The organism is Allosphingosinicella sp. (assembly GCF_036570505.1).
Classification (GTDB): Bacteria; Pseudomonadota; Alphaproteobacteria; order Sphingomonadales; family Sphingomonadaceae; genus Allosphingosinicella.
Genome location: NZ_DATCYB010000099.1, coordinates 1 through 56713, shown reverse-complemented (window position 1 = coordinate 56713; position 56713 = coordinate 1). Strand labels below are relative to the sequence as shown.

Genomic DNA, 56713 nt, shown 5'->3' with positions numbered 1-56713 from the left:
ACGGGAACGCGGTGATGAAGGCGGGCTGGGTCGGCGTCGGCAATATGGGGCGGCCGATGATCGAGAAGATTATCGACGCGGGTCACGACCTGACCCTTTATGACACGGATCCGGGCGCCTACGATCGGCTGGACGATCGCCTCTTCACTCGGGTGGAGAGCCCGCGAGCCGTGGCCGACGCCTGCAAGATCGTCTTCTTCTGCCTGCCCAGCCTCCTTGCGATCCGGACAGCAGTGATGGGGCCGGACGGCATCCTCTCGGGAAGCCGTGTGGAAATCGTCGCCAACAGCTCAACGAGCGGGACTGCGGTGGTCGATGAGATCGTCGCGGCAGGGGCAGAAAGGCGTGTCCGAATGGTCGATTGTCCAATCAGCGGCGGTCCGGAAGCGGCGCGCAAGGCTGCGCTCTCCGTTATGATCTCCGGCACGCCGGCGGACATCGAACGACTGCGACCACTGTTGGACACCTTCGCTGGTAAGATTACGGTGGCGGGCGAGAAGCCGGGCGCAGCGCAGGTGCTCAAGTTGGTCAACAACCTCATCATCCTCAATTCCTATGTCGGGACGCTCGAGGCTGTTGTCATGGGCGCCAAGGCCGGGTTGGATGTCGATATGATGCTTGGTGCGATCAACGCCGGAATGCTCGCGCCGAACGGCACGACCCGCTCCTGGCTGCCGGACTACATCCTCAAGGACCGGGAGTTTGGCGGCAAGCTCGGCATGATGGTGAAGGATATCGACGCCGCGCTCGCCGAGGGGCGCCACTTAGGTGTGCCCATGCCGTTATCGGAGCTGACCGGCGGCCTCGCGCGCGAGGCAGTTGCGGCCGGGCTGGGCGAACGGGACATTATCGCTTTCGTTGAGACGATCGAACAAGCGGCAGATTTCCGCCTCCCGCGCGCGGGACAGGCCTAACGGCCCTCAAGGCCCAGCATCCGTGTGGTACCGCAGGCGCGACGAGAATCGGCATATGGACGGTAGGCATCCGATCCCAGGAAGGCTCTGGCGTCGGCCAGCGTCGGGAATTCGAGGATCGCGGTGATGAACGACGGCGGACGATCCCCCTCCAGTAGTTCGGCGCGGGTAGTGCGGACCAGATAGCGCCCGCCATAGGCCTTCAGCATGGTCGGCACGTCTCGCGTATAGGACTCGACCCAGGATGGGTCATCATAGTCCAGCTCGACGATCAGATAGCCGGTCATTGCCGCGCCCCTTGCATGATAAAAAAGAGTTGTAGCTTACCATAATTGATAGAACCACTACCAGGGAGGACGGCGTGATGAACGTGACGCTGCAGGAGAAGGCCAGGGCCGTAAAGGAGGCGTTCGTGCGCCAGCGCGGGGAATGGGCGCCGATCTACGACCTGCTTCTGGAGGAGGATCCCGCCTTTCTGGAGACCATCATGGCCTTTCAAGCCGGAGTGGTCGAGGCGAATGCGCTTGATACCAAAACGCGTGAACTCGTCGGCATTGCCGTCAATGTCTGTGCGCCGCACCTCTATGCCCGCAGCGCCACTTCGCACATCCGGGGCGCGCTGGCGGCCGGGGCGACGACGGCGGAGATCGTCGGCGTCCTGAAGGTGGTGTCCCAGATCGGGCTGCAGAGCTTCGCCGAAGCGCTTCCGATGCTGGAGCAGGCGCTCGTGGAGCGAGCCGGCACCGCCTCCGCCTAGCAAGCGAGGCTTGGTGCGCCGCCGTTCACCGCGAGGCACTGGCCGGTAACAAAGCCGGACAGGTCCGAAGCGAAAAAAAGCACCGCCTTGGCGATGTCGTCCGCTTGGCCCAGCCGGCGAAGCGGCGTCGCTTCCGCTTGGTCGGGCGTGCCGATCCCGCGTGCGGCGGCGAGAGCAGCGATGCGCGCGGTCATAACGATGCCGGGTGCGACGGTGTTCACGCGTATGCCGTCATGGCCGACCTCCGCCGCGAGCGAGCGGGCATAGTTGATCACGGCAGCCTTGAATGCCCCGTAATGCGCAAGCGCACCACGGGCTTGACTCTCATAGCCGGCGGTCGAGGCGATGTTGACGATCGCGCCGCCTTTCGACTGACGCATGTACGGCACTGCGGCGCGGCAGCAATAAGCCATGGAGCCGTAATTGGCGGCGAAGATCTTCTCGATGTCGGTGTCACTCGCCGCCGAGCCCCAGCCGCTGTCATGCGGAACGATCGCTCCACCCGCGCAGTTGACGAGAATATCGATTCGGCCGAGCGCGACGGCCGATTTTGCGAGGAACGCGTCGCAGTTCACGCTGATCCCCAGATCCCCGGCAAAACTGGTGGCGCGGCGGCCAAGGTCGCGGATTTCTTCCTCGACTGACGCCGCACTCAATTGCTCACCAAATTCCGCGGCACCGCTCAGATCGAGATCGGCGATGGCGACGTCTGCCCCAGCTTCGGCAAGCCGCAGTGCGATTGCCCGGCCGATGCCACGCGCCGCACCGGTCACGAGCGCCGCCTTGCCACTGAGGTCAATGGCAATCACAGTGTAGACCTGTGGCGGCCGCCGTCGACGGTAATCCACTCTCCGGTGCAATAGCCGGCGAGGTCCGAGCATAGATAGGCGATCATCGAGCCGAGCTCGTCCGGTGTGCCGGAACGGCCGGCTGGGATGAAGGTCGTTTCCGCCAGCCAGGCGTCGAGACCGTTGCGGGGGCGCCCCAGCTCGATCATTAACTGCTCCATGGCCTTGGTGTTGCACCAGCCGGGACCAACGGAATTGAACGTGATACCCTCGGCGGAAAACTCGTCGGAGAGGGACTTGAGCAGGCCCATAATAGATGGCGCCATGGTGTTCATCACGACATGCGGGATGTCGTGCACCGCCTCCTTCGCGGCGGTGCTCCCGACATGGACGAAACGCCCCCAGCGTCGCTCTCGCATATCGGGCAGAAGTGCCCGCGCAAGCCAGACGACGTGCATAGTCAGGCTTGTGAAGGCCTCTTGGAACGCCTCCGGGCGATGATCGAAGAAGCGCCCGAGCCGGCGTGAGCGAGTCTGCGAGATGCAGATTTCTGCCGCGCCTAGACGCGATTTGACCTCCGCAGCCGCGGCATTCACCCCTGCCTCGGTGGCGAGGTCGGCTGATATGCCGATCGCGTCACCTTCGAGGGCGGTGACCGCACGCTCGATGGCGAGCGGCTCGCGGGCGACGATCGCGACCTTGCAGCCTTCCGCCGCGAGAAAGCGCGCGACGGCGAAGCCTATGCCCTTGCTCCCGCCCGAGACGAAGGCGACCTTTCCCCTTAGGCCCAGATCCACCTGTCAGGCCGCGGCCTGCTGGCTCATTTCTACGGCGATATCTCGCAGCGACGATTTGAGCACCTTGCCAAGCGGGCCGCGCGGCAGAGTTTCGACGATCGCGATCTTGCGCGGGATTTTATAATCGGCGAGCTTGCCGTCGCAAAAGGAGCGCACAGCCTCGGCCGTCGTTGTCTCGCCGGACCGAAGCAGCAGGAAGGCTAGGATATCTTCGCCCAGCTTCGGGTGCGGCACTCCGACGACAGCGGCCTCCGCAACGGCCGGGTGCTGTGAGAGGACTTGCTCTACCTCCAGAGAAGCGATGTTGTGACCTCCGCGGATCACCATGTCCTTCTTGCGATCGACAACGGCGAGATAGCCATCCTCGTCGATCACGCCGATGTCACCCGTATGATGCCATCCCCCCTTCAACGCCTCAGCGCTCAGGTCGGGATCGCCATAATAGCCGCTCATGATGCAGGGACCGCGCGTGCAAATCTCGCCGCGCTCGCCGGTTGGGACGGTATTGTCGTCATCGTCGACGCACTTGACTTCGACCAAGGCCCAAGGCGTCCCGACGGAGGTCGGCCGCCGCAGGATCTCGGGCTTGTTGATCAGCGTGCCGGCCGGGCCAGTCTCGGTCGGCGCGAACATATTCCTGAGGTCGATGCCCGGGAATCCCTCGTCCAGCCGGCGGATTACCTCGGCCGTGGTCGGAGAGCCGCCGAACATGAAGGCAGTGATATTAGAGACGTCGATCGGTCGCTCCGCGGCCCGGTCGAGCAGAAAGATGTAGAAAGCCGAGGTGCCAACGTAGCGAGTAGTCCGCTCACGCTCCATACGCTCGACGACTGCGTCGATCTCCAGCGCCGGGTCGAACACAATCGTGCAGCCCGCCCAGAGTGCGCAGGTGAAGGCACGCACGCCGCCCGAAGTGAAGAGAGGCATGAAGGTCTGCAACACGTCGTCGCGATCGAGCAGGAAGGCGCCGGTCATCGAATAGGAAGAGTGGACAGCTGAGCTGTGGGTGTGGATCGCGCCCTTGGGATTGGCGGTGGTGCCCGAGGTGAACAGGATCTCGGCCATGTCCTCCGGTTTCAGACTCGATTCAATAGATCGCTCCACCGGCGTCCTGGCGTTCAGTCCATACCAGTCGAGACAGTCCGCGACCGGCTCAGGGCCGACCGTGATCAGCATTTCGAGCGTTGGCATCCGTTTCCGCGCCGCCGCGACGGTTGCGCCGAGTGCGGCGGCGACGATCAGCACGCGGAGGCCGGCCTTGTTGGTCACATAGACCACTTCTTCCAGCGCGAAGCGCGCGTTGACCGGCACGAACACGCCGCCCAATTGATGGACGCCCATGATCGCCTGGCCGAATTCGATGACGGCATCGTTGCCGAGCATGATGCCTACCCGGTCGCCGGTGCCGATGTCATTGGCAGCGAGAATCGAGGCGAACTTGCGGCTCCCCCATTCGAGTTGTGCATAAGTGATCCGGGTCTCGAGCCCCCGCGCCGACATACCCGCGAGAGCGACCCTGTTGGGCGCCTCGGCGACGCGCTGTGCCAGCATCTTCGACAGCGTCATGCCCACGACTTCGGGGGGCGATACCATGCCACTCTCCACGATCCTATCCTTCCGATCCTCTTGGCCGCCTTCCAGCGGTGATGCCCGGTAGACAACAACGCTAGCGAATAGTAAGTTTCAGTCCCATATGCAACGCCTCACCCATCAAGGTCATGTGGCGGAGCGGACCGGCCCATGCGAGACCGGCTTCGACAGCCAAAGGAGGCGAATGTGTTTCTGACTGCCCATGACGAGAGCTTCAACCATCAGACCAGCCTGCCGCATATGATGGTGTCGAACAGCGATCCAAACTGGCGGGAACGCTACTGGTTCAGCATTCAAGACGTCGAGCGGCAGGACTTCATCCTTTCCGGTGGCCTCGGCAAGTATCCGAACAAGGACGTGCTCGAAGGCTGCGTCATGGTGCAGCATGGGGACCGGCAATGGAACCTGCGCGTTTCGCGAGCGCTGCTGCCGGAGCCGGGGAAGATGAGGGTCGGCCCGCTATCTGTGGAGATTCTCGAGCCGTTCCGAATCCTTCGCTTTCAGCTCGATCACAACGAGTCGGGTCTCGCTTTTGATCTCACTTGGACGTCGGATTGGCCGCCCTTCCTGGAAGAGCGTCATTTCGAGGTGAGCCGTGCGCGTGTCACTCACGATATCATCCGCTATATCCAGCTTGGGCGGTGGGAAGGGGAGGTCCACGTCGCCGATCAGCACTTTGCGTTCACGCCATCGACAGGGTGGGGCGAGCGCGATCATAGTTGGGGGATCCGGCCCATGGCGAGCACGCCCGGCGATCCGCCAATCGCGTCACCGGAATGGAATTTCCTCTGCTTTTGCCCGATGCAGTTCGAAACTCTTGCGCTGCACCTCTACATATTTGAGTCGCAGGCGGGCAGGCCGACGCACCTTACGGCAACTCTGCACGACAAGGCCGGTGAATATGACGGCGACCCGATCATCGGCGTTGATCACGACCTGGAGTGGGACTATTCCAGTTCAGTGCGCACACTGACAGGTGGCCGGCTCACGCTGCATTTCCAATCACACCGTCGGCTCGAAATTGATCTCCGGACCCTGCCGCCTCGCGTTTATCTTCAGGGCGGCGGATACGGCGTCGATCAGGGCAATTGGAAGGGCGAATATCACCAGGAGCATGAGGTCTGGGATCTAGCCGATCCCAGCCGGCTCAAGAGCTATATCAAGGGCACGAGCGACCATATGTTCCAAGCGACATGTCGGGGAGAGATCGGCTACGGCATCATGGAGTATCTGGTTCGCTCGGGCTATGAGAAATACCGGCGTCCGCCGCACGCGAGTTGAGCATGGAAGGCGATGTCGCCGCGTTGCGCGCCGGGCTGGCCGCGCTTGCACATCATGAAATGCCTGAGGCGACCGATGTCGGGATCAACTCTCTCGAACGCGTTGGCAGCGGCAACTCTTCGGAGAATTGGTTCTTCCAAGCATGCTGGCGGCGTGGCGGCCGCGAAGAGCGGCACGAGCTTGTGCTCCGGCGCACGCCGAACAGCGAGATTGTACGTAATAGTCGCATCGACGAGTTTCTGTTGCTCAAGGCGCTGGACGATACGGGCCTGCCCGTGCCGCGCGTTTTCTGGATCGATCGCGACGGACGATGGCTGGGACGCCCGGCGGTGGTTCTTGCCCGTTGTCCCGGCCGTGACGATCGATCGCTGCTTCTGCCTCAGGGCAAGGCCGGACTGCACGAAAGCCAAAGGGTCGCGATCGCCGCCGAAATGGTCAATCTTCTCGCTGCCATCCACAGCCTCGATGTTCGCACGCTAGAGCTGCCGTCGTCGATCCGGCGCGAGCAAGGGCATCCGGCGCGTATCGAACTCGACAGGCAGGAGCGCGCAGCACTGGACGACGAGATCGCACCTTGCATCGAGTTGCGGGCGGCCGCCTGGTGGCTTCGCGACAACCTACCCAGCCGTTCGCCGCGGGAGGTGCTCGTCCACGGCGACTTTCGCCCTGCCAACCTTCTCGTCGAAGACGGGCGGGTGACCGCGCTGCTCGACTGGGAGTTCGCTCATGTTGGTGATCCGGCGGAGGATCTCGGCTGGTACTTGGCGCCGCGCTACAGCAGAGAGCATTTCATACGCGACCGATTTGAACGCTCGGATTTCATAGCGGCCTATCAGCGCGCGATCGGTGCGATCTTGGATCCTGCCGCGATTCGCTGGTGGTCGATCTTTGCGCAGTACAAGCTGTGCGCGATGGTGCTCGCATCCATCAGAGCATTCATTGATGGGGATGCTCAGCGCATCGCGCTCTGGCCAAAAGCCATGCTGGACGACCTGCTGCGCGCGATCGACCTGGAGGCGAGCGGGGGGCTATGAAGCCAAGTCCGAATGAGATTATTGCCGGCGTTCGAAACCTGCTGCGAAAAGAGATCGCTCCGGTAGCCGACTCAGAGCAGGCGGCTCTTACCTTACGCAGGATCATGGTCGTATTGCGCGAGACTGATTGGGACGAAGCGGCTTTCCATCTGTTGCGCGAGAATGCCGTGTTTCAGGAATTGGGACGCAAGATCATCACCCGATATCGCGGCGACAAGGTTTGTGATGTGGCTGCGCTCGAAGAGCTCGTCCAAAATCCCGTCCTGGTCGATCGCTTCTCTGCAGCGACGGCGATGAACGTGGCCTATCGACAGCGGTTCGCCGAGTTAATGAGATCCGACCCGGGCCGGTCAGAGTTGCGCGAGATGATCGTCGCGGCGCTGGCAAATTTCGAGCCCGCTATGCGGCCATGAGGAACCCGCCGCCCGACAGGCAGCAATATGCCGGTAACGAGAGAGGGTGCGTACGAGGCGCACTGCGGGGCCACCGATCTCCAACGGATTTCCTGTCGTCCAAGCGCGACGCGCATTAAAAGCCGTCGTTGCATCGACGAACCAGCCATCGTTTCGAGATTTGTTTCTGTGTCTAATGCGCTCGATAGGATGCGGCCCGATTATGCGGTGATCGACACGCTTGCCTTTGAGTCCGCCCGTCAGAGCGCGTTCGTGCCGGTCTTGGCAATCAGATAGGTAATTTCGCTCTTCAACCCTGTTCGGTAGCTACCGAGACGATATTGATGATCCGGTCGTCCGAGGTGTTCGGCCATGAGAGTCGCGCAAAAGAGGGCGACGGCCGCGAGGATAGGGTGGGAGTTCCTTCAGCTCGGCAGCATCGACAGCGGCCGGCTGAAACGAAATGTGCGCGTCATTGCCAGCTAAGACAGCAGCAGCTGAGCCGCGCTCGCAGATATGTTGCGTTGCTCTTGCAGAAAAATAGATAATAAGCATACAATGCGCTGGCGGTGTAGTCTGTGCGAACATAGGAGTCCTGACCTACACCCATGCCCCGGGCTGCCGGGCCGAATTCAAGAGGAGATCCCGTGATGGTTGTGTGCGAGCGACAGGTCCAGACCGTGGTCGGCTTCACCCACCCGGCGGTCACCGCCGCGGTCCACTACGGCCAGAACAGCTTCAAGAGTGAGCTTGAATATGACGAACGGGAGATCGCCGTTACCGATGCCCGCAGTCTTGCTGCGCGGCCGAGCCTCGACGATTATGGCTTCATGCTGACCGGCCACGAAACGGCCGTGTCGGACTTCACCGATCCCGCGCAGATCGAAACCATTTACCGGCAGGAAATGTGCGATCTTGTCCAGGGCATCACTGGCGCGGAAAAGGTGATCGTCTTCCACACGCAGCTCCGGGACAATAGCCCGAGCGCGCATACCGACATCCGCCGGCCGGCCGCTGTGCCCCATATCGATTATAATGAGGATACTTTCCGGCTTCGCGCCCGCGAGGAGATGGGCGAGGAGGCCGAGCAGTGGCTGTGCCGCCGCTTTGCCGCGTATAATGTCTGGCGAGGGGTTCGGCCGGTCCGGGAGATGCCGCTAGCGGTTGCCGACGCGCGCACGGTCCGCGAAGATGATTTTCGTAAGACGATCATCCACGAAAAGCCAGGTGAGCCGACCCCCTATGTCGGCATGCCGCTGACCTTCAATCCGGACCAGCGCTGGTATTTCTTCCCGGACATGCAGCCGAACGAAGCCCTGCTTTTCAAGCAATGCGACAGTGATCACGATCGCATCCAGTGGACTCCGCACGTTGCGATCGACGTTCCCAGCAAGGCCGATCCGACGCCGCGGGTGAGCTTCGAGGTGCGCACGCTCGCCTTTTTCTAGGGATGCCTTCCTTTACAAATTCGCTAGCATACTTTATGCAATAGGCTTACATAGTTTAGCCTGCGAAAGCCGGCGCGAAAGGGGCGTTGCGGGTTCTCGAGCGAGGAAGGTGCTATGAGCGTGCTGCAGGTCGAGGCGATCAACACCAAAGTCGGCTTCGCCGACCCCGAGCGGGATTTCGGCGTCTCCTACGGACAGAACCGCTACACGGGTGAAATTCATCTCGATACGGTCGATCTACAGATCCGCAACGCGCGTCTCGCACCGGAGGAGGACGTCGCGACGCGCGGCTTCACGCTGATGAAGCACGAGACGAAGGTCACCGATTTCCGTGATCGGGCGCAAGTCGACGCGATCTACGATCAGGAGGTTCACGATCTTATCAAGGAGATGACGGGCGCTAAGAAGGTGATCGTCTTCCACAACCAACTGCGCGACAACAGCCCGACTGCGGGCAAGGATATCCGTAAGCCCGCCTTTTTTGCCCATATCGATTATACCGAGGATACGTTCAAAATCCGGGCGCGCGAATTACTCGGTGACGAGGCCGATCATTGGCTGGGCCATCGCATGGCCGCCTACAATATCTGGCGCGGTGTAAAGCCGGTCGAGGAGAAGCCACTCGCGATCTGTGATGCTCGGACCGTAAAGCACACGGATTTCGTGGAGACTCCAATCATAGAGAAGCCAGGCGAGCCGACCCCCTATGTAGGCATGCCTCTAGCCTATAATCCCGCCCAGCGCTGGTATTATTATCCGAACATGCAACCGGATGAAGTCCTCGTTTTCAAGCAATGCGATACCGATCACAGTGGCATCCGCTGGAGTCCCCACGTCGCAATCGACGATCCGTATACCGCCAATGCGCAGCCCCGAGTCAGCTTCGAAGCTCGGGCGCTTGCCTTTTTCTAGCACAGGGCGCGATTGCTGTTAGCGGAGATCGGGGGCAGTGGCGCCAATTCGATCCCTCCTAATGCCCGGCTCTTGAGCGCCAATCTGATGCTCCATCCCGACGCACTCCGCGAGAGAGCGGCCGCAACACCCGACAAGGCCGCCGTTCGGGTCGCCAACACGGATCGTGTCACCACATATGCGGAGCTAGACGCGCGCGCCGACCGGGTGGCGAAGCTGTTTCAGTCGCGCGGCGTTGCGGAAGGAAGCACGGTAGCGCTGTTGCTCGAGAACGAGCCTGCCGTGCTCGACATATGGTGGGGCGCGCGACGGGCTGGGCTCTACTACGTTCCGCTGAGCAGCCGGCTTCATCCGGACGAGCTCGATCATATCGTCCGCGACAGCGGCGCGAACACTCTGATCGCCAGTACCAGCCTTGTGGATCGGGTCGGGACTGGGCGCACTCTGGTCCTCGATGATGAGTTCGATGCTCTCCTGCGGGAGATGGAAGAAAGGACACTGGAGCCGCGAAGCCGTGTCGGGCGCGAGCTGATCTATTCGTCTGGCACGACCGGCCAGCCCAAGGGCGTGAAACGCGAGTTGGCGTTCACGTCGGATGTGCTGGCCCTGCCTGCGCTGGAGCAGCGGATCCGCACCTTGTTCGAATTCGACGCGGAGACAATCTATTTGTCGGTTTCGCCGCTCTATCACGCGACCGGCCGCTTCGCCATGCGGATTACCGAGATGGGCGGGACCGTAGTCATTCTACCGAAATTCGACCCTGCCGCCGCCCTCGCGGCGATAGAAGCCCATCGGGTGACTCATTCGCAGTGGGTGCCCACCATGTTTAGCCGCCTGCTTGCCCTACCTAAGGAAGTACGAGCGCGGCATGATCTTTCCAGCCACCAAGTTGCTCTGCATGCGGCCGCGCCTTGCCCCGAAGCAGTGAAGCGGGCGATGATCGCTTGGTGGGGGCCTATTGTGCATGAATATTATGGCGGGACTGAGAATGCCGGCGTTACCTTCATCCGCGCGGACGAATGGCTGGCCCGGCCCGGCTCCGTTGGACGCCCGATCTGGGGCGACATCCACATCCTTGCAGAGGACGGCAGCGAGCGGGAGCTGCCGACTGGCGAAATCGGCCTGATCTATTTCGCTGGCGGCGTACCCTTCACCTATCTGCACGATGATGGCCCGAGCGTGAGTGGTGAGGGCTATACCACCTATGGAGATATCGGCCATGTCGACGAGGGCGGTTATCTTTTCGTCAGCGACCGGCGTAGCGACCTGATCATCAGCGGAGGCGTCAATATCTACCCGAAAGAAGTCGAGCTCGTCCTTGATGCCCATCCGGCGATCCGCGAGAGCGCAGTGATCGGCGTGCCCGATCCGGAATATGGACAGCGCGTCCACGCCGTCGTCTGCAGCGACGCGACGCCGGAAGGGCTGGAGCCGGCGCTGCTTTCTTATTGCCGGGAACGGCTTTCCGGTTTCAAATGTCCGCGCGGGATCAGCATCGTCGACGAGCTTCCGCGCAACGAGACCGGAAAGCTGCTGAAGCGAGTGTTGCGCGAGCGCTTCGGCAGCTAGGCCAGAGTCGCTCGACCGCGATCGAGTACCACTTGGTCTCGCTCCATCGCGATGCTGCGGAAGTTGAGGCCCTCGGGCTCCTCGAAAAATTCAAAACGCAAGGTTTCGCCGGGGAAGACCGGGCTAGTGAAGCGATTGAACATCCCCCTCAGCCGCGCCGGATCGTTATCACAATAAGTCGCGAGAATCGCGCGGCAGGCGATACCCATCGTGCAGAGGCCATGGAGAATCGGCTGGTCGAAGCCGGCCTTGCGCGCCACTTCTGGATCGGCGTGCAGCGGATTATAGTCGCCGTTCAGCCGATAGAGTAGAGCCGCTCCTGGCCTCGTCCGAATCTCCATCGTTAGGTCAGCAGCCCGCCGTGGCAATGGCGCTGCGACCGCACTTCCTTCACCGAAGCTGCCCTCACCACCATTGCCGCGGAGCATCAGCGTGTAGCGGATCGACGCAATAGGCTCTTCTGTTTCAGCATCGACCAATTCCTTCATCTGGTGTAGCAGCGCGCCCCGCTCGGGACCCTTGTCCTCGACACCGGTAACGCGGAAGCGCGCCCGAACCTTGCCTGTGTCGGCGAGCGGCCGGTGCATCTCGAACGCCTGTTCGGCGTGGAGCAGTCGGACTGCGTCCACGCCATAGATGGGATCGCTCAGCCAGAATTTGTTCTGAGCCAACACCATGCACATGGCTGGAACTGCCTTTAGCTCATGCTCATAGACGAAGGGCAGCTCACGGCTGTCGAGCGGATCCTCGCCATAGCCGAGGCCAAGCGCGTAAAGCATCGTGTCACGCTGCGAATAGGCCTGCTCCACGATCGGATTCCAGCCGCAGATTGCGTCCAGGTCCATGCATCCCCTTTCCCCATGCCCGTCTTGATTCCCATATGCTTCACTGACATAAGATATGCAACCGAACTATTTTAACGATCGAGCCTTGATGCTCGGCGCTCCGGAGGAAATCTATGGATTTCGGGTTCAGCGACAGCCATCTCGCCATTGTCGAGGGTGTAAAGAAAGTCTGCGAACGGTTCGATGATGCCTATTGGTCCGAATGCGACCAGACGCCTCGCTTTCCCAATGAGTTCCACCAGGCGATGGCCGAGGGCGGCTGGCTTGGAATCACCATGCCGGAGGCGGTGGGCGGTGCCGGGCTCGGCGTGACTGAGGCCGCATTAATGATGCACACGGTGACGTCTTCAGGCGGCGGCTTTTCGGCTGCCTCGGCGATCCATATCAATTTGTTCGGTCCACATGCCGTGGTCGTGCACGGCACGCCGGAGCAGAAACAGCGCTGGCTGAAGCCGCTTGTGGCCGGCGAGCAGAAGGCCTGTTTCGGTGTCACCGAACCTGATGCCGGGTTGGATACGACCAGTATCAAGACCTTCGCGCGCAAGGTCGACGGCGGTTATATCGTCAAAGGGCGCAAAATGTGGACTTCGACCGCGCAGGAGGCCGACAAGATCCTGCTGCTTGCCCGCACGACGCCCAAAGATGAATGCGCCAAGCCGACCCATGGCATGTCGATCTTCTACACTGATCTTGACCGCTCCAAGGTCGAGGTCCGTCGCATCGCCAAACTTGGCCGCAATGCGGTCGACTCGAATGCCGTCTTCATCGACGACCTGTTTGTGCCCGACGAGGATCTGGTCGGCGAGGAGGGCAGGGGCTTCAAATATATACTCGACAGCCTCAATCCCGAGCGGATCCTTGTTGCGATCGAAGCGGTCGGGCTTGGGCAGGACGCCTTGGGCCGGGCTGCCCAATATGCCAAGGAGCGCAAGGTGTTCGGCCGTCCCATCGGCCAGAACCAGGGCATCCAGCATCCGCTGGCTGAAAATTTCGCGCAGCTTGAGGCCGCTTATTGGCAATGCATCCTTGCCGCTTGGCAATATGATGCCGGGCGGCCCTGCGGCACGGCCGCTAACGTCGCCAAGTTCCTCTCGGCCCGCGCCGCCTTCGACAGCTGCACGCGCGCGGTGCTAACCCATGGTGGCATGGGTTACGCCCGCGAATATCAGGTCGAGCGTCTTTTTCGCGAGTCGATCCTGACCCGCATAGCGCCGATCACCGAGCAGCTGATCCTTTCCTTCATTGCCGAGAAGGAGCTGGGGTTGCCCAAATCCTATTGAGGTTCCGACGCATCGATCTTGAGTGACGGAGATGTTCAGTGCCCGTCGCGGGGCACGCGTGCCCCGCTGCGGCCGACCAGGAAGTCGAGGTCGGCACCTGTGTCGGCCTGCATGACGGTTTCGACGTAAAGCTTTACAAAGCCCCGGTCCGCAGCGGGGACGGGCGGCATCCAGGCAGCGCGGCGGGCGTCCAGCTCCTTTGCGTCGACATGGAGGTGGAGGCCGCGTCCCGGGACGTCGAGGCCGATGCGGTCGCCGTCCCGCACCAGGGCAAGGGGGCCGCCGGCTGTGGCTTCGGGCGCGACATGCATGACCACGGTGCCGTAGGCTGTGCCCGACATGCGCGCGTCCGAGATGCGAACCATGTCGCGCACGCCTTGCGCGAGCAGCTTCCTGGGAATCGGGATGTTGGCGACCTCGGCCATCCCCGGATAACCCTTGGGCCCGCAATTGCGCAGGACCAGCACCGTATCCGGTGTGACGTCGAGGTCCGGGTCGTCAATCCGGGCCTTCAGGTCCTCGATCGTGTCAAACACTATGGCCGGCCCTTCATGCGTCATCAGCTCGGCCGACGCGCAGGCCGCTTTTATGATCGCCCCATCGGGAGCGAGGTTACCGCGCAGCACGACAATTCCGGCCTCGGCCATGAACGGCGTTTCGATCGGACGGATCACGTCGGGATTCCAATTTGGAGCGTCGGCGCAATTGGCCGCGACACTGCGACCGTTGACGCTGGCCGCGTCGCCGTCGAACAGGCCTGCTTCGCTGAGTGCCCGGATCACTGCGGGCAGACCGCCGGCCTCGAAGAAATCCTCCATCAAATAGGCGCCGGCAGGACGGAGGTTGAGGATGCAGGGGAGGGCGGCGCCCAGGGCGTCGAAATCGGAAAGGTCGAGGGCGATGCCGGCGCGGCCGGCAATCGCGAGCAGATGCACGACGGCATTGCTGGATCCGCCGATAGCGGAATTGACCCTGATCGCGTTCTCGAACGAGGCCCGGCTCAGCACCTTGGACATCGTCACATTCTCGCCCACCATTTCGACCATGCGGCGGCCGGACTGGCGGGCGAGGAGGGCGCGGCGGGCGTCGACGGCCGGAATGGCGGCATTGCCAGGCAGGCTCAGTCCCAGCGCCTCGACCATCGAGGCCATGGTGGAGGCCGTGCCCATTACCATGCAATGACCCTGCGAGCGATGCATGCATGCTTCAGCCTCGTGGAACTCGTCGAGCGTGATGTTCCCGGCGCGAAGCTCCTCGCTCATCTCGAACATGGCGGTGCCCGAGCCGATCTTGGTGCCGCGATAGATTCCGCGCAACATCGGCCCGCCTGAGACGCCGATTGTCGGCAGGTCAACGCTGGCTGCGCCCATCAACAAGGCCGGCGTGGTCTTATCGCACCCCATCAGCAGCACAACTCCGTCGAGGGGATTGGCCCGGATTGATTCCTCCACATCCATTGAGACCAGGTTACGGTAGAGCATCGCCGTTGGGCGCATGATCGACTCGCCGAGCGACATGACGGGAAATTCGAGCGGGAAGCCGCCAGCCTCCAATATCCCCCAGCGGACGTGGTCCGCGAGCGTGCGGAAATGGCTATTGCACGGCGTGAGCTCGGACCACGTGTTGCAGATGCCGATCACCGGCTTGCCGTCAAACATGTCCTGGGGGAAACCGCGATTCTTGAGCCAGGATCGGTAGAGGAAACCGTTCTTGTCCTGGCGCCCGAACCATGCCTCGCTGCGCAGTTTCCGGCTCACATCCGTCTCCTTCCTAATAGTAAGCAGGTATACGGAATCAGGGCGCAAGCGCAAGACGTCCGACACGGTTGCATATAGTCCGTCAGCTTACTATATGATCCCAAGGGGAAGAGCGCGACGCCGTTACGGTAAAGGTGCCGCATCGATAGGTGAGCGAGTGACATCCAACTTCGGCATTCTGTCCTGCGGGGCCTACGTCCCGCGGCTCCGCATCGACCGGGCGATCATCGCCGCGGCGCATGGTTGGATGGCGCCGGGCCTAAAGGGCGCGGCCAGGGGCAGCCGCGCCTTCCGCAGTTGGGACGAGGATGCCGTCACCATGGCAGTGGAGGCGGCGCGGGACTGTCTGCGCGGCGTCGACGCCGGGTCGTTTGCCGCGCTCCATGTCGCCTCGACCAGCTTCCCTTATGCCGACCTGCAGAACGGAGCGATCGTCGGCGACGCGCTCCGCTTGCCGGCCGCGATCCGGGCAACGGACTTGTCGGGCTCGCAGCGGGCCGGCACGTCGGCGTTGCTCCAGGCCTTCCGCGCCGGCGATCCCGCCCTCGTCGTCGCTTCAGATGCGCCGATCGGGAAGCCCGGCAGCGTCCGTGAGCTGAGCTACGGCGCCGGCGCCGCAGCCTTCGCGTTCGGCAACGGTCCGCTCGCCGCCCGCCTGCTCGGCGCGAGTTCGCGGACCGTCGGCTTCGTCGATCATTTCCGAGCCGCCGGCGAAAGATACGATTATTTCTGGGAAGATCGCTGGATCCGCGACGAGGGCTATCTGAAGTTGGTGCCAGAGGCGATCGCTGCGGCTCTCCAGGAGGCCGGGCTCGAACCGCGCGACGTCACCACGTTCGTCATGCCCTCCCTGCTGAAGGGCGTCGCGGCGGCAGTCGCGAAGAAGGCAGGGCTTGACGCCGCCTTCGCCTCAGACCTGGAGGACGGCTGCGGCTATGCCGGTGCCGCCCATGCGCCGCTGATGCTCGCCGCAGCGATCGAGCAGGCGAGGCCGGGGGATAGGCTGCTCGTCGTCGGCTTCGGCCAAGGCGTCGATGTGCTGGTCCTGGAAGTGGGCCATGCGGCGCGACCGGCAGAGCAGCGGGGCGTCGCGGGAGCGCTCGCCGAAGGGCTGGCGACCGACTCCTACCTGCGCATGCTCTCATTCTACGACGGCATCGATCTGGAATGGGGCATGCGCTCGGAACGGAGCAACAAGACCGCGCTGACCGAGCAGCACCGCTCTTCCAAGCAGAACGCCGGCTTCGTTGCCGCGAGCTGCACGGCCTGCGGGACGGTCCAGTTCCCGCGCCTCGAATATTGCGTGAACCCCTCCTGTGCCGCTCCCGCCACCCAGTTCGGCGATGTGCCGCTCGTCGATGTGCCGGCGAAGTTGCTCACCCACACGAGCGACTGGCTTTCTTTTCATCCTGCGCCGCCGCTCGATGTCGGCTTCGTCCAGTTCGACAACGGCGCGCGCCTTCTCATGGAGGTGGTCGACGTCGGCCCGGACGGGATCGATCCCGGCGCCGAACTGCGCATGGTGCTGCGCATCAAGGAACGGGACCGGCCGCGCGGCTACAATCGCTATTTCTGGAAATCTACGCCGGTCAGGGCGTGACGGGATCATCTTATGGCTAGTGGAATCAAGGACAAGGTCGCGATCATCGGCATGGGGTGCTCCAAATTCGGGGAACGCTGGGATGCCGGCGCGCCCGCGCTGATGCGCGAGGCATTCGACGAGGCGTTGGCCGATGCCGGTATCGAGCGGGGAGCGATCGAGGCAGCTTGGTTCGGTTGCTGCTTCGATGCGGTCAATGTCGGCAATTCGGCGATTCCAGCCTCCACCGCGCTCCGCCTAGACGGCATTCCCGTCACGCGCCTGGAGAATATGTGCGCGACGGGGACCGAGACGCTCCGCGCCGCCGCCTATGCGGTGGCGTCGGGCGCGGTCGATATCGCGCTGGCGATCGGGGCGGAGAAGCTCAAAGATACCGGCTATGGCGGTCTTCCTCAGCCTTTCAAGGGCACGTTCAACGACATGTGGCTGCCGATCAATTCCGCGCCTGCCGGCTTCGCTCAGCTCGCCGACGGCTATCGGACCAAATACGGCATAGGCAAGGACGACCTCAAGCGCGCCATGGCGCACGTATCGTGGAAGAGCCATCAGAACGGCGCCCTGAGCCCTAAGGCGCACCTTCAGAAGGAGGTGTCGATGGAGGCGATTCTCGGCGCGCCGATGATCGCCGATCCCCTCGGCCTCTATGATTGCTGCGGCGTTTCGGACGGCGCCGCCTGCGCGATCGTGACCACGCCGGAGATCGCACATATGCTGGGCAAGAAGGACCTCGTGACGATCAAGGCCATACAGCTCTCCATTTCCTCGGGCGTCGAATCGACGATGAGCGGGTGGGATGGTTCTTTCGTCCCGAATACGCGCAAGGCGGCAGGCCGGGCCTATGTCGAGGCGGGGATCGACGATCCGCGCAAGCAGCTCGACTTGATCGAGGTCCACGACTGCTTCTCCATCACCGAGCTGGTGACAATGGAGGATCTCTATCTGTCGAAGGACGGCGAGGCCGTGGCCGACATTCTGGACGGCTTCTATGATCGTGAGGGCGGCGGTGTGCCCTGCCAGGTCGACGGCGGGCTCAAATGCTTCGGCCACCCTATCGGCGCCTCGGGCCTGCGCATGACATATGAGGTCTACAATCAGCTGCTCGGCCGTGCCGGTGCGCGCCAGCTCGATGCGCCCTCGCTCGGGCTGACTCATAATCTCGGCGGCGTGCCTTTCCAGGGGATCGCCGCGGTCTCTGTCCTGGGTCTGAAATAAGAGGAGGAACGATGCCCGGTAAATGGTTCGAGGAACTTGAAGTCGGCCAGATCTTCAAGCATCCGATCACCCGCACGATCACAGAGGCCGACAATGTGATGTTCTCGGCGATGACTCACAATCCGGCCCTGCTGCACATCGATGAGGAGTATTGCCGCACCCAGACGGAATTCGGGCAGCGCATCCTCAACAGTGCCTTCACCCTGGGTTTGATGGTCGGAATCGCCGGGCACGAGACAGTCCAGGGCACGTCGGTGGCCAATCTTGGTTGGGACGAGGTTCGCTTTCCCAGGCCCGTCTTCCATGGCGACACGCTGCGCATCGAAACCGAAGTGCTGGAGCTACGCGAATCCCGCTCCCGGCCGGACCAAGGCATCGTCACCTGGGCGCACCGTGCTTACAATCAGCGCGACGAACTGGTCGGCCATTGCAAGCGGGTAGGGCTTCAGCGGAAGAAGCCCCAATGAACATTCGCTCCGTGCTCTTCATTCCCGGCGACAGCGAGAAGAAGCTCTCGAAGGCAGACGACTTCGCTGCTGACGCTCTGGTCTTGGACCTCGAGGACTCGGTCGCCGAGGCGCGCAAGCCGAGGGCGCGCGAAATGGTTCGGGAATTCCTCGCCGCGCGTCAAGGGAAACGGAAAAGCCAGCTTTGGATCCGGATCAATCCGCTCGATCATCCAGATATGCTGCAGGACCTGGTGAAGACGATCGGCGGCGTTCCCGATTGCTTGATGCAGCCCAAAACAAACGGGCCAAAGGATGTTCTCCAACTGAGTCACTATCTCGACGTGCTGGAGGCGCGCGAGGGGATCGCGCCGGGCACGATCAAGATCCATTCGATCTCTACGGAGACTGCGGTGGCAATGTTCACGCTCGGTGATTATGCCAAAGCACGCCTCCCCCGCCTGATTTCGATGAATTGGGGTGCGGAGGATCTGAGCAGCGCAATCGGCGCGGTCGGCAACAAGGGGCCGGACGGCGATTGGGATTTTCCTTATCAGATGGTGCGCACCCAATTCCTCTTCGCTGCCCATGCCGCGGGCGTGCAGGCGATCGATACGATCTATGCCGATTACAAGGACGAAGCTGGCTTGCGTCGCTCCTGTGATCTCGCCCGGCGCCAGGGCTTTACCGGCCGGATCGCGATCCATCCGGCCCAGGTCGACGTGATCAACGAGACCTTTTCGCCCTCGACCGAGGATGTCGCCCATGCTCGCCGCGTCGTCGAGGCCTTCGCGGCCATGCCCGATGCAGGTACGATCGGCATCGACGGCAAAATGTACGACATTCCCCACCTCAACCAGGCGAAGCACGTCCTTGCTATGCACGAGGCCTATGTCGATGGCTGATGCGCGCGAGGGCGCCAACCGCGATCGCTACGAGTTGGTCGAACGCAGCCTCTTTTTGCCCGAGCATGATGCGTTTCGCGAAACGGTGCGGCGGTTCGTCGAGAAGGAACTCGTGCCGCAGCACGGTCAGTGGGAGAAGGAGGGAGTCGTTCCTCGTGAAGTGTGGGCCAAGGCTGCCGATCTCGGCATGCTCTGCCCCAGCATTCCGCCCGAATATGGCGGCCTTGGCGCTGACTGGCTCTACGATGTCGTCGTCATCGAGGAGATCACACGGGGCAACGTCACCGGCCCGGGTTTCATGGTCCACTCGGAAATGGTCGCACCCTACATCTTGGCCTGGGGATCCGAGGCTCTGAAGCGGGAATGGCTTCCCAGAATGGTGCTCGGGGAAGCAATTGGTGCCCTCGGCATGACCGAGCCGGGCGCCGGAAGCGACGCGAAGAATATACGCACGCGCGCCATCCGCGACGGCAGCGAATATGTGATCAATGGTCAGAAGACCTACATCTCGAATGGCCAGCACGCCGACATCATCGTGCTCGCCTGCAAGACGGACCCCGGCGAAGGCGCCAAGGGCGTCAGCCTGATCGCTGTCGACGCCCGCTCGCCCGGCGTTGAGCGTGGCCGCAACTTGGAGAAGATCGGCCTGAAGGCGCAGGACACGTCGGAACTCTTCTTCAATGACGTACGGGTGCCAGCCGACAACCTGCTGGGGTCGGAAGGCCAGGGCTTCTCCATGCTGATGACCAAGCTCGCTCAAGAGCGGCTCTGCATTGCAATCAAGAGCATCGCCGCCTGCGAGGCGATCCTGTCGTGGACAGTCGACTACACGCCCGAGCGCAAGCTGTTCGGCCAGTCGGTCGCCGACTTCCAGAACACCCAATTCGTGCTTGCGCAGCTAGCCGCTGAGATCTCCGCCGGTCGAATCCTGGTCGACTGGGGTATCAAGCATTTCCTGGATGGACGCCTGTCATCCGTGGACGCGGCTAAGATGAAGCTGTTGATGACCAATCTAAACGGAAAGGTCGTCGACGAATGCCTGCAATTCTTCGGCGGCTACGGCTACATGTGTGAATATCCGGTGTCCCAGGCCTATGTGGATGCACGGATCACCCGCATTGCCGGCGGCAGCAATGAAGTGATGAAGCAGATCATCGCGCGCGACCTGTTCAGGGGAAAGATTGGTCGCGATTGAGCCGCTGCCGCCAGGCCAAACCTTCCATGGTTCCATTACGGGGGACATATTCGCAGCCAACGACGCCCTTATAGCCGAGGGCATCCAGCCGGGAGAGGAAGGCGATGTCGTGCGCGTCCGGCTCGCCCCGATCGGGAGGGCTCGAAACCTGGATATGCCCGATGATCGGCAACAGGTGTTTGACGCCGTCGATGATCCCGAGACCGCAGGCACGTCGGTGATAGGTATCGAACTGGAGTCGGACATTCGGCAGGCCCAGCTCACAAATCAGGGCTTCCGCTACGTGGAAATCGGTCAGGAAATAGCCAGGATTATCCCTTGCGTTGACCGGCTCGATAAGCAGTTGGATTCCGTGCTCGCCGAACCGCTCGGCCGCCCATGCGACACTCCGGCGATAGGCAGGCCGGGTCTGATCGTCGTCAGGCGCGCGGCCGGCCAGGAGGTGGACGCGGGTGACGCCGAGCGCGAGCGCATATTCCTCGGCCATAGCCACGGACGCGCTCAGATCCTCGAAACGTCCCGGTAAGGAAGCGAAGCCCAGGTCTCCGCCCGAAAGATCTCCGCGCGGTGTGTTGAACATGGCCATGGCGAGGCCGTTTCGCTCCAGGCGCGAGGCCAGCGCATCCGCCGCAGCCTCATAGGGAAACTGGCATTCGACGAACGTGAATCCCGCATCGGCTGCGGCATCAAGCCGATCCAGGAAAGGCCATTCCCCAAACATCGTCGAGACGTTGGCTGCGAAACGCGGCACAGGCTCTAGCCACGGCCGACGAAGGGCATCGCTGTCGCCATTACGGTCATGAACAGGACATTTGCTTCTGGTGGTAGTTCCGCCATGAACAAGGCAGCGTCGGCTACATTTCCCGCCTCCATCATCGGCTCCGGCTTGAGCGAGCCGTCGGCCTGTAGCGTTCCTTTGGTAAAGCTGTCGGTCATTCCCGTCGCGGCGTTGCCGATATCGAGCTGACCGCATGCGATCGAAAAAGCCCGGCCCTCGAGCGCGATGGACCGGGTAAGACCAGTGATGGCGTGTTTGGAAGCGGTGTAGGCTGCGGTCAACGGCCGCGGCGCATAAGCGGAGATCGACCCGCAATTGATAATGCGTCCTCCCGCCGGACTTTGAACCTTCATTTGCCGGAACGCGGCACGCGCGCAGAGGAAGGAGCCGGTCAGATTTGTGTCGATGACGCGGCGCCAGTCTTGGCTCGCGATCTGATCGAAAGCCGCGCCAGTGCCGAACAGCCCGGCACCGTTGAACAGAACGTCGATCCGCTGCTGCGCGCGGGCGACCCTCGAGAATGCATTGTCGACCGACGATTCGTCGCCGACATCGACCGTCAGCACCAGTGGCTCGGCACCGTCACAAAGCGCGGAAGTCTCCTCAATCGTCGCCCGGGTTCGGCCGATCAGGGCGAGCTGATAGCCCTTCGCCGCAAATGCCAGGGCGACCGCCCGCCCGATCCCGGAACCTGCGCCGGTGACGACCGCCACCTTTCCATTCGACATGCCAATTCTCGCTCGATGCTATTCGTTGAACGGGTCAACGTTCGTTTAGGGCTTCCTTGATATTGTTCTTGATCGCGAGGAGCACCCGCTCGACAGTCTCGAGATCTTCATCGGAGACGCCAGCCATCACCTTGCGGTTCATCTTCTCGGCAACGGAGATCATGCTGCGGATCATGTTCCAGCCTTGTTCAGTGATGTAGACGCGCTTGGCGCGGCGATCCTCCGGATCGGGACGTCGCTCGACATGGCCACTGCTCTCCAGGCGGTCGACCAGCCCGCCGATGGTGACCTTGCCAACCTCGAGAAGTCGGGCCAGGTCGACCTGCATCATTCCGTCATTGCCGCTGCGCGACAACGCGGAGAGCAGCGACCATTGCGCGCGAGTAATTCCAAGCGGTTTCATCCAGTGGTCTATGAGCGTCCGTCTCGTTCGAGATACGTCATGCACTAAATATCCAAAACGGAACCTTGCGGCTTCGGGCCGCTTCGTCTTGCGGGCGACTTTGGTCTTCTGAATGTCGTTCATGAAATCACTTGCCTTTCTCTCACCCACTTCGACTGTTGCAGCGGGATTTTGACCATATGCTGCCATATAGTAAGCTGTGGTCTATAATCGGTCAACGGGAGACGGCCTTTTGCACAAGCGGATTCCGGCATCGCAGACAAAATTCTTTCTCAGCCTGCGCGAACCGGCTAGACCCAAGCTGGGATGGTTGCTAATGATATAGAAGTATACCATATGCTCGCGAAGGGAGGATTGTCGATGGGGCTTTGCGAGGGGCGAGTGGCTATTGTGACGGGCGGCGGCCGAGGGTTAGGCCGCGCTTATTGCCTCATGCTGGCCGCTCACGGCGCCAAGGTTCTCGTCAACGACATGGGGGCCGAGGCCGATGGCAACGGCGCTGACACATTGCCAGCTCATCAGGTAGTCGACGAAATCCGGCGCGCCGGTGGCGAAGCAGAGGCCAATTTCGGTGACGTGTCCGATTGGGCGGACGCGCAAGCGATGATCGAGCAGGCCCACAAGGCATTCGGCGGCCTGGACGTATTAGTCAACAACGCCGGGATTCTGCGGGATCGAATGCTTGTCAACATGACGGAGGACGAGTGGGATTCGGTTATGCGTGTGCACCTGAAGGGCGCCTTTGCACCTATTCACCATGCCGCCAATTATTGGCGGATGCGCCACAAAGCAGGGGACAGGGTCGATGCTCGAATCATCAACACCACGTCGCACTCGGCGTTGTTCGCCAATGTAGGGCAGGCAAACTATGCTTCGGCGAAGGCGGGCGTCGCCACACTGACTCAGCTCGCTGCCCGCGAATTGTCGCGCTATGGCGTCACGGCGAATGCGATTGCCCCTCGCGCGAACACGCGGATGAACGAACATCTTAGGGACGAATCGCCTGAGCTTCTACGCCTGCGCGATCCCGACTGGGTCGCGTCACTGGTGACCTGGCTTGCCAGCGCAGGCTCCGCCGGGGTGAGCGGACGCATCTTCGAAGCTTGGGGCAATGGCTATTCGGTCATCGAGAGTTGGCAACACGGTCCTCAGACTGCGTCGACAAAGGACCCCTCTTCCCTCGGTCCGAAAATCTTCGAGATCGTCGAGGCCGCCCGTTCAAATGCCGGCATCGACCGGGACACCTGGCTAGAGCCATAGCGGAGGATTAGCATGATCCACTATCAACCTGACCACATCCATCTGCTCGCCAGCGATGTCATGGGCGTTGCGGAATGGTATCGCGACAAGCTCGGGGCCGAGATAGTCCTTTCCAAACAGTCGGACGGGCAATCCCGCGTGGATCTGAAGATCGGGGACCTTCAGATCTATATGAGTGATGGAGAGGTGATGAAGAAGTGGTTGGGGGGCGAGCTCGGCCCTGCGCGGACCAAGGCTCACCTTGGGCTCGACCATTTCGGGCTGAGCGTCGATGACGTCGATGCTGCGATCGCTGATCTCGAGTTGAAAGGCGTCCAGATCACCTTCCCGCCGACAACGATCCGTCCGGGCTGTCGTGCCGCCTACATTGCGGCGCCAGATGGCGTGGAGATCGAGATTGTGAATAGGGATCTGTCTGTCGATTTCGTCCAGTAACGGGGGCGGCTCCGAAGCTCAGCACGATAAGGTGACCTCTTCATCCTTCGCGAAATGGTCTTCGTGTGAGGCGAGCCGGAGAGACTAGACGCCAGCTGAAAGGCCTTCATGTCACGAACCGTCGGTTCGTACGGGCCAATGCACGTCGCTGTCGAAGGATGCAGGTCATTCGACCCGAACCACGTCGTTCAAGGCTGGGCGGCAGAAACCGTTTCGATTAGCTCGATGCAGACCCCGTCCCAGTCGCGCAAAAACATGGCCCGGGAACCCCTGTTCGGACCTTCGGCTACGTAGCCGATACCGCCGACGGGGTGGACTCCGTGCTCCTTGAGTGCCGCGGCGACCTCGTCCAAGCCTTCGACATCCACGGCGAAGTGAGCAAATCCGGTGTCGCAGGATCGACTTTCAATTTTGCCGCAATCATCGGGCCCTGTATATTTTACCAGCTCGACCTTTTGGCCATAGCCTTCGACGTAGCCGACGAGCATGCTCGCCCCCGGAATCGCCGTGACGGTCTGGACGAGCTCCGGGTCCCTCGGACTAATCGGATGCGCTGCGAAGCCCAGCACCTTCGTGAAATAGGCCATCGTCCGCTCCAGGTCCGATACCGTAAAGCTTGTATGGTTTACGCCTTTGATGCGACCCGTCATGTTCGTCACCCCGCCAAGAAGCCGCCGTCTACAGCCATTACATGACCCGTGATGTAGCTGGATGCCGGGCTCGCCAGAAACATGATAGCGCGCGAGAGCTCGACCGGTTCAGCGTAGCCCCACAGCATCCGACCCGGCTGGGTTGCGGGCCCGCGGAAGTTGATGCTGCTCTGGATACCACTCAGGCCCTCCGTCTTGACCCCGCCCGGCGCGATACAATTGACCCGAATCTTCTGTTCGGCGAACTCGACCGCGGCCGCGCGGGTCAGCGCCTCGACCCCGGCCTTGGCTGCATCGTAATGTGCATTCGCAAAGATCGAGCAATGCTGCGCGCATACCGAGGAAATGTTGACGATCGTGCCGCCTTTGCCGGCATCTATCATCTGCCGAATCGCTGCGCGCATCGTGTAGAAGGTGCCGCGGGTGGTGATCGCGAACATGTCGTCCCACTGCTGCTGAGTGACCTCCATGAACTCGGCCTTGCCACGATAAGCGGCGCAATTGACAAGCACATCGACCGGACCCAATTCGGCGGCGGTTCGCTCGAAGGCGGCGATCACCTGATCCTCGCTGGCAAGGTCGCAGCGAATGACGATGGCCTCGCCACCCAGCTCGCGGATGGCCTCAGCCGTTTCTCGTCCGCCGGCCTCGTCAAGATCAAGTATGACAACCTTTCCCCCAGTCGCGGCGAAGAGCTTGGCCGTCGCTCGACCCATTCCCGAGGCGGCACCCGTGATCGCCGAAACCTTACCTTCGATTCCGAAGGCGGCTAGCGCTTGATGCGCAGTGTCGGTCACGGGAAGTCCTCCTGAATCTTGTTTCTGATTTACGTCCACGAGCGGGTTGAGAGAGTCCAGATTGGCTATCCACCGGCCTGCTTGTCAATAGGCATTTTACACATTATACGTAAGCGTACATTATGAGTGAAGATAGCATGACTGAGCGATCGCAGATGGCAGCCGCAGCTCCAAGGCGGCTGATGCATCAGCGGACGGTTGTGTGCGATGGGTATTTGCGCCACGATGGCCTATGGGAAGTCGATGCGCGGCTTCGTGACACCAAGACTTTCTCGTATGTCCATTTTGCGCGCGGCCCTCTCGATCCTGGTGCCGCTGTGCATGACATGACGCTGAGGCTCACCGTCGACGATCAGCTAACGTTAAGAGATATCGACACCGAGATGGCGACCACACCGCTTCTGACCTGCCAAGACGTGCGGCCGGCCATGCGTGACTTGATTGGCATTCGGCTTATTAGCGGATGGCGGGGGGTCGCCCGAGAGCGAATTGGCCGGCTCCAGTCCTGTACGCACCTCATGGACCTGATGGTGCCGGCGATCACCACGCTCTATCAGACCATCGGAATGGGCAAAGAGCCCGATGGGCGCAACGCGCTCGAGGAAGCGCGAGAAGCGGGGACCCGGCCCTTCTATCTCGATGGCTGCTACAGCTGGCGTGTCGACGGACCGGTCGTCCGTGAATTCCTGCCAGCTTTTGCCGAGAACGGTCCCACCGACGATTGAACAGGCTGGGTCTCCGCGATCATAACGGCGAACGCGGATTGAAGTTCGGCTCACGCTTCTCCTGATGGGCGGCCATGCCCTCGAGGAGATCCGGTCCGAAGAAGCCCAGGGTCTCGAGCCCGCTCGACGCTTCAAAAATCGGCCATGCCTGACGGAGCCAGCCGTTCAACGTCTGCTTCGTCCACCGCAGGCCGGTCGGCGGCCCATTCGCCAGCCGGGTCGCGACCTCGATCGTCTTGTCCATCAGTTTGGCGTCATCAACGCACAGCGACACGAGTCCGATACGCTCCGCCTCTTCGCCACTGATCGGCTCGCCGGTCATGATGTAATATTTCGCCTTGGCCATTCCGCATAGAAGCGGCCAGATCAAGGCAGCGTGGTCGCCGGCAGCAACGCCTAGTCGCGTATGGCCTTCAACTAGCTTGGCATTTCGGGCGGCAATCGTGATGTCGGCCATCAATGCCACGGCGAGACCGCCGCCAGCCGCCGGGCCGTTGATCGCGGAGATGATCGGCTTGTTACAACAGATCATGTTTTCGACGATCTCGCGGGCATCCTTCAACATTTCCAGCATCAGGTTGTAATCATGAGGTATGCGGCTATCGGTCGCAAAGTCGCCACCAGCTGAAAAATAATCGCCGGCCCCGGTGACGATGACTGCATTTACATCTTGGTCGCGATCGATCAGCCGCCAAATTTGCGATATATCGTGGTGAAGCTGATAGTTCATCGCATTAACTTTCCCGCGCGATATCGTGATGCGCAGCACGCGCTCGGCGGGCCAGTCGAGAACCAGGCTCTCATAATCAGGATAGACCGTCTTCTTGTAGGGTTTCAGCTCTGAACTCATGCGAGTAGCTCCAATCACGCGATCATCGGCTCGGCCGAACATTCCACGGCCCGTCGGGGAGGGGGGCTCTACCCAGGATATCGGCACATTCCGATCCGTAGAGTGGCCCAAGGACAACATCAACTTGACGCCAGATCGAGTCGATCCCGAATCATGCGGACACGGCCGGCGACTAAAAACTTGCGGGTATCTAGTAAACAGGCACATCATATGTCAAAAAACCATATTGCATGTCAATGTGCTTTAGATTACCAGAATTGTGAGAACGAGGCGGCGGCGCGTTCGCCAGCCAGAACTCGTCGAAGCAATCAAAAACGAGCAAAACAATCGTGAGCGGAGGGGAAGGCAATGGTGAGGTTCACACAGTTGGCCGGTCGAGTAAGTGGGGTCGCGCTTCTCGCGCTCGGAGCTCCGGCCTATGGTCAGACCTCTACCGCTGTGGAGTCCGAGGCGGAGGTTCCGGCGGAGGAGTCAGCGGCTTTCCAGGGTGCGGCACCAAGCGAGTCAACCGCTATCGTCGTGACCGGATCACGTCTGCGCGAGGAATCCGTTCAGGACGTGCCTGTGGCGGTATCGGTCTTTGATACCGAGATGATCGAGGACCTGCATGCTGCCGATATCCAGGCCCTGACGTCGAATTCGCCCGGCCTTGTCGTGTCGAACAACCCGACGGGCAATCAGGTGCCGCTCATCAGTCTGCGTGGCTTCAGCGTCGTCGCGACCGATATCTCGATCGAGCCCGGCATCTCAATATATGTGGACGGAATTTACCAGCCGACAATCGTTGGCGGCCTCTCCGATCTGTTTGACGTCGAGCGGGTGGAGGTCCTTCGCGGTCCGCAGTCGACTCTTCTGGGAAAGAATTCGAGCGCCGGCGCGATTCTCGTGCGGCGTTCGCGGCCTACCAACGAGGTCGAGGGTCGGGCTCGGATCGAATATGGGACCGACAATCTCTTCCAAGCTCAGGGACTCATGAATTTCCCGATCGTGGACGGTATATTGGCGGGCAAGGTCTACGCCATGTACCGTCATTCGGACGATTATGCTGAGAATCTAGTGCCCGGCGTTAGCGATCTCGGCGGCGGTGAGGTGACGACGTTCCGAGGAGCTTTGAGGCTCACGCCTTCCGATAATATCGACTGGTACGTCAGCGCGGACTACACCCATCGTGACAATTCGACCGCGGCTGGACGCAATGCGGCGCCGGCCACCTTCGTGCCGTGCGCCAGCTTCGGCTTTTGCGTGAACCAGCCTCAGGGCTCGCACGAGCTGAGTCTCGATTTCGCAGATGGGGCTGAGCATGACGACTATAGTGCCACATCTGATCTGGCCATTGAGCTCGGTGGTGCAAAGCTGACTTCTCTGACCGGCTATCGCGATCTGCGGATGGTCAATAATTCGGACGTGGACGGCACACCTCTTCCGATTCTCCATGCGTTCGATCAGCTGACGACACTGGACGCGTTCTCGCAGGAATTCCGGCTAAGTTCCGTGGAGGGAGCTGGTTTGGATTTTGGCGGGCGCCTGGCATGGTTGATTGCCGCCTACTACAATGACAGCAGCGCCTTTCTATACGAGCCACGCATCCTCCTCGGCGGAGCCCCGAACGTTGCCGCGCAGCGATCCGACAGATCCTCCCAGGCGATATTTGGTCATCTTGATTTCGACCTCACGGATGCCATCACCCTTTCATTCGGCGCACGGCAATCCTGGGACGAGGTTACCCATGAATATTCCTTCCGGGGTCCAGGGCTTGTAGTGCCCGACCCGTTGCCCAACAGCCAGTCGCGCGAGGACAAGAACTTCTCGCTCGAGGCAGGCGCACAGTACCAGATCGACCCGACGAAGATGGTCTACTTCCGCTATGCGGAAGGATATCGTGGCGGAGGTTTTCTCGGCTTTCCCGGCTCACTTGAACAGGCGGAAGGCGGCTACGGTCCGGAAACGTCGGAATCCTACGAAATCGGCCTCCGGTCGGAGTTCTTCCGGCGACGCCTGTTGTTCAACCTGACGCTCTTTACCGCCACGTTCAACGATCTGCAGCGTTCGGAGACAAAGCCGAGTCCCACCGGATTCATCATCATCACCGACAACATCGCCACGGCCCGGACGCGCGGAATCGAAATGGAAGCGGTCGCACGTCCAATCGACGGCCTCGATCTTAAGGGAGTGCTGTCTTATCTTGACGCCGACTATCGCAATTATGTCTCCGGCGGCGTCGATTTGAGCGATACCAATTTCAGTTACGCGCCGGAATGGACGATCAGCTTGACGCCATCGTACGAGTTGCCACTTGGCGGGCAAGGGCTCTTCGACACTCTTCGCTTGCAAGGGCACTGGGAATATCGTTCCCGCTACCTGGCGGGTGCCCAGGACGTTCCCGAAATGATGCAGCCTGGCTATAGCGTCTTCGACGCACAGGTCAGCATTACAGGCGGATCCAGATCGCGTTACACATTAACGGCCTATGTGCAAAATCTGACGAACGAGCGATACCAGGTTTACGGCGTGTATGTTCCGCCTCTGCTGTTTCAGCAGTTTGACGCGAGAGGTCGACGCCTCGGGATATCGGCGCAGATCGCCTTTTAGGCCGTCGCTGCTCTCGGAATGGATCGCCAGCCATATATCCTCCGGATAAGCGGATAACATCATGCGCTGGCGTGTCGTTACAATCTTTGCCCTCCTCTATGTAGTCTCGTTTGTCGACCGTCTGATATTGGCGCTGCTCGTCGAGCCGCTAAAGGCGGACCTTGGAATCAGCGATACGCAGATCGGCCTCCTGATTGGTACGGCCTTCGCGCTGCTATATGCCTTTCTGGGGGTGCCGATTGCATGGCTCGTCGATCGCGGCAACCGGACCCGGATCGCCGCGGCCGGCATCCTGGTCTGGAGCCTCGCCACGGTTGGATCGGGTTTCGTTTCGAGCTATAGCGAACTCCTGCCGTTGCGGATGTGCCTGGCTCTGGGCGAGGCAGTTCTCTCGCCGGTGTACGTCTCACTAATAGTGGATCATTTCCGGCGCGAGGATCGCGCGCTGCCAATGGTGATCTTCGGCGCGTCCGGCATCACAGGCGTGACTGTCGCTTATGCGATCGGCGGTGGGATCATCGATTTGTTCGAGAGCGGCGTCTTCGAAGCGTGGCCCGTGATTGGCGATCTCTCTGTATGGCGAGCGACGCTCGTCCTGGTGGGAATTCCGGGAATTCTCCTGGGCCTCTTGCTCGTGACCACCACCCGCGATCCGCCGCGTGTGGTCGCCCCGAAGGCGGCCGGAGCCAAGCGCGCTTCGATAGCCGGCGGTGTTTTCTCCACGGCCGGGGAGATGATGCGGTTCTACTTACCATTCCTGATCGGCAGCGCATTCCTTCAAACCATCATCTACTCAGCTCTGACCTGGTTTCCGACGCATCTGGTGCGCGCTTTCGGGGTTCCGATCTCCGACAGCGGCTATCTTTTCAGCGTAGCTCTCTCGCTCGGTGCGGCAATAACGCTGACCTATCCGATCCTGGTCAAGCAAATGACGCGCCGCGGTCGACCGGACATCCTGTTGCCCGCCCAGCTCATCGCACTTCCAATCGGTGGAATTATCTTTGCGGCGGCGCTGACGATGCCCACCGTCGGGACGTCGATCCTCTTCGCCATCTTCGGGCTCGGTATCATGGTTGGGGTAAGCAGCCTGCCGAGCATCATGGTCGGGATGACCGCGCCGCCAGCCTATAGCGCGCGGATTCTTGCCGGCAATGTTGCCTGCCAGAACCTGATTGGTCTCGCCATCGGGCCACCGGCAACTGCCTTTCTTGCCCAATATGGCTTTGCAGGAGACCGGGCGCTCGCCTCGGCGATGCTCTGCGTGCTGGTCGTTGGAATGCCGATCTGCTGGATTCTGGTCTTCGTCTCCTGGCGACCCTATCGCGACGCAGTACGGCACGCGCCCGCCCTCCCGATGGCCGCGGCGGCATGATAGTTCCCCCGTTCACCTGTCCCGAGCACAACCGGCAGATCCTGCTCGTCGAACGTCCCGTTGGCATTCCGCAGCCTGAGCATTTTCGTCTTTCCGAAACCAGGCGCGGGTTGCCGCAGGATGGACAGATATTGGTTCGCAACCTGTATCTCTCCGTCGATCCCGCCCAGCGCGGCTGGGCTGCCGACGTGCAGAATTATTCGGCGACTGTCGCTCTGAATTCCGTGATGCGGGCGCTTGGCGTCGGGGTCGTTATCGAAAGTCGGTTGCCGTCCATATGCCCCGGCGACATCGTCTATGGGTGGACCGGGTGGCAGGATTATTGCTGTCTCGATGCGAGCGGGGTTCTCACCCACGTACGCGATCCGGACATCGCCGTTTCGTCCTATGCCGGAATACTGGGAATCAACGGGATGACGGCGTGGCTCGCTCTCGAACGTTTGGGCCGTCCCAAGACCGGGGAGACGGTTCTCGTTTCAACCGCGGCCGGCGCTGTCGGCAGTGTCGTCGGGCAGCTTGCGCGCGCCGAAGGCTGCCGGACGCTGGGCATAACCGGTAGCGACGACAAGGCCGCCCTGTGCGTCGGGCGCTTCGGCTACGACGTCGCCTTCAACTACAAGGCACCGGGGTGGCTTGATGAATTGGACGCCGCCGCGCCCCACGGGATCGATATCTTCTTTGATAGTGTCGGCGGCGAGATACTGGACAGCGCGATCAGGCGGATGCGCACGGCAGGACGGATCGTGCAGTGTGGAACAGCCTCGATCGCTTCATGGGATCCGCCGCCCGCAGGGCTCAGGAACGAACGCGAAGTGCTTTCGCGGCGCCTGTCTTGGAACGGGTTCGTGATTTTCGACCATGGAGCGGATTTTCCGGCTGCGATCACCCGGCTCGAGGCCCTGATCCGGAACGGCCGCCTTGTCTATGACGAGGATGTCGACAACGGCATCGAGGCCGCTCCCGACGCGCTCCGCCGTCTCTATGCCGGCGAGAATACCGGGAAGAAATTGATTTTCATCGGATGAATGGAGCGCGCCCATGAAGCGGAGCAAGGCAATCATCACCTGTGCGGTGACGGGGTCGATCCACACGCCGAGCATGTCGCCGCATTTACCGATTACGCCGGACGAAATCGCCGCGGAGGCGATCGCCGCGGCGGATGCGGGCGCGGCGATGCTCCATCTCCATGCCCGGGATCCAGAAACAGGTCGGCCTGACCAATCACCCCGCTTGTTTGAGGCGTTCCTGAGCCGAGTCAAACAATCCACCAACGCTATCCTGAACATTACCACCGGCGGTGGATTGGGCATGAGCCTGGACGAACGCCTCGCAGCGGCGAAATGGGCGAAGCCTGAAGTCGCGTCGATGAACATGGGCTCTATAAACTTCAACATTTCAGGCGCCGGATCCAAGATCCAGAACTGGCTGCACGACTGGGAAAAGCCGTACCTGGAGATGACTCGCGACTTCATCCTCTCGAATACCTTCTCACAGATTGAACGAGGAATGCGAGAACTGGGCGCTGAAGGCACGCGGTTCGAATTCGAATGCTACGATGTTTCTCATCTTTATAATCTCGCGCATTTCGTGGACCGCAAGGTCGTTCAGCCGCCCTTCTTTGTGCAGGGCGTATTCGGAATTCTTGGGGGGATCGGCGCCGACCCCGAAAATGTCATGCATATGAAAACCACCGCAGATCGCCTTTTTGGCGAGGATTATCTGTTTTCCGCCCTTGCCGCAGGTCGACACCAAATGCCCTTGGTTACCTTGTCCGCGCTGATCGGGGGGTCTGTCCGTGTGGGCCTTGAGGACAGCTTGTTCGCGGGGAAAGGCAGGCTTGCCAAATCCAATGCCGAGCAGGTCGCCAAGATCCGGGGAATCCTGCAAGAACTGGATATCGAGATCGCCACCGCGGACGAGGCACGCAGCATGCTGAAAACCAAAGGCGGCGACGCGGTCGGGTTCTGACGGCGGTCGTCTACATAAGGTATTAAGTTCGGCCGTTGCCCGGTGCGCCATTCTTCCAATGGCAGCTGGCAACGGATCGCAGCCGGAATTCTCCCGCGCTCAAGCCGCGCTGACCTCTCGTGCTACAGGGACGACAGCGGGCCTGTAAGTGTCTGCCTAGTCGATGTTGCGTATCCGCGTCTGAAAGCGAGCCGGCGAAACGGCGAGCGAAACGGGCTGCAGCCTGCGGCCGTCGGCCAGCGGGAGATTGTGGGCCGGGCCCAGCGACCTGAGATTCAAGGTCGCCTGGCCCGTCGTGCCGAAGCCCGTCTGCGTCGAATTTAGCCGAGCCCGAATTGCGGAAGCTGCGGCAGCGCCTTCTCGACGATGATGTGTCCGGTCGCGGCGAGACGGTCGCCGACCGTCACGATGGGCGTCTGTGCGACCTGATCGCGCCGGGCAATGCGCGAGCCGGTGACGACGATGGCAGCCCCTCTTCAGGGTAGCTTATCTGGGCCTCGGACTGGACAAGGCCCTGGGCGCTGACGGTGGCGGATGTCGCAAGGACGGCCGCGCCGATGGCGGTGCGGGCGAGAAGGCGCGTTTTCGGCCGCGCCGCGAGCGGTATGGAGTACATTTTCGTTGCAGGCTCCAAGCGCCGACGGCGCAGCCGCCGGCGGCCGTGCGGCTGTCCGCACGGGCTTTCGGGATGGACAGGCGCGATGAGGTGTTGCGCCGCGAAGCGCCTCGATCATCGCAAATCTGGGAGGAGCAGCCGCGTTCCGGCGGGCTCGATCAGTCTATCAGCAGTGCCAACACATCATCTTCAGTCCCCTCAAATCAGGCGGGAACACGAAGCGTTGGCGTTTCGGCCGTAGCATCGCGCGCTTTAGCCGTTGATTACGCGGAGCAAGCTGCACCCCATCAAAAGCCGCGGGCAGTGGCGACAAAAGCCGGAGGAACATTGCCAAGTCCCTCTATCCAGTCCGGATGTGCAATAATGGGGTCAGAAACTGCCAACTTCAAACAAGCGGATCAAATGGATAAATAGCGCAGTCTTCATATTCGCGCCGATATTGCTGATCGGCCAGCAATTTCAGAATAATCGGCCAATTTATACATTGGACGGAGCATTTTATTTCGCTCGGGAGGAATTACTGTCCCGCTGAGGAGACTGTCCACCGAGTGGCTCGCTCTATAATATACTCGCGGGTTGCGACAGGTTGCGGGAAGCGGATGCCCAAGCCAACGCTTCCATGACTCTGAAATCTTGGCCGGAAACCAGAAGGTTCGCGATGGGAAGTCGGGCGGGAACAGCGTTCGGGTCCGCCTTCCGCAAAGGCGATGCGGTCCTGGGGGCGTCGCGTCGCCGCGGAATTTTCTCTCTTGTGTGTCTTGCCAGGCGGGGCCAATAAGGTGGGCATGACGCATCAGGGATATTTTGCGAGCCAGGCTTCGACTGCGACATGTTCGCGGGCCGGTTTCGTGCAGCTTTCCCTTCGCTGGTGGCGCTGGACTGCCTTTCGATGGCGGGCCGCGCCGACGTTCGACTAGATCTCCCTTCACGAGATCGACTGCGAAATTGGCCCGCCTCCTGGCGGGCTTTTTTTTACCCTGATGAAAGCGGTCTTGTCATGATCATCACACTCAAGCCGGAAACGCCGTCCGAGGCAGCCGACGCGCTGCTCGCGCGCATCTTGGACAAAGGATTGAGGGCGCTTCACATGCCAGGTTCCGACCAGGTGGTGCTGGGCGCGCTTGGCGAGGCGTCGGCCGTCGCCGAGCTGGCGCTCGACACCCACCCCCATGTGGAATCAGTGACGCCGATCCTCGCACCCTACAAGCTGGTGAGCCGCGAGCTCCATCCGCACGACACCGTCATTCCGCTTGGCAGGAGCGCGATCGGCGGCAGGGACTTTTGCGTGATTGCCGGTCCCTGCGCCGTGGAAACGCCCGATCAGCTCCGGGCGACGGCGAGGGCGGTCAAGAAGGGGGGCGCCTGTGCTCTCAGGGCCGGCGCCTATAAGCCCCGGACAAGCCCCTACAGCTTCCAGGGGCACGGCCCCGACGGGCTTCGGCTCCTTTCGGAAACGGGCAGGGAGTTTGGGCTCCCGGTCGCCACCGAGGTGATGGAGATCGCCGATGTCGATCTGGTGGCCGCCCATGCCGACATCGTCCAGGTCGGCGCGCGCAACATGCAGAATTTCGCTCTGCTGAAGGCCTTGGGGCGCATCGGGAAACCCATTCTCCTGAAGCGCGGCTTTGCGGCGCGCGTCGAAGATCTGCTGCTCGCCGCCGAATATATCCTCGCCGAAGGCAACGACCAGGTCATCCTCTGCGAGCGCGGCATACGCACCTTCGAGACGGCGACCCGCAACACGCTCGACCTCGCTGCGGTGCCCTATATCAAGTCGCGGACACACCTGCCGGTCCTGGTCGATCCGTCGCACGGCACGGGCCTTCGCGACCTGGTCCTCCCCATGTCGCTCGCCGCGGCCGCCTGCGGCGCCGACGGTCTCCTCGTGGAGGTTCATGAAGACCCGGCGCGCGCCTGGTCCGACGGGGAACAGTCGCTCTACCCGGCGCAATTCGACACGCTGATGGCAAAGCTCGGCGCGCTGCTGCCCGTCCTGGGAAGACGGCTCGCATGACGGCGCCGGAGCTTCAACTCGGCGAGGCGAGCGCGCTCCGGCGGGTCCTGCCTATAAGCCGCGATCCGCTGAGCCTCTATGCGGCGCTGACCGATCGCGGAGAGCGGGCCGACACATTGCTCCTGGAGGATGCAGGCGGCAGGGCCTTCATCGTCGAGAAGGCCGCCCTTCGCGCGGAGTGCAGGGGCGCCGAGGTCACGCTCACCGCCCTCTCGAGCGGCGGTCGTCTCGTCCTCAAGGCCGTCGCCAGGCAGCACGGGCGCAATGTCGCGGCCTCGGCCGAGGATAGCCTCACGCTTGGCTTTCCCAGGACCGACGAGGAGGACGCCGAAGCCCGTCTGCTCGCGCCATCTCCGTTCGATGCACTGCGAACGCTCGTGCAGACCCTGACGAGCCTCTCCGCGGACGAGCCCTTCGCGCTCTTCACGGCCGGCATCGTCTCCTTTGATCATGTGGATATTTTCGAAAGGCTGCCGGGCGGGCAGGAGGACGCGCTTGGCTTTCCGGATTATCAATTCTGGCTTGCCGAGTCCCTCATCGTCCTGGAGCCCAATGCCCCGGCGCGGCTCATCTGCACCGCCTTTGGATCGGATTGCCGGCGCGAGGCGGAGCAGGCCTATCATGGCGCGACCAAGCGGCTCGCGCGGCTCGTCGAGAGGTGCGAGGCCGCCACCGGGAGGATCGAGGTCCCCGCCACGGCCGAGGCGCCCTCCGAGGCGGCGGTCGATCTAAGCGACGACGCGTTCGCGTCGCTCGTCGCGCGCCTCAAGCGCAACATTGAGGCCGGGGACGTCTACCAGATCGTGCCGTCCCGCACCTTTGCGGTGCCCTGCAGCGATCCTGTCGGCGCCTTTGCCAAGCAGCGCCGGCTCGACCCGAGCCCTTACATGTTTTTCGTCTCGGGGCCCGGGCACAGTCTCTTTGGCGCGTCTCCCGAAAGTGCCGTTCGGGTCCATCGCGACGAGGGCTGGCCCATCGTCGAAGTAAGGCCGATCGCCGGAACGCGCGCGCGGGGCGAAACCGCGGACCTCGACGACCGGCTCGAGGCCGATCTTCGGCTCGACGAGAAGGAGACGGCCGAACATATGATGCTGGTCGACCTCGCCCGGAACGATGTCGCCCGCATCAGCGTGCCCGGCACGCGCCGGGTCGCATCGCTCCTCAAGGTCGAGCGCTTTGCCCGGGTCATGCATCTCGTCTCGCTGGTCCGGGGCAATCTTGCGACCGGCTTCGACCCCTTCCACGCCCTCCAGGCCTGCCTCAATGTCGGCACGCTCACGGGCGCGCCCAAGCTCAAGGCCATGACGCTGCTGAGGCAGCACGAAGCGACAAGGCGCGGTCCCTATGGCGGCGCCATCGGCTGGGTGTCCGGCACCGGCGAGATGGATAGTGCCGTCATCATCCGTTCTGCCGTCGTTCGCGATGGACAGGCATGGGTGCGGGCCGGCGCCGGCGTCGTGCACGATTCCGATCCAATGCGCGAGGCCGATGAGACGCGGCGCAAGGCGTCTGCCGTCCTGATGGCGCTGGCGTCGGCGGAGGCGGCGCGATGAAGCCCGGCATCCTCTTGATCGATCATCTCGACAGCTTCAGCTTCAATCTCGCCGAGAGTTTCGAGCGGCTGGGGCGACGCGTGCAGGTGATGAGGAGCCATGTCGAGGCGAGCCGTGCCTTCGATATCGCGATACGCAGCGAGGCCCTCATCGTCCTCTCGCCCGGCCCGGGCCGCCCGGCCGATGCCGGCTGCTACCTGGAGCTGATCGGCCTCGCCCGGGGCTATCTGCCGTTGCTCGGAATATGCCTTGGACATCAGGCTATCGTCGAGGAGGCGGGCGGCGCGGTTCGCGCGGCCCCGGCGATCGTGCACGGCAAGGCCTCAGTCCTTCATCATGACGGGAAGGGCCCCTTCCAAGGGTTGGAAAGCCCGCTTCGTGTCGGGCGCTATCATTCGCTTTGCACGCCGGACGTGCCGAGCCGGTTTCAGGTTCATGCCGGACTCGAGGGAATGGCGATGGCCATCAGCGATGTCGACGCCATGCAGTTCGGTATCCAGTTCCACCCTGAATCGATTCTGACCCCGCTTGGCGACCGCATTCTCGCGAACATTCTTGCGAGCGCCCAACGATGAAGTGGATCGCTGCCTGAAGGGGATCTCGAGCCAAGGGAGCCGCTGGCCGGGGGGGGCGAGACCCGCAGGGTTTCGTTCTCGAGTGCCCCTATCGGGGCCGGTTCGGCTCGGGAGTCCACCGAACCGGGGTTGCGGAGCGCTTGGAGTTTCGCTAGGACAGCGTTACATCGTAGTACTACATTGGAACGAATTGTGGAGAATCCTGCTGAGGGGAGCACCGCCTGGCCGGTGCTGCGGAACCAGTTGCTTGATGCCTTTCTGACGCTGAAGACGCGCGAGGAGGTCGAGGCCTTTCTCGCCGACCTGTGCACGCCAGCGGAGATCCGCGCCTTTGTCGAGCGCTGGCATGTGGCGCGGCTGCTCGACGGCGAAGAACTCTCCTATCGCGAGATCGCCGAAGCAGCCGGCGCATCAACGACGACCGTCGTCCGGGTGGCCCGGTTCCTGAGGGAGATGCCCTATCAGGGCTATCGCCTCGCCATCGATCGATCGAAGGGCCGGACATGACGGCGCTCCCAAGGCTCCACCTGGCGGTCCAGAAGTCGGGACGGCTGTCCGACCTCAGCCGCGATCTGCTGCGGGACGCCGGGCTGCGCATCCAGCACGGCAAGAACGATCTCGCGGCAAGAGTCGAGAATTTCCCCGTCGACCTGATGTTCGTTCGCGACGATGACATCCCGGTGTTCGTGAGCGATGGCGTCTGCGAGTTCGGGATCGTCGGCCTCAATGTGCTCGAGGAGTTCGCGCTCGGTCGCCCGGACGCCAGGTTCGAGATCATCGCCCGGCTCGGGTTCGGCCGCTGCGGCCTCCGGCTCGCGGCTTCCGATCGCATAGCCTATGGTGGTCCCCAATCCCTTGCCGGCGCGCGGATCGCTACCTCCTACCCGCGGATCGTCAAGCGCTTCCTGGATGAACGCGGTGTCGAGGCGACCGTGGTCGAGATGAACGGAGCTGTGGAGCTCGCGCCGCGCCTCCAGATCGCAACCTTCATCTGCGACATCGTGTCGACTGGAGCGACCCTGGAAGCCAATGGCCTGAGGGTTGTGGATAGCGTGCTCGAAAGCGAGGCTGTTCTCATTCGCACGAGCAAGCCCCTGGCGCCCGAGAAGCTGGAGGTGTGCGAGAATCTGCTGCGCCGCATAGAAGGCGTGCTCGCCACCAAGGAGTCCAAATATATCATGCTCAACGCGGCCGAACGGGCGCTTGAGCGGATCACCTCGCTGCTGCCGGGGGCGGATGCGCCCACCATCCTGCCCCTCCACGGCCGGCCCGGCCATTATGCGGTCCACGCGGTGTGCCAGGAGTCGGTCTTCTGGGAGACGCTCCAGCAGCTCAAAAAGGCCGGCGCTTCGGCGATCCTCGTCATGCCCATCGAAAAGATGATGATGTGAAGCGGCATGACTGGAAGGGCCTTGTGGCCGAGGAGCGGCTTGTGGCCCTCGCCCGTCCCGTGCAGCGGGACGACGAGGCCTTGCTCGCCAGCGTCAGGACGATCGTCGACGATGTGGAATCGCGCGGCTGGGACGCCGTGGCCGAATATGGCGAGCGCCTGGACGGCGAAGTCCCACGGCTCGTGCCGACGGCGCCGTTGGCACAGAAGGCCACAGCTGGCCTCTCGGCCGAGCAAAATATCGCGCTGCAGCTTGCTGTGCGCAATATCGGCGCGTTCCATGCCGACAGCCTTCCGCCCGAACATTGGGTGGAGACGATGCCAGGGCTCAGGGTCGGGAAGGTCTGGCGGCCGATCGATCGCGTCGGGCTCTACATACCGGGCGGCGCGACGCCGCTTTTCTCGACCCTCCTGATGCTGGCCATCCCGGCCCGGGCCGCCGGCGTTGCCGAGATCGTGGTCGCCACGCCGCCGTCGCCGCCCGGCGGGCTCGGGCCGATGGTGGCGCTCGCCGCCCAACTGTGCGGGATCGATGCGGTCTGGACGGTCGGGGGAAGCCAGGCGATCGCCGCGCTCGCCTTCGGCGCCGGCCCGATCCCGCGTGTCGATAAGATCTTCGGGCCCGGCAATGCCTATGTCTCGGCCGCCAAATCCTATATCGCCGCGCGGCCCGGCGGACCCGCGATCGATCTTCCGGCGGGGCCCAGCGAACTGATGGTGCTGGCGGACGACAGCGCCGACCCGCGCCTCGTCGCCGCCGATCTCCTGAGCCAGGCCGAGCATGACCCTTGCGCGCAGGTGCTGCTCGTCACCCTGTCGCGCGCCCTTGCCGACGGGGTGGAGGCGGCGCTGCGGGCGTCTGTCTCAAGGCTGCCGCGCCACGCAATCGCGGCGACCGCTCTGTCCTTTGCAAGGATACTGATCGTCGAGAGCCTGGACGAGGGCATCGACATCGCCAACGCCTATGCGCCGGAGCATCTCTCGCTCGCGGTCGAGGATCCGGACCTGCTCGTGCCGCGCGTGCGCAACGCCGGCGCTATCTTTGCCGGCCACATGGCCGCCGAGACGTTCGGCGACTATCTGGCGGGCCCCAGCCATGTCCTGCCCACCGACGGGGCCGCACGGGCCTTCAGCGGCATCTCTGTTCACTCGTTCCTGAAAAGCATGAGCGTGCAGCAGGTCGACGCAGAAGCCGCGTTCGAAGTCGCGCGACATGCGGCCCTGCTCGCCCGCCTTGAGGGTCTGGAAGCCCATGCGCTGGCCGCCGATCTTCGGCTGCAGGGGAGGGCGGCATGACCTCGCTTGCCGCTCGACTGGCGCGACCGGAAATCCTCGCCTTGCCGCCGTTCGATACCGCTGCCGCGCGACCCGAGAGGTTCGGCGCCGATGCGGTCAAGCTCGACGCCAACGAAAATCCTTACCCGCCGCTCATCGACGGCGCTCTTGCGGCGGGTCTCAACCGCTATCCCGATCCGCAGCCGCCGGCGCTAAAGCGGGCGATGGCGGCGCTTTACGGTGTGGGCGAGGCACAGATCGTCGTCACGCGCGGGGCGGACGATGCGATCGATATTCTGATACGCGCCTTTTGCCGACCCGGGCTCGACGCGGTCTCGATCCTGCTGCCGACCTTTTCCGCCTATGCCCATTTTGCAAAGCTCCAAGGGGCGCGAGTGATCGAGGCGAGGCTCGATGCCGGGTTCGACCTTGATGCTGGCGCGTTCCTCAAGCAGGTTGGCGACGAGCCGTCGCTGAAGCTTGCCTTCGTCTGCTCTCCCAACAATCCGACCGGCAACCCCGTGGATCCGGCCGATGTGCTTCGCATCGCCGACGCGCTGCCCGATACGATCATCGTGCTCGACGAGGCCTATCTTGAGTTTTCGGAAACGCCGAGCCTGGCGGAGGAGGCGGCCTCGCGCGAGAATCTCGTCGTCCTCAAGACGCTCTCCAAGGCCTATGGACTTGCCGGCGCCCGCATCGGCGCGGTGATCGGCAACAGCGAGCTCGTCGGGATCGCGCAAAGGGCGCTGCCGCCCTATCCCTTGCCGAGCCTTTCCATCGATGCGGCGATGGCCGCGCTCGCGCCGTCGCGCCGGCCCCTGCACGGCCGGCGGATCGAGCGGATCAAGGCTCGTCGGGAGCAGCTGGCCGAGGCCCTCGCGGCCTCCCCGATGGTCAGGTGCGTGCGCAGCGGCGGGGGCAACTTCCTCTTCCTCGAAGTGGAGGATCCGGCGGGGCTTGCGACAAAGCTCCACAGTCTTGGCATACGCGTGCGCTTCCGCCCCAACGCCGCGCCTGGAGGCGTCCGGCTGACGATCGGCACGGGCGCCGAGACCGAGGCGGTGCTCGCCGCCTTCGGCGTGGCGCGTGCTGGTAGAAGTGCGCGAAGGGCCGAGCTCGTCCGCGACACCAGGGAGACGAGCATCGCTCTGGCGGTGGATCTCGATCGGGCGGGGGAGCGCCGCATCGACACCGGCATCGGCTTCTTCGACCATATGCTGGACCAGGTCGCCGTCCATGGCGGGTTTTCGATGATGCTTTGCTGCAAGGGCGATCTCGAGATCGATGCGCATCACAGCCTCGAGGATGTCGCGATCGCCTTCGGCGCGGCTCTATCGCAAGCGCTTGGCGCGCGCCGGGGGATTGGCCGCTTCGGCTTCTCGCTGCCGATGGACGAGGCCGAGGCCCATATCCTCATCGATCTGTCGGGCCGGCCGTACAGCGTCTTCGAGGGCAGCTTCGCGGCGAGCCATATCGGCGCCTATCCGACCGAGATGACGTCCCATATCTTCCGCTCGTTGGCCGAGGGTCTGCGCGCCGCCATCCACGTCCGCGTCGCAGGGGCGAACGACCATCACAAGACCGAGGCATGCTTCAAGGGCTTGGGCCGGGCCTTGCGCCAGGCGATCGCGCGCGAAGGGGATTTAGAGGCGCTGCCCAGCACCAAGGGGGTGCTGTGACGGCGCGCACTCCCGATCCACGGGCGGCGGTCGCGAGCCTATGACGAGGCTTGCGATCGTCGATGTCGGCTGCGGCAATACCGGCTCGGTCGCCATGGCCTTTCGGCGGCTTGGCGCCGTGCCCGTCATCACCGGCGATGCGGACGAGATTGTAGCCGCCAGCCATGTCGTTCTGCCCGGAGTCGGCGCCGCCGGTTTCGCGATGGAGCGGATCGAGGCGTTAGGGCTTGCATCGCTCCTTTCCCACCTCACCCAGCCCGTGCTTGGCATCTGCCTTGGCATGCAGCTTCTGTTCGAACGGTCCGAGGAAGAAGGCATTGCCTGCCTCGGTCTGGTGCCGGGTCAGGTCCGCAAGCTTGCGCCTGCGCCCCGGCGGCCGGTGCCGCATATGGGCTGGAGCAAGCTTTCCGTTGGTAGCGCCGAGCCCGGGCTTGGCGACGGCGACTATGTCTATTTCGCGCATAGCTTCGCCTGCGACGATGGTCCGTACAGCATCGCCACGACGGATTATGGCGCGCCGATCACCGCCGCGATGCGCAGGGGTAATTATCTCGGCGTGCAATTCCATCCCGAGCGGAGCGGGAAGGCGGGCGCGCGGCTGCTGGAGGCCTTCCTCGAGCAATGATCATCTATCCCGCCATGGACCTGATGGGCGGTCGCTGCGTACGCCTGGCGCAAGGGCGCTTCGACGAGTCGACGACCTACTCCGACAAGCCCCATGAGGCGCTCATCGCCTTCGCCGGCGCCGGCGCCGAATGGACTCATGTCGTCGATCTTGACGGCGCCCGAGCCGGTGCGCCGCGCCAGCACGATCTTCTTGGGGAACTCGCCCGCACCGCGCCGCAGAAGCTGCAGGTTGCGGGGGGATTCCGGACGGCGGAGCAGATCGATGCCCTGCTTTTGGCCGGCGTCGGGCGCGTTGTCATCGGCAGCCTCGCGGTCACCGACCCGGAGCTCGTCAATCAGCTCATCCTGGACTTCGGCAGGGAGCGCATCACCCTCGCGCTCGACGTCAAGGTCGTCGATGGCGTTCCGCTCGTCGCCACCGTGGGCTGGACCGAGACCTCGACGGCCAGCCTCTGGGACATAGCTGGACTTTATGCGAATGCGCGCCATCTGCTCGTGACCGACATCGGGCGGGACGGGATGATGGCCGGCCCGAATTTCGACCTGCTGGACGAGGCCGTCCGCCGGCTTCCGCACCTGTCCATCCAGGCGTCGGGGGGCATCTCGTCGCTTGAGGATCTGGAGCGGCTGCGCAGCGCGGGCACTTCGGGCGCGATCGTGGGAAGGGCGCTCTGGGAGCGGCGCATCGACCTCGGGGAGGCGATCCGTCATGCCCGCGCATAGGATCATAGCCTGTCTCGACGTTCGGGACGGCCGCGTCGTCAAGGGCGTCCGCTTTCGGGATCACCGCGATGTCGGCGACATCGTTGAGCATGCGCTCCGCTATGCGGACGAGGGCGCCGACGAGCTCGTCTTCTACGACATCACGGCGAGCGCGGAAGGCCGCTCTCTCGATGTCGCCTGGGTGAAGCGCATCGCCGAGGGGATCGACATACCGTTTACCGTGGCGGGAGGCCTCCGGACGCGCGAGCAGGCGGCCGCTTGCCTTGAGGCCGGGGCCGACAAGATATCCATCAATTCCCCGGCGCTGGAACATCCGGAGCTGATCGAGGAACTCGCCCGCGACTTTGGCAGCCAGTGCGTCGTGCTTGGCGTCGACAGCCTCGCCGAGGAGGGCGATCATGTCGTCAAGCAATATACGGGTAAGGCCGGCAGCATGCGGGGCACCGGGCGCCGCACCCTCGACTGGGTACGCGAGGCGACCGACCGAGGCGCCGGCGAGGTCGTGCTCAACTGCATGCGACGCGACGGCATGAGGGAGGGCTATGACCTGGAGCATATATCGGCGGTGATCGCCGCGACGACGGTTCCTGTTATCGCCTCGGGCGGCGCGGGCGGGCGGGAACATTTTCGCGACGTCTTCCGCGAGGCGGGCGCGAGCGGCGCGCTCGCCGCCAGCATCTTTCATGACGGGCGCGTCGCTATCCCCGAGCTCAAGGAGTATCTCGCATCATGCGGAATAGAAGTGCGCCGCTAGCCGAGCCCAGCGCGAAGACGATCGACTGGAGCAAGCTTGGCGGGCTGGTCCCCGCCATCGTCCAGGACGTCGATACCGGTCAGGTGCTGATGCTGGGCTATATGGACGATGCAGCCCTTGAGGAGACCTGTCGCTCCGGCCTGGTCACCTTCTACAGCCGCTCGAAGAACCGGCTCTGGCAAAAGGGCGAGACGAGCGGTAACCGGCTTCGCGTGAAGGACATTCGTGCCGATTGCGATCGGGACGCCCTGCTCGTCACGGCGGAGCCAGCAGGTCCGACCTGCCATCTCGGGACGGAGAGCTGCTTCGGCGAGCCGGCGGTCGACGGAGCGACCTGGCTCGGGAAGCTGGCAAGGATCGTGAGACGCCGTGCGGGCGAGATGCGGGCAGGCTCCTATACGGCGCAGCTCCTCCAAGCCGGCCCGGTGCGAATTGCGCAGAAGGTCGGCGAGGAAGCGGTGGAAGTGGTGCTCGCCAGCACGACCGGCGATGAACAGGGCTGTATCGAGGAGATAGCCGACCTTTTCTATCACCTCACCGTGCTGATGGAATCGCGCGGCATCGGCTGGAACGACATTGCCGCCGTCCTGAAAGGCCGGCACGCGCCTAGCTGAGGATGCTGACGGCCTCCCGGTAGAGCTCTTCGGTCGCCGCGGCGACGACCCGGCCCCGGCTGAAATCATGGCTTCCCGACCAGTCGCCGATCGTACCGCCCGCCGCTTTTATGACGGGGATAAGAGCGTTGAGGTCATGAGCTCTGAGCCCGGATTCAACAACAAGATCGATCGAGCCGGCGGCAAGTCTCGCATAGGCATAGCCGTCCAGGCCGTAGCGGGTCATGCGGGCCGCGCGGCGGAGGCGGTCGACAGCGTCGAACTCGCCGCGATCGAACAGGAACGGGTCGGTCGTGGAGAAGCGGGCGTCCTCGACCCGGAAGCAGCCGCTCGCCTGGAGAGGCTTTTCCCCCTGCGGGGTGACCAGCACCGCTCGGCCTTCATGGCCGATATAGCGCTCGCCGAGGCGGGGCGCATCGATCACGCCGAGGATTGGCGTGTTTGCGTCGAGAAGGGCGATCAGGGTGACCCAATGGGGAAGGCCGCAAATGAAGGATCGGGTTCCGTCGATCGGATCCAGGCTCCAGCGATAGCGAGCTTCGGAACCGTCCTGGTCGCCAAGCTCCTCGCCGGCCACGCCATGCCCAGGATACGTCTGAAGGATGAGCGAGCGCATCGCTGTCTCGGCATTGACGTCGGCCGAGGTCACCGGGTCGTATGCACCGGCCGGGGCCTTGCTCCGCACGTCCAATCCGGACGCGTCGATCAATGTCTCGCCCCGGGCTGCATCGGCAAGCCGGCAGGCGAATGTGGCGAGCTCATCAAGACCTTCCTTCATCAGCCTTCCATTGGTGAATTCCGGTCGAGGCGGCAAGCCGCGGCTTTGCGTACCGAAGAGGACGAGGCTCTTCGAAGCATGATCCAGGTCGGCACCGGGCGGTTCAGTTCCGCCGGCGCGATGGTCCCGAGAAATCGACGTCGATGCGTATGCGGCTGGCGGCTACGCATTCGTGGCGGAGGATGCCGCGTCAGTGGGACGCGCCCGTTCGAACGGCGTGCCCTGAGCCGGCGAATATCGCCAAGCCCTGGTAGGGCGGTAGGGCTCTGCCTGTTCGCGCGGCTTTCATCCTCGATGCGATCACGACCCATTCAATAATCCGGCCGCGTCCAGAACCTCATGTCCCGTGCGGGTTTGAAGCGATAGGATCTGGAAGCCGGAGCCATCGCCATGATTTGCCGCGAGGGCCGCGTCGATCCGTGTGCGGTTCGGCGGTCAGACGGCGGCAAGAGCCTGGTCGATATCGACAATGATGTCGTCGATATGCTCGATGCCGATCGACAGGCGCACGAGATCCTCGGACACGCCGGCGCGGGCGAGCTCTTCCGGGTTGAGCTGGCGGTGTGTCGTCGACGCCGGATGGCAGGCGAGCGATTTCGCGTCGCCGATATTGACCAGCCGCAGGATCATCTGGAGCCCGTCGATGAACTTTGCGCCCGCTTCCTTTCCGCCCTTGATGCCGAAGCTCAAAATGCCGGAGCCCTTTCCCCTGGTGATCCTGCGAGCGACGGCGTTGAACCGGCTGTCGGGCAGCGCCGCATAGCTGACCCAGCTGACCTTGGGATGATCCTTCAGATGCTGGGCGACCTTGAGCGCATTGTCGCAATGACGCTCCATCCTGAGGCCGAGCGTCTCCAGCCCCTGGAGAATCAGAAACGCGCTGTGGGGTGCGAGCGCGGCGCCGGTGTTGCGCAGCGGAGCGACGCGCGCACGCCCGATGAAGGCGGCCGGCCCCAGGGCCTCGGTGTAGACGACGCCGTGATAGGACGGGTCGGGCTCGTTGAGGATCGGGAAGCGGTCCTTGTTGGCGACCCAGTCGAACTGGCCGCTGTCGACGATCATGCCGCCCACGGTGGTGCCATGCCCGCCGATATATTTTGTGAGCGCGTGGACGACGATGTCGGCGCCGAAGTCGAAGGGCCGGCACAAAAAGGGTGTCGCAACGGTATTGTCGACGATCACAGGGACGCCGTGGCGATGGGCGATCTCGGCGATGCGTTCGATATCGACGACATTGCCGGCCGGGTTGCCGATGGATTCGAGAAAGACGGCCCGGGTCCGCTCGTCGATGTAGCCTTCCAGGCCCTCATAATCGTCGAAGGCCGCCATCCGCACCTCGATCCCCTGGCGGGGAAAGGCGTGCATGAAGAGATTGTAGGTGCCCCCATAGAGCTGGGAGATGGAGACGATATTGTCGCCCGCCGCCGTGATCGTCTGGATCGCATAGGTGATCGCCGCCATGCCCGAGGCGAGGGCGAGGCCGCCAACGCCGCCTTCCATCTCCGCTACGCGCGCCTCGAGCACCGCGTTGGTCGGGTTCATGATGCGCGTATAGATGTTGCCGGTGACCTTCAGGTCGAAGAGATCCGCTCCATGCTGGGTGTCGTCGAACGTGTAGGACGTCGTCTGGTAGATCGGCACCGCCGCTGCCCGAGTGGTGGGTTCAGAGGAATAACCATGGTGCAGGGCAACGGATTCGAGCTTCATGTCCTTCTCCTTCGCGGGGCTTCAAGCCCAATCGTGACGGGGGGTCAACGGGCCGTGGCATTTGCCCGCATGCAGAGTGCGCGCGGCAGGTATCCGTCACGACGGTAGACGGCACGACCTCGTTATGCCGCGAGAAGATCGTCCGCGTCGACGGTGCAGGGGCTGAGATCCGGCAGGCGGTCCAGCTCTTCGTAAAGCGCGGTAAGATCGTTCCTGAGGACCAGCTTCAGCACGTCCTCGAAGCGGTCGATCACGAAGTAGCTGAGCTGGAAGCAGTCTGTCCTGTAGCGGGTTCTCAGTATCCGTTTCAGGTCGAAATCCAGCCGGTGCGGCTTCGCGTTTTCGAGCGAATAGTGCGATTCGCCGAAGCTCGAGAGGATGCCAGCGCCGTAGATCTTGAGCGCTCCGTTCTCGCGGGCGAGTCCGAACTCGACCGTGTACCAGTAGAGGCGGGCGAGGCGGTGGAGGGCGCCACGATCGAGCGCCTCCAGGCCGAGACGGCCGAGCGCCTGCATGAAATCGGCAACGTCGGGCTGGGCGAGGAGGGGCACGTGGCCGAAGACGTCGTGGAAGACGTCCGGCTCCTCGAGATAATCGAGCTGGTCGGCGGCGCGGATGAAGTTGCCGGCGGGAAAGCGGCGCTCGCTCAAATGCCGAAAGAAGACGTCGTCCGGGACGAGACCCGGCACGGCGACGACCGTCCAGCCGGTGCGGCGATCGAGCTTCTCGTTCAGCTCATCGAAATTGGGAACGCCGGGACGCGAGAGGTGGAGCATGTCGAGGCCCCGCTCGAACGCCTCGACGGCGCGGCCGTGGAGCAGGGTCTGCTGGCGGGCGAAGAGTGTGTCCCACACCCAATGATCCTCCGCCGTCAGCTCGTCCCAGCGCTGGGGCACCGTCCAGTCCTCCGCCGCGCCGGAAGGGGGCGTCAGCGAAGCGAGGGCGCCGTGCATTTCTCGTTGATGACTGTCTTTCTGCATCGTGGGTTCCTTCCTGCACCAAGAAAAAACCCCGCCTGGAGGACCGGGCGGGGTTCGAAATCTGCGTGCCTTTGCGTGCGCGCGTCAGCCGGTCTCCGCCCGTCGGGTGAGATAATAGGTATAATAAATGACGGACGCGCAGGGTGCGGTCGCGAAAGCCTGAGGGCCGAAGGTGGCACTGCGCGTCATCGGCGAAGGTTGAACCTGTCTTGGGGGCCCGTGTCAACCCATGATGGGTCCGCGGCATCCGGCGCGGATTGGTCGAAGAAGAGCCGGAAGGCTGCGCGGGCCTGCCCCACCAGCATTTTGAGGCCGTCGACGGCGACACCGCCATTGTCTCGAGCGGTGGCCAGGAAGGCCGTTTCCAGCGGCTCATAGACCATGTCGAACATGACGGTGCCGCGCGCATGGGTGGCGAGGCAGGCGAGGAGCGGGGCCGGCATGGGAGCGGCGGCCTTCATTCCCATCGGGCTGGCGTTGATCACGGCGCGGGCGCCCGACAGGGCGCCGCCGCATCGCTCGAGCGGCCAGAGCTCGATTCGCGTGCCCGGTCCCGCCGAGCGAAGATCGGCCGCGTTCAGTGGATCGCGGACCAGGAGCGCGATCAGCGCGGCTTGCCGCGATTTCAGATATTCGATGGCGGCACGGGCCGCGCCGCCGGCGCCGATTACCGTGACCTTGGCATCCTTGAGGTTTGTCGCGTCGAGCGCGGCGGCGATGCCATCTATGTCGCTATTGCATCCGTGCAGCCCTTCCGGGCCCCGAAATATGCAGTTGACCGCGCCGACGCGCTGGGCGGCGGCATCGACATGGTCGAGAAGGGGGAGGATGGCTTGCTTATGCGGCATGGTGACGTTGCAGCCTCGCCAGTCGGGGTCGGCGCGGCGGCCTGCGATATGGTCGGCAAGCGCCGATGCGCGAACGGGTGTGGCGAGATAGTCGCCTTGGATGCCGAGCGCCGATAGCCATGTCTTGTGGATCGCGGGGGAGCGTGAATAGGCCACCGGATCGCCGATGACCTCGGCATAGGGCGCGCCCATCCGGTCAGGGTCTCCGGTCGAGAAAATCGTCGACTTCCGGCAGCTCGACTGACGTATCGACGAACGCCCGACCGATGCCGCGCGCCAGGATGAAGGCCAGGCGGCCACCTTCCTTTTTCTTGTCGTTCATCATGTGAGCCACGAGCCGCGGTCCGTCGGCGACGAGGCCGATGTCGCGCAGCGTTGTGGGGAGCCCGACAGCGGCGAGATGGGCCCGCGCCCGCTCGGCATCCACGGGTGGACAAAGGCCGCGCTCGACGGAGAAGTCGAAGGCGCAGACGATCCCGGCGGCGACCGCCTCGCCATGGAGCAGGCGATCGGAAAAGTCCGTCTCCGCCTCAAGCGCGTGGCCGAAGGTGTGGCCGAGGTTGAGAAGGGCGCGGCGGTCGCCCGTCTCGCGCTCGTCCTCGGCGACGATCCGGGCCTTGCCGGCGGCGCCGGTGGCGATGGCATGGTGAAGCGCGGTGCCACCCCCGCCAAGAAGGACGGGGCCGTTCTCTTCCAGCCAGGCGAAGAAGGCGGCGTCCTCGATCAGCGCATATTTGACGATCTCGGCATAGCCGGCGCGGAGCTGGCGCGGGTCGAGCGTGCCGAGCACGAGCGGGTCGATCAGCACCCGCGAGGGCTGGTGGAACGCACCGACGAGGTTCTTGCCAGCCGGCACGTTGATTGCGGTCTTGCCACCCACCGAGCTGTCGACCTGGGCGAGGAGGCTGGTCGGTATTTGCACGAAACCGCAGCCGCGATTGACGATGGCGGCGGCGAAGCCGACGAGATCGCCGATGACGCCGCCGCCGAACGCGACGATATGGTCGCGGCGCTCGATGCCGAGGGCAAGGAGGCGGTCGATCAGATGCGCCAGCGTTTCCCAGCTCTTGCTCGCCTCGCCGGGCGGGAGAAGGATCGGCGACGCGACGATGGGCCTCAGGCCGTGGCAGAGCCTTTCGCCCTGGGCCGCCCACACCGTCTCGTCGCTGACGACGATCAGGCGCCCGCCGAGGGCGAACGGCGCCAGCGGCTCGCCGGCGTCGTCCAGCACGCCTTCCTCGATGATGATGTCGTAGCTCCGCGCGCCGAGCGCGACCTCGATCACGGTCATCCGCACTGGGCCCGATGCAGGAGCTTCTGGTCGGCGAGAGCGAGTGCCATCATCGCCTCGACGACGGGCGCTCCGCGAATGCCGACACAGGGATCGTGGCGGCCTCTCGTGCGAATCTCGGTCTCCGCTCCGGTCCGGTCGATCGTGGGCAGCGGCGTCAGGATCGAGCTGGTCGGCTTGAACGCGACACGGACGACCACCGGCTGGCCGGTCGAAATGCCGCCCGCTACTCCGCCGGCATGATTGGCGAGGAAAATGGGGCCGGCGCGCATCGGATCGGCATTGTCCTCGCCGCGTGCCCGCGCTGCGGCGAAGCCGTCGCCGATCTCGACGCCCTTCACCGCATTGATCGACATGCAGGCGGCGGCGAGCTCGCTGTCGAGCTTCGCGTAGACGGGGGCGCCCCAGCCCGGAGGAACGCCATTGGCGATACATTCGACCACGGCGCCGACCGAGGAGCCGCCCTTGCGCACATCGTCGATCAGTCGCGCCCAGCGTAAGGCGGCGGCCGGGTCGGGGCAGAAGAAGGGATTGGCGCCGATCGCGGCCGTGTCGAAAGCGGCGGGGTCGATCGCGTCTCCGCCGATCTCGACGACATAGGCGCGGATCGTCACCTCGGGGATGATGCGCCGCGCCACCGCTCCGGCCGCGACGCGCGCGGCCGTCTCCCGCGCCGAGCTGCGTCCGCCGCCGCGCCAGTCGCGAAGGCCATATTTGGCGTCATAGGCATAGTCGGCATGGCCGGGACGATAGGCGCCGGCGATGGCGCCATAATCCTTGGAGCGCTGGTCGACATTGTCGATCATCAGGCTGATGGGCGTGCCGGTGGTGCGGCCCTCGAACAGCCCGGAGAGGATGCGAACCCTGTCGGGCTCGCGGCGCTGCGTGGTGAAGCGCGAGGCGCCGGGGCGCCGCCGATCCAGCCAGGGCTGGATGTCGGCTTCGGATAGCCCCAACCCCGGCGGGCAGCCGTCGACGACCGCGCCGATGGCCGGGCCGTGGCTCTCGCCCCAGGTCGAGACGCGCAGCACGCGGCCGAACATGTTGTGGCTCATGGCCCCTCCCCCGGCAGGCCTATCACCCGGAAGCGGGTGGCGTTGTCCGGACGGTCATGCACATCCCGGCGCAGGATCGCCAGGCCGTAGGTCCTGGCTGCCGCCTCGGACGCCAGCACGGCGGTCGCTCCGTCGGTGGCCGCCGCCAGCCTCTTCGCCGCGACGGCGGTGTTCACCGCGGATTGGGTCGGAAGGTTGAGCGAGCGCAGTGTTTCTGCGCATTGGGCGAGCGCCATGGGGTGGCTGATCACCCGGGCGATCGCTTCCAGCCGGGTGCCGGGAAGAGAGAGGAGATGGAGGCGGACGGGGAGTGAGCGTTCTGAGAGGGTGGCAAGAGAGCTCCGGTCAAGGACGCGAAGCGCTTCCTCCACACGGCCGGCGGTGCTGTTCTCGATTGGAAGGATACCGATGTCGGTGTCGCCGGACTCGACCGCGGCGACCACGGCGGCGAAGCTCGGCTTCGCGAGCGGCCTGCAGGCTGGAAGGAAGGCGAGGCAGGCCTCGTGGCTGAAGGCGCCCGGCTGGCCCTGATAGGCGACGGTCGGTCGGGTCATGCGATGCGCGCCCCGATGGAGCCCATGATCGTGGCGAAGCCGGGGAAGCTGGTGCCGATCATGCCCGCCGAATCGACCGACACGGGATGCTCGCTCGCGAGGCCCATGACGAGGAAGCTCATGGCAATGCGATGGTCGTCATGCGCGGCCACCTTGGCGCCGCCGGGTGGCGGGCCGCCGAGGCCCTCGACGATGAGGCTGTCGCCATCGTCCCGGGCCTCGACGCCGCAGGCGGCAAGGCCCGCAAGGACGGCGGCGAGGCGGTCGCTCTCCTTGACGCGAAGCTCGCCGAGGCCGTGCATCACGGTACGGCCCTTGGCGAAGGCGGCGGCGATGGCGAGGATCGGATATTCGTCGATCATGGACGGGGCGCGCTCGGCCGGCACCTCGACGCCGCGAAGAGGGCTGGAGCGGACGGCGATGTCCGCGACCGCTTCGCCCGACAGATGGCGCGCAGCGAGGACGCTGAGATCGGCGCCCATCTCGGCGAGGGTCGTGAACAGGCCGGCGCGCAGCGGGTTCACCAGGACCGAGCGGAGGGTGACGTCCGAGCCAGGAGAGACGAGGGCGGCGACCAGCGGGAAGGCGGCGGAGGAGGGGTCGCCGGGTATTTCGAGGGTTGTGGCGGTGAGCGAGCGCCGACGGCCCAGACGGACAAGGCGGCCGTCCGGCGTCTCCTCGACATCGAGGTCGCACCCGAAGGCGCGAAGCATGTTTTCGCTATGATCGCGGCTGGGAGCCATTTCCAGGACCTCGACCGCGGCGTCGGACTGGAGGCCGGCGAGCAGGATGGCGGACTTGACCTGCGCCGAGGCCTTGTCGTTCCGGAAATGGATGCCGCCGAGCCGTCCGCCGCGGAGCCGCACGGGGAGGCGGCCGCCTTCGCTCGCCTCGAAATCGGCGCCCATCGACCGGAGCGGGGCGAGCACCCGGTTCATCGGGCGCCCGGCGAGGGAGCGATCGCCGGTGAAGACCGCCGCCAGGTCGAAGCCGGCCGCGGCGCCGATCAGGAGACGCACGCCCGTTCCGGAATTGCCGCAATCCACCGGCGCCGCGGGCGAGCGCCAGGAGGCCCCGGTCACCCGCCATTCGCTGGGGCCGAGGCGTTCGGCGCGGGCGCCGAACGCGCGCACCGCGGCGGCCGTGGCGAGCACGTCCTGGCCTTCGAGAAGGCCGGAGATTCGCGTCGTCCCCTTCGCCAGCGCGCCCAGGATGAGGGCGCGGTGGGACATGGATTTGTCACCCGACACCTCGATCGTGCCGCGAAGGGCGGGCGACCAAATCGCTGTCGCCACGTCGTCGGTCAAGGGTTGGGCTCCGATCATGCCGCGTCGGACGTGATGAGGAGCCGCCGCCGGCCGAGCAGCCGCGCCACCGCCGCCGCGACGTCCAGCGCCTGCGTCCGGTTGAGGCGCGGATCGCAATGGGTGAGATAGCGGCGCGGCAGATCCTCTTCGGACAATGGCAGGCTTCCGCCGAGGCACTCGGTCACGTCGGCCCCGGTCATCTCCAGGTGGACGCCGCCCGGATGCACGCCCTCGGCAGCAGCGACGTCGAAGAAGGCGGAGACCTCGCTCACTATGTCCCGCAGCAGCCGCGTCTTGAAGCGGCCGAGGCTGCGCGTGTTGCCGTGCATCGGATCGATCGACCAGATGGCGTTACGGCCCTCGCGCCGGGTGGCGCGCATCAGCTCGGGCAGGTGATCGCGGACATTCGCGGCGCCGAAACGCCCGATCAGGACCAGCCGGCCCGGCCTGTTGCCGGGATCGAGCCGGTCGATGAGGCGCAGCAGCTCGTCGGGCCCAAGGCTCGGGCCGCATTTGAGCCCGACGGGATTGGCGATGCCGCTCGCGAACTCGACATGGGCGCCGTCCAGCTGCCGCGTGCGGTCGCCGAGCCAGATCATGTGGCCCGAAAGCGCCCACCAGCGCTCGCTCGCCTCGTCGAAGCGGGTCAGCGCCTGCTCGTAATTGAGGAGCAGCGCCTCATGGCTGGTGAACAGGCTGACCGGCCGGGCCGGCTCGTTGCTGCCGACCGCGCGGTTGATCTTTGGCAGGTCGGCATAGGCCGCGGCCGCATAGGCCTTGAGGAGATCGATCGTGACCTGCGCCTGGCGGTGGGCGTCGAGCAGGCGGCGCGGATCGGGCGTCCGGCTCGCCATGTCGAAGGCCGGCCCGTTCACCGCGTCGCCGCGATAGCTGGGGAGGGTGACCCCATCGATCGTCTCGGTGGACGAGGAGCGGGGCTTGGCGAATTGCCCGGCGATGCGGGCGAGATGGACGACTTCGCCGCAGCCGCCGGCGCGGAGGATCGCCCCCATTTTCAGGAGCAGGTTGAAGGTCGCCCTCACCTTGTCCGATCCGAATTCGGCGAAGCTTTCGGCACAGTCGCCGCCCTGGATCAGGAAGGCGCGCCCGGTGGCCACTCGCGCGAGCTGCGCCCTGAGATGCATGATATCGGCGATCTGCGTGAGTGGCGCGGCGGTGGCGAGACGGGCCTCGACCCGGCGCAGGGCGCCGTGGTCGGGATAATCGGGCATCTGCGCGGCCGGGCGGCTCCGCCAGCTTCGGGGCGTCCAGCTCATCGGCTCGCCTCCTCTTGGGAGGTGAGGCACAGCCGCAGCTCTCCGTTGGCGGAGATCGGCTCGAGCGTTTCTCCGCGGGCGCGCCGGATCTCCAGCTCGCCTTCGGTAAGGACCCTCAGCTGGGGACCCTCGGCGACATCGTCCCGGCCGACCCGGCCGACGATGATGGCGACCAGCCGGCCGCTTTCCTCCCTTATCAGGTCGAAAGCGGTAAGATCCGAACGGCGCAGCGCCGTCCACCAGGGGTCAAGCGGGGAATATTCGATCGCCGCCACCACCTCGCGCTGGCGAGCTATGTCCAGCGCCTCGGCAGGGGTCGCGACCCATTGGGCATTGGCGGCGCGGCCCAATCGCTCCCGGACGCGCTCCTTGAGCCCATGCGGGCTTCGCGAGGCGCACAGGACGAGATCGGTCCGGGCCTGCGCCTGGAGGCAATGCGCCATCAACTCGCGCCAGACATGTGTGACGAGCTGCGGCGAGGCGCGATCGGCGCGGCCGACCAGCCGCCCGATGATCTCCGTCTCGCGGCGCGGACGGAATTTGAGTGTCCCGCTCGCGTCGTTCGCCTTCAGCGCGGCGATGGCGATGCAGGCGCTGAGCCGCTGCTCGATGAGGTCGAGAAGCGAATGGTCAAGGTGATCGATTTGTGCTCTCAGCCCTTCCAGGTCGGAAGGGACAGAGGAGGGCTCGCGGACAAGCCGCGCCAGGCCAAGGGTTTGTGGCATTCTTCACGTCCCGTCGCCGCCGCTGGCCACTCCTGGCGCCACAAGGCGCGAGGATGCCGGCGGAAGGCGTTCTAGCTCGAATTTAGACGAAGGGGCTTGGTCGTGACTCCGATACGCCTCAGTAGGCGTATCGGCCCGTAAACGAGCTAAAATAATAGGGAGCGGCCATCAGCGAGGAGGGGCGACGAATGTCCTGTCCTGTGCGCATTGCCTTATACTCCCGATGGCGGCACGTGAAGCCGCACTTCAAAGGCTGACAAGCGCGGCCCGGTCTGTCAAGGCGTTTGTGCAATGCAGCATCGGCGGGGGATGGCGCGAGGTCGGTATGTCGAGCAAGTTCAAGGATTTGCGTCATGAGGCGGGTGTGCCTGCGCTGCTCGCCGACGCGCGGCGAATCGTCGTCAAGATCGGCTCGTCGCTGCTGATCGGCGAATCCGACGGCGCCGCGCGGCGGAATTGGCTGGAGACGGTCGCCGACGATGTGGCGGCGCTGGCCAACCGGGACAAGCAGGTGGCGATCGTCTCCTCGGGCGCCGTCGCGCTGGGGCTGGGCTATCTCGGGCTCAAGCGCTCCGCAAGGCTCGACCGCAAGCAGGCGGCGGCCGCGGCCGGCCAATCGAAACTGATGCAGGCCTGGGAGGGGGCGTTCGAAAGGCATGGCCTACCGACGGCCCAGCTGCTCCTCACCCTGGACGATACCGAGCGGCGGCGGCGCTGGCTGAACGCACGCGCGACGATGGAGGTGCTGCTGGCACAAGGTGCGATCCCCATCGTGAACGAGAATGACAGCGTCGCCACCGAAGAGCTGCGCTATGGCGATAATGACCGGCTTTCGGCGCGGGTCGCGCAGATGATCCGGGCCGACCTGCTGATCCTGTTGTCGGACGTGGACGGTCTTTACTCGGCGGACCCGGCGCGGGACCGGGAGGCCCGCCATATTCCGCGGGTGGAGGAGATCACCGATGAGATCGAAAGCCTCGCAGGCGGAGCCGTGGCGGGCGGTGCGGGCACGGGCGGCATGCGGACGAAGCTTGCCGCCGCGCGGATCGCGCGGGCGTGCGGCTGCGCGACGATCATCGCCTCGGGCCGGG

55 protein-coding genes (1 of these 55 cut by a window edge) are annotated in these 56713 nt (G+C 63.7%); 33 read left to right on the top strand and 22 right to left on the bottom strand.

The window, feature by feature from the left end:
- On the top strand, positions 1-914 hold the 3' portion of the coding sequence (locus VIR62_RS12410) for an NAD(P)-dependent oxidoreductase (RefSeq protein WP_431871716.1). Its footprint begins 4 nt before the window's first position; 914 of the gene's 918 nt are visible here — the last part of the coding sequence; its start codon lies off the left edge, out of view; it ends in the stop codon at positions 912-914.
- On the opposite strand, the gene VIR62_RS12405 is transcribed toward VIR62_RS12410, so the two are convergent.
- On the bottom strand, positions 911-1201 hold the full coding sequence (locus tag VIR62_RS12405; protein WP_431871714.1) for a DUF1330 domain-containing protein: 291 nt from the start codon (positions 1199-1201) through the stop codon (positions 911-913). The two genes, VIR62_RS12410 and VIR62_RS12405, sit on opposite strands and share 4 nt — an antisense overlap.
- 77 nt (positions 1202-1278) lie before the next feature.
- Here VIR62_RS12405 and VIR62_RS12400 point away from each other — a divergent pair, with 77 nt between their 5' ends.
- Positions 1279-1671, top strand: coding sequence for a carboxymuconolactone decarboxylase family protein (locus VIR62_RS12400; protein WP_431871728.1), 393 nt, complete (start codon positions 1279-1281; stop codon positions 1669-1671).
- On the opposite strand, the gene VIR62_RS12395 is transcribed toward VIR62_RS12400, so the two are convergent.
- The 3 genes from VIR62_RS12395 to VIR62_RS12385 are packed head-to-tail and all read right to left on the bottom strand — an operon-like array spanning position 1668 to position 4849.
- Complete coding sequence (locus tag VIR62_RS12395; RefSeq protein ID WP_431871712.1) at positions 1668-2480, bottom strand: SDR family NAD(P)-dependent oxidoreductase; 813 nt, start codon at positions 2478-2480, stop codon at positions 1668-1670. The two genes, VIR62_RS12400 and VIR62_RS12395, sit on opposite strands and share 4 nt — an antisense overlap.
- A complete protein-coding gene (locus VIR62_RS12390; RefSeq protein WP_431871710.1) occupies positions 2477-3256 on the bottom strand; it encodes an SDR family oxidoreductase in 780 nt (259 codons plus the stop codon). The genes VIR62_RS12395 and VIR62_RS12390 overlap by 4 nt, the downstream gene beginning before the upstream one ends.
- 3 nt (positions 3257-3259) lie before the next feature.
- A complete protein-coding gene (locus tag VIR62_RS12385; RefSeq protein WP_431871708.1) occupies positions 3260-4849 on the bottom strand; it encodes a class I adenylate-forming enzyme family protein in 1590 nt (529 codons plus the stop codon).
- A gap of 183 nt (positions 4850-5032) precedes the next feature.
- Between VIR62_RS12385 and VIR62_RS12380 the strand changes: the two genes are divergently transcribed.
- From VIR62_RS12380 to VIR62_RS12355, 6 genes are all read left to right on the top strand, one after another.
- Positions 5033-6127: a hypothetical protein gene (locus VIR62_RS12380; RefSeq protein WP_431871706.1), complete on the top strand. Its 1095-nt coding sequence runs from the start codon at positions 5033-5035 to the stop codon at positions 6125-6127.
- A 2-nt stretch (positions 6128-6129) separates the two neighbouring features.
- A complete protein-coding gene (locus VIR62_RS12375; RefSeq protein WP_431871705.1) occupies positions 6130-7161 on the top strand; it encodes a phosphotransferase family protein in 1032 nt (343 codons plus the stop codon).
- On the top strand, positions 7158-7574 hold the full coding sequence (locus VIR62_RS12370) for a hypothetical protein (protein ID WP_431871703.1): 417 nt from the start codon (positions 7158-7160) through the stop codon (positions 7572-7574). Before VIR62_RS12375 ends, VIR62_RS12370 begins: the two co-directional genes overlap by 4 nt.
- A 629-nt stretch (positions 7575-8203) precedes the next feature.
- Complete coding sequence (locus VIR62_RS12365) at positions 8204-9001, top strand: CmcJ/NvfI family oxidoreductase (protein ID WP_431871726.1); 798 nt, start codon at positions 8204-8206, stop codon at positions 8999-9001.
- A 114-nt stretch (positions 9002-9115) separates the two neighbouring features.
- On the top strand, positions 9116-9913 hold the full coding sequence (locus tag VIR62_RS12360; RefSeq protein WP_431871701.1) for a CmcJ/NvfI family oxidoreductase: 798 nt from the start codon (positions 9116-9118) through the stop codon (positions 9911-9913).
- 87 nt (positions 9914-10000) lie between these two features.
- Positions 10001-11482, top strand: coding sequence for an AMP-binding protein (locus VIR62_RS12355; RefSeq protein ID WP_431871699.1), 1482 nt, complete (start codon positions 10001-10003; stop codon positions 11480-11482).
- On the opposite strand, the gene VIR62_RS12350 is transcribed toward VIR62_RS12355, so the two are convergent.
- The gene (locus VIR62_RS12350) at positions 11479-12327 is read right to left on the bottom strand and encodes a MaoC/PaaZ C-terminal domain-containing protein (protein WP_431871698.1); all 849 of its coding nucleotides are present in this window, start codon (positions 12325-12327) and stop codon (positions 11479-11481) included. The two genes, VIR62_RS12355 and VIR62_RS12350, sit on opposite strands and share 4 nt — an antisense overlap.
- Before the next feature lie 113 nt (positions 12328-12440).
- On the opposite strand from VIR62_RS12350, the gene VIR62_RS12345 reads away from it, so the two are divergent.
- Positions 12441-13607, top strand: coding sequence for an acyl-CoA dehydrogenase family protein (locus VIR62_RS12345; RefSeq protein ID WP_431871697.1), 1167 nt, complete (start codon positions 12441-12443; stop codon positions 13605-13607).
- Positions 13608-13642: 35 nt separating this feature from the next.
- On the opposite strand, the gene VIR62_RS12340 is transcribed toward VIR62_RS12345, so the two are convergent.
- Positions 13643-15364, bottom strand: a complete 1722-nt coding sequence (locus tag VIR62_RS12340) for an IlvD/Edd family dehydratase (RefSeq protein ID WP_431871695.1) — start codon at positions 15362-15364, stop codon at positions 13643-13645.
- A gap of 157 nt (positions 15365-15521) precedes the next feature.
- Here VIR62_RS12340 and VIR62_RS12335 point away from each other — a divergent pair, with 157 nt between their 5' ends.
- The 5 genes from VIR62_RS12335 to VIR62_RS12315 are packed head-to-tail and all read left to right on the top strand — an operon-like array spanning position 15522 to position 20722.
- Positions 15522-16964 (top strand): 3-oxoacyl-[acyl-carrier-protein] synthase III C-terminal domain-containing protein, encoded by a 1443-nt coding sequence (locus VIR62_RS12335; protein WP_431871694.1) that lies wholly within the window; start codon positions 15522-15524, stop codon positions 16962-16964.
- Positions 16965-16976: 12 nt separating this feature from the next.
- A complete protein-coding gene (locus VIR62_RS12330) occupies positions 16977-18176 on the top strand; it encodes an acetyl-CoA acetyltransferase (protein ID WP_431871692.1) in 1200 nt (399 codons plus the stop codon).
- Between the two features lie 11 nt (positions 18177-18187).
- A complete protein-coding gene (locus VIR62_RS12325) occupies positions 18188-18643 on the top strand; it encodes a MaoC family dehydratase (protein WP_431871690.1) in 456 nt (151 codons plus the stop codon).
- Positions 18640-19527, top strand: coding sequence for an HpcH/HpaI aldolase/citrate lyase family protein (locus VIR62_RS12320; RefSeq protein ID WP_431871688.1), 888 nt, complete (start codon positions 18640-18642; stop codon positions 19525-19527). The genes VIR62_RS12325 and VIR62_RS12320 overlap by 4 nt, the downstream gene beginning before the upstream one ends.
- Entirely contained in the window at positions 19427-20722 is a 1296-nt protein-coding gene (locus VIR62_RS12315) for an acyl-CoA dehydrogenase family protein (protein WP_431871686.1), read from the top strand. Before VIR62_RS12320 ends, VIR62_RS12315 begins: the two co-directional genes overlap by 101 nt.
- On the opposite strand, the gene VIR62_RS12310 is transcribed toward VIR62_RS12315, so the two are convergent.
- Genes VIR62_RS12310 through VIR62_RS12300 form a run of 3 tightly spaced genes read right to left on the bottom strand, consistent with a single transcriptional unit; the run spans position 20697 to position 22820 of the window.
- Positions 20697-21473 carry a hydroxypyruvate isomerase family protein gene (locus VIR62_RS12310; protein WP_431871684.1) on the bottom strand — a complete coding sequence of 259 codons (777 nt, stop codon included), beginning with the start codon at positions 21471-21473 and terminating at the stop codon, positions 20697-20699. The two genes, VIR62_RS12315 and VIR62_RS12310, sit on opposite strands and share 26 nt — an antisense overlap.
- A 5-nt stretch (positions 21474-21478) precedes the next feature.
- On the bottom strand, positions 21479-22213 hold the full coding sequence (locus tag VIR62_RS12305) for an SDR family oxidoreductase (protein ID WP_431871683.1): 735 nt from the start codon (positions 22211-22213) through the stop codon (positions 21479-21481).
- Positions 22214-22262: 49 nt separating this feature from the next.
- Positions 22263-22820 carry a MarR family winged helix-turn-helix transcriptional regulator gene (locus VIR62_RS12300; protein WP_431871681.1) on the bottom strand — a complete coding sequence of 186 codons (558 nt, stop codon included), beginning with the start codon at positions 22818-22820 and terminating at the stop codon, positions 22263-22265.
- A gap of 147 nt (positions 22821-22967) precedes the next feature.
- Between VIR62_RS12300 and VIR62_RS12295 the strand changes: the two genes are divergently transcribed.
- Together VIR62_RS12295 and VIR62_RS12290 are read left to right on the top strand one after the other, a co-directional pair.
- Positions 22968-23891, top strand: coding sequence for an SDR family NAD(P)-dependent oxidoreductase (locus VIR62_RS12295; RefSeq protein WP_431871679.1), 924 nt, complete (start codon positions 22968-22970; stop codon positions 23889-23891).
- A gap of 12 nt (positions 23892-23903) precedes the next feature.
- Positions 23904-24326: a VOC family protein gene (locus tag VIR62_RS12290; RefSeq protein ID WP_431871677.1), complete on the top strand. Its 423-nt coding sequence runs from the start codon at positions 23904-23906 to the stop codon at positions 24324-24326.
- Between the two features lie 188 nt (positions 24327-24514).
- On the opposite strand, the gene VIR62_RS12285 is transcribed toward VIR62_RS12290, so the two are convergent.
- Both VIR62_RS12285 and VIR62_RS12280 read right to left on the bottom strand, forming a co-directional pair.
- Positions 24515-24976 carry a VOC family protein gene (locus VIR62_RS12285; RefSeq protein WP_431871675.1) on the bottom strand — a complete coding sequence of 154 codons (462 nt, stop codon included), beginning with the start codon at positions 24974-24976 and terminating at the stop codon, positions 24515-24517.
- A 5-nt stretch (positions 24977-24981) separates the two neighbouring features.
- Positions 24982-25812 (bottom strand): SDR family NAD(P)-dependent oxidoreductase, encoded by an 831-nt coding sequence (locus VIR62_RS12280; RefSeq protein WP_431871673.1) that lies wholly within the window; start codon positions 25810-25812, stop codon positions 24982-24984.
- A gap of 143 nt (positions 25813-25955) precedes the next feature.
- Here VIR62_RS12280 and VIR62_RS12275 point away from each other — a divergent pair, with 143 nt between their 5' ends.
- Positions 25956-26498: a DUF2889 domain-containing protein gene (locus tag VIR62_RS12275; protein WP_431871671.1), complete on the top strand. Its 543-nt coding sequence runs from the start codon at positions 25956-25958 to the stop codon at positions 26496-26498.
- A 19-nt stretch (positions 26499-26517) separates the two neighbouring features.
- Here VIR62_RS12275 and VIR62_RS12270 read toward each other — a convergent pair whose 3' ends face one another.
- On the bottom strand, positions 26518-27348 hold the full coding sequence (locus tag VIR62_RS12270; RefSeq protein ID WP_431871669.1) for an enoyl-CoA hydratase/isomerase family protein: 831 nt from the start codon (positions 27346-27348) through the stop codon (positions 26518-26520).
- Between the two features lie 348 nt (positions 27349-27696).
- Here VIR62_RS12270 and VIR62_RS12265 point away from each other — a divergent pair, with 348 nt between their 5' ends.
- From VIR62_RS12265 to hisIE, 15 genes are all read left to right on the top strand, one after another.
- Complete coding sequence (locus tag VIR62_RS12265) at positions 27697-29937, top strand: TonB-dependent receptor (protein ID WP_431871667.1); 2241 nt, start codon at positions 27697-27699, stop codon at positions 29935-29937.
- A 61-nt stretch (positions 29938-29998) separates the two neighbouring features.
- Positions 29999-31309 (top strand): MFS transporter, encoded by a 1311-nt coding sequence (locus VIR62_RS12260; RefSeq protein WP_431871666.1) that lies wholly within the window; start codon positions 29999-30001, stop codon positions 31307-31309.
- Positions 31306-32334 carry an NADP-dependent oxidoreductase gene (locus tag VIR62_RS12255; protein WP_431871664.1) on the top strand — a complete coding sequence of 343 codons (1029 nt, stop codon included), beginning with the start codon at positions 31306-31308 and terminating at the stop codon, positions 32332-32334. The genes VIR62_RS12260 and VIR62_RS12255 overlap by 4 nt, the downstream gene beginning before the upstream one ends.
- A gap of 13 nt (positions 32335-32347) precedes the next feature.
- Entirely contained in the window at positions 32348-33277 is a 930-nt protein-coding gene (locus VIR62_RS12250) for a 3-keto-5-aminohexanoate cleavage protein (protein WP_431871663.1), read from the top strand.
- A 1613-nt stretch (positions 33278-34890) separates the two neighbouring features.
- On the top strand, positions 34891-35907 hold the full coding sequence (gene aroF, locus VIR62_RS12245) for a 3-deoxy-7-phosphoheptulonate synthase (RefSeq protein ID WP_431871661.1): 1017 nt from the start codon (positions 34891-34893) through the stop codon (positions 35905-35907).
- Positions 35904-37460 carry an anthranilate synthase component 1 gene (locus VIR62_RS12240; protein ID WP_431871659.1) on the top strand — a complete coding sequence of 519 codons (1557 nt, stop codon included), beginning with the start codon at positions 35904-35906 and terminating at the stop codon, positions 37458-37460. The genes aroF and VIR62_RS12240 overlap by 4 nt, the downstream gene beginning before the upstream one ends.
- Complete coding sequence (locus VIR62_RS12235; RefSeq protein WP_431871657.1) at positions 37457-38035, top strand: anthranilate synthase component II; 579 nt, start codon at positions 37457-37459, stop codon at positions 38033-38035. The genes VIR62_RS12240 and VIR62_RS12235 overlap by 4 nt, the downstream gene beginning before the upstream one ends.
- 192 nt (positions 38036-38227) lie before the next feature.
- Positions 38228-38542: a YerC/YecD family TrpR-related protein gene (locus VIR62_RS12230; protein ID WP_431871656.1), complete on the top strand. Its 315-nt coding sequence runs from the start codon at positions 38228-38230 to the stop codon at positions 38540-38542.
- Positions 38539-39426: an ATP phosphoribosyltransferase gene (gene hisG, locus VIR62_RS12225; protein ID WP_431871655.1), complete on the top strand. Its 888-nt coding sequence runs from the start codon at positions 38539-38541 to the stop codon at positions 39424-39426. Before VIR62_RS12230 ends, hisG begins: the two co-directional genes overlap by 4 nt.
- Complete coding sequence (gene hisD, locus VIR62_RS12220) at positions 39423-40721, top strand: histidinol dehydrogenase (RefSeq protein ID WP_431871653.1); 1299 nt, start codon at positions 39423-39425, stop codon at positions 40719-40721. Before hisG ends, hisD begins: the two co-directional genes overlap by 4 nt.
- Positions 40718-42382, top strand: coding sequence for a histidinol-phosphate transaminase (gene hisC / locus VIR62_RS12215; RefSeq protein ID WP_431871651.1), 1665 nt, complete (start codon positions 40718-40720; stop codon positions 42380-42382). Before hisD ends, hisC begins: the two co-directional genes overlap by 4 nt.
- Before the next feature lie 40 nt (positions 42383-42422).
- Positions 42423-43007 carry an imidazole glycerol phosphate synthase subunit HisH gene (gene hisH, locus VIR62_RS12210; RefSeq protein WP_431871649.1) on the top strand — a complete coding sequence of 195 codons (585 nt, stop codon included), beginning with the start codon at positions 42423-42425 and terminating at the stop codon, positions 43005-43007.
- Entirely contained in the window at positions 43004-43732 is a 729-nt protein-coding gene (locus VIR62_RS12205; RefSeq protein WP_431871647.1) for a 1-(5-phosphoribosyl)-5-[(5-phosphoribosylamino)methylideneamino] imidazole-4-carboxamide isomerase, read from the top strand. Before hisH ends, VIR62_RS12205 begins: the two co-directional genes overlap by 4 nt.
- Complete coding sequence (gene hisF, locus VIR62_RS12200) at positions 43719-44486, top strand: imidazole glycerol phosphate synthase subunit HisF (RefSeq protein WP_431871645.1); 768 nt, start codon at positions 43719-43721, stop codon at positions 44484-44486. The genes VIR62_RS12205 and hisF overlap by 14 nt, the downstream gene beginning before the upstream one ends.
- Positions 44462-45100: a bifunctional phosphoribosyl-AMP cyclohydrolase/phosphoribosyl-ATP diphosphatase HisIE gene (hisIE, locus tag VIR62_RS12195; protein WP_431871643.1), complete on the top strand. Its 639-nt coding sequence runs from the start codon at positions 44462-44464 to the stop codon at positions 45098-45100. Before hisF ends, hisIE begins: the two co-directional genes overlap by 25 nt.
- Here hisIE and VIR62_RS12190 read toward each other — a convergent pair.
- From VIR62_RS12190 to VIR62_RS12145, 10 genes are all read right to left on the bottom strand, one after another.
- On the bottom strand, positions 45093-45878 hold the full coding sequence (locus tag VIR62_RS12190; RefSeq protein WP_431871642.1) for an inositol monophosphatase family protein: 786 nt from the start codon (positions 45876-45878) through the stop codon (positions 45093-45095). The two genes, hisIE and VIR62_RS12190, sit on opposite strands and share 8 nt — an antisense overlap.
- A gap of 435 nt (positions 45879-46313) precedes the next feature.
- The gene (locus VIR62_RS12185; protein WP_431871640.1) at positions 46314-47585 is read right to left on the bottom strand and encodes an O-acetylhomoserine aminocarboxypropyltransferase/cysteine synthase family protein; all 1272 of its coding nucleotides are present in this window, start codon (positions 47583-47585) and stop codon (positions 46314-46316) included.
- Between the two features lie 122 nt (positions 47586-47707).
- A complete protein-coding gene (gene phhA / locus VIR62_RS12180) occupies positions 47708-48565 on the bottom strand; it encodes a phenylalanine 4-monooxygenase (protein ID WP_431871638.1) in 858 nt (285 codons plus the stop codon).
- A gap of 185 nt (positions 48566-48750) precedes the next feature.
- A complete protein-coding gene (locus VIR62_RS12175) occupies positions 48751-49605 on the bottom strand; it encodes a shikimate dehydrogenase family protein (protein WP_431871636.1) in 855 nt (284 codons plus the stop codon).
- A gap of 4 nt (positions 49606-49609) precedes the next feature.
- The gene (gene aroB, locus VIR62_RS12170; RefSeq protein WP_431871635.1) at positions 49610-50704 is read right to left on the bottom strand and encodes a 3-dehydroquinate synthase; all 1095 of its coding nucleotides are present in this window, start codon (positions 50702-50704) and stop codon (positions 49610-49612) included.
- A complete protein-coding gene (gene aroC, locus VIR62_RS12165) occupies positions 50701-51759 on the bottom strand; it encodes a chorismate synthase (protein WP_431871633.1) in 1059 nt (352 codons plus the stop codon). The genes aroB and aroC overlap by 4 nt, the downstream gene beginning before the upstream one ends.
- The gene (locus VIR62_RS12160; protein WP_431871631.1) at positions 51756-52313 is read right to left on the bottom strand and encodes a prephenate dehydratase domain-containing protein; all 558 of its coding nucleotides are present in this window, start codon (positions 52311-52313) and stop codon (positions 51756-51758) included. The genes aroC and VIR62_RS12160 overlap by 4 nt, the downstream gene beginning before the upstream one ends.
- Positions 52310-53620 carry a 3-phosphoshikimate 1-carboxyvinyltransferase gene (gene aroA / locus VIR62_RS12155; protein WP_431871629.1) on the bottom strand — a complete coding sequence of 437 codons (1311 nt, stop codon included), beginning with the start codon at positions 53618-53620 and terminating at the stop codon, positions 52310-52312. The genes VIR62_RS12160 and aroA overlap by 4 nt, the downstream gene beginning before the upstream one ends.
- A 14-nt stretch (positions 53621-53634) precedes the next feature.
- Entirely contained in the window at positions 53635-54897 is a 1263-nt protein-coding gene (locus VIR62_RS12150; protein WP_431871627.1) for a 3-deoxy-7-phosphoheptulonate synthase class II, read from the bottom strand.
- Positions 54894-55622, bottom strand: a complete 729-nt coding sequence (locus VIR62_RS12145) for a chorismate mutase (RefSeq protein ID WP_431871626.1) — start codon at positions 55620-55622, stop codon at positions 54894-54896. The genes VIR62_RS12150 and VIR62_RS12145 overlap by 4 nt, the downstream gene beginning before the upstream one ends.
- A 325-nt stretch (positions 55623-55947) precedes the next feature.
- On the opposite strand from VIR62_RS12145, the gene proB reads away from it, so the two are divergent.
- On the top strand, positions 55948-56713 hold a 766-nt coding region (proB, locus tag VIR62_RS12140; protein WP_431871625.1), incomplete at its 3' end, for a glutamate 5-kinase.

Coding starts and splice junctions, on each gene's coding strand:
- VIR62_RS12145 (WP_431871626.1), bottom strand. CDS start 55,622: ATGCCACAAACCCTTGGCCTGGCGCGGCTTGTCCGCGAGCCCTCCTCT.
- hisF (WP_431871645.1), top strand. CDS start 43,719: ATGCCCGCGCATAGGATCATAGCCTGTCTCGACGTTCGGGACGGCCGC.
- aroC (WP_431871633.1), bottom strand. CDS start 51,759: ATGAGCCACAACATGTTCGGCCGCGTGCTGCGCGTCTCGACCTGGGGC.
- VIR62_RS12290 (WP_431871677.1), top strand. CDS start 23,904: ATGATCCACTATCAACCTGACCACATCCATCTGCTCGCCAGCGATGTC.
- VIR62_RS12360 (WP_431871701.1), top strand. CDS start 9,116: ATGAGCGTGCTGCAGGTCGAGGCGATCAACACCAAAGTCGGCTTCGCC.
- hisIE (WP_431871643.1), top strand. CDS start 44,462: ATGCGGAATAGAAGTGCGCCGCTAGCCGAGCCCAGCGCGAAGACGATC.
- VIR62_RS12325 (WP_431871690.1), top strand. CDS start 18,188: ATGCCCGGTAAATGGTTCGAGGAACTTGAAGTCGGCCAGATCTTCAAG.
- hisH (WP_431871649.1), top strand. CDS start 42,423: ATGACGAGGCTTGCGATCGTCGATGTCGGCTGCGGCAATACCGGCTCG.
- VIR62_RS12345 (WP_431871697.1), top strand. CDS start 12,441: ATGGATTTCGGGTTCAGCGACAGCCATCTCGCCATTGTCGAGGGTGTA.
- VIR62_RS12365 (WP_431871726.1), top strand. CDS start 8,204: ATGGTTGTGTGCGAGCGACAGGTCCAGACCGTGGTCGGCTTCACCCAC.
- VIR62_RS12355 (WP_431871699.1), top strand. CDS start 10,001: ATGCTCCATCCCGACGCACTCCGCGAGAGAGCGGCCGCAACACCCGAC.
- VIR62_RS12285 (WP_431871675.1), bottom strand. CDS start 24,976: ATGACGGGTCGCATCAAAGGCGTAAACCATACAAGCTTTACGGTATCG.
- VIR62_RS12205 (WP_431871647.1), top strand. CDS start 43,004: ATGATCATCTATCCCGCCATGGACCTGATGGGCGGTCGCTGCGTACGC.
- VIR62_RS12260 (WP_431871666.1), top strand. CDS start 29,999: ATGCGCTGGCGTGTCGTTACAATCTTTGCCCTCCTCTATGTAGTCTCG.
- phhA (WP_431871638.1), bottom strand. CDS start 48,565: ATGCAGAAAGACAGTCATCAACGAGAAATGCACGGCGCCCTCGCTTCG.
- VIR62_RS12315 (WP_431871686.1), top strand. CDS start 19,427: ATGCAGGTACGATCGGCATCGACGGCAAAATGTACGACATTCCCCACC.
- VIR62_RS12295 (WP_431871679.1), top strand. CDS start 22,968: ATGCTCGCGAAGGGAGGATTGTCGATGGGGCTTTGCGAGGGGCGAGTG.
- hisC (WP_431871651.1), top strand. CDS start 40,718: ATGACCTCGCTTGCCGCTCGACTGGCGCGACCGGAAATCCTCGCCTTG.
- VIR62_RS12350 (WP_431871698.1), bottom strand. CDS start 12,327: ATGGACCTGGACGCAATCTGCGGCTGGAATCCGATCGTGGAGCAGGCC.
- VIR62_RS12385 (WP_431871708.1), bottom strand. CDS start 4,849: ATGGTATCGCCCCCCGAAGTCGTGGGCATGACGCTGTCGAAGATGCTG.
- hisG (WP_431871655.1), top strand. CDS start 38,539: ATGACGGCGCTCCCAAGGCTCCACCTGGCGGTCCAGAAGTCGGGACGG.
- VIR62_RS12255 (WP_431871664.1), top strand. CDS start 31,306: ATGATAGTTCCCCCGTTCACCTGTCCCGAGCACAACCGGCAGATCCTG.
- VIR62_RS12320 (WP_431871688.1), top strand. CDS start 18,640: ATGAACATTCGCTCCGTGCTCTTCATTCCCGGCGACAGCGAGAAGAAG.
- VIR62_RS12405 (WP_431871714.1), bottom strand. CDS start 1,201: ATGACCGGCTATCTGATCGTCGAGCTGGACTATGATGACCCATCCTGG.
- VIR62_RS12275 (WP_431871671.1), top strand. CDS start 25,956: ATGCATCAGCGGACGGTTGTGTGCGATGGGTATTTGCGCCACGATGGC.
- VIR62_RS12235 (WP_431871657.1), top strand. CDS start 37,457: ATGAAGCCCGGCATCCTCTTGATCGATCATCTCGACAGCTTCAGCTTC.
- aroF (WP_431871661.1), top strand. CDS start 34,891: ATGATCATCACACTCAAGCCGGAAACGCCGTCCGAGGCAGCCGACGCG.
- VIR62_RS12300 (WP_431871681.1), bottom strand. CDS start 22,820: ATGGCAGCATATGGTCAAAATCCCGCTGCAACAGTCGAAGTGGGTGAG.
- VIR62_RS12330 (WP_431871692.1), top strand. CDS start 16,977: ATGGCTAGTGGAATCAAGGACAAGGTCGCGATCATCGGCATGGGGTGC.
- VIR62_RS12400 (WP_431871728.1), top strand. CDS start 1,279: ATGAACGTGACGCTGCAGGAGAAGGCCAGGGCCGTAAAGGAGGCGTTC.
- VIR62_RS12270 (WP_431871669.1), bottom strand. CDS start 27,348: ATGAGTTCAGAGCTGAAACCCTACAAGAAGACGGTCTATCCTGATTAT.
- VIR62_RS12375 (WP_431871705.1), top strand. CDS start 6,130: ATGGAAGGCGATGTCGCCGCGTTGCGCGCCGGGCTGGCCGCGCTTGCA.
- VIR62_RS12190 (WP_431871642.1), bottom strand. CDS start 45,878: ATGAAGGAAGGTCTTGATGAGCTCGCCACATTCGCCTGCCGGCTTGCC.
- VIR62_RS12265 (WP_431871667.1), top strand. CDS start 27,697: ATGGTGAGGTTCACACAGTTGGCCGGTCGAGTAAGTGGGGTCGCGCTT.
- aroB (WP_431871635.1), bottom strand. CDS start 50,704: ATGACCGTGATCGAGGTCGCGCTCGGCGCGCGGAGCTACGACATCATC.
- VIR62_RS12160 (WP_431871631.1), bottom strand. CDS start 52,313: ATGACCCGACCGACCGTCGCCTATCAGGGCCAGCCGGGCGCCTTCAGC.
- VIR62_RS12185 (WP_431871640.1), bottom strand. CDS start 47,585: ATGAAGCTCGAATCCGTTGCCCTGCACCATGGTTATTCCTCTGAACCC.
- VIR62_RS12370 (WP_431871703.1), top strand. CDS start 7,158: ATGAAGCCAAGTCCGAATGAGATTATTGCCGGCGTTCGAAACCTGCTG.
- VIR62_RS12240 (WP_431871659.1), top strand. CDS start 35,904: ATGACGGCGCCGGAGCTTCAACTCGGCGAGGCGAGCGCGCTCCGGCGG.
- VIR62_RS12250 (WP_431871663.1), top strand. CDS start 32,348: ATGAAGCGGAGCAAGGCAATCATCACCTGTGCGGTGACGGGGTCGATC.
- VIR62_RS12150 (WP_431871627.1), bottom strand. CDS start 54,897: ATGAGCTGGACGCCCCGAAGCTGGCGGAGCCGCCCGGCCGCGCAGATG.
- VIR62_RS12175 (WP_431871636.1), bottom strand. CDS start 49,605: ATGGGCGCGCCCTATGCCGAGGTCATCGGCGATCCGGTGGCCTATTCA.